This window comes from Vibrio profundi (assembly GCF_005281835.1).
Classification (GTDB): Bacteria; Pseudomonadota; Gammaproteobacteria; order Enterobacterales; family Vibrionaceae; genus Vibrio; species Vibrio profundi.
The window spans coordinates 1-57,274 of the sequence record NZ_RZIS01000002.1 but is presented as its reverse complement, the minus strand read 5'-3'; the positions used below and the strand labels follow the sequence as shown (position 1 = coordinate 57,274).

The 57,274-nt window shown below is 45.1% G+C and carries 57 protein-coding genes and 2 pseudogenes (1 of these 59 cut by a window edge); 25 read left to right on the top strand and 34 right to left on the bottom strand.

Annotated features, from left to right (window positions below; genetic code table 11):
* Window positions 1–129: the final stretch of a hypothetical protein gene (locus tag ELZ11_RS05165; protein ID WP_137356319.1), read on the top strand. 249 nt of this gene lie to the left of the window's left edge; only the last 129 of its 378 coding nucleotides appear in the window; its start codon lies off the left edge, out of view; it ends in the stop codon at window positions 127–129.
* A gap of 162 nt (window positions 130–291) precedes the next feature.
* The gene (locus tag ELZ11_RS05160) at window positions 292–636 is read left to right on the top strand and encodes a DUF4144 family protein (RefSeq protein ID WP_307777510.1); all 345 of its coding nucleotides are present in this window, start codon (window positions 292–294) and stop codon (window positions 634–636) included.
* A 117-nt stretch (window positions 637–753) separates the two neighbouring features.
* On the opposite strand, the gene ELZ11_RS05155 is transcribed toward ELZ11_RS05160, so the two are convergent.
* Entirely contained in the window at window positions 754–1,173 is a 420-nt protein-coding gene (locus ELZ11_RS05155; RefSeq protein ID WP_137356317.1) for a BLUF domain-containing protein, read from the bottom strand.
* 252 nt (window positions 1,174–1,425) lie between these two features.
* Between ELZ11_RS05155 and ELZ11_RS05150 the strand changes: the two genes are divergently transcribed.
* The 3 genes from ELZ11_RS05150 (at window position 1,426) to ELZ11_RS05140 (ending at window position 4,593) form a co-directional block, all read left to right on the top strand.
* A complete protein-coding gene (locus ELZ11_RS05150) occupies window positions 1,426–2,325 on the top strand; it encodes a LysR family transcriptional regulator (RefSeq protein ID WP_137356316.1) in 900 nt (299 codons plus the stop codon).
* Between the two features lie 191 nt (window positions 2,326–2,516).
* Window positions 2,517–3,569 (top strand): alpha/beta hydrolase, encoded by a 1,053-nt coding sequence (locus ELZ11_RS05145; protein ID WP_137356315.1) that lies wholly within the window; start codon window positions 2,517–2,519, stop codon window positions 3,567–3,569.
* A 304-nt stretch (window positions 3,570–3,873) separates the two neighbouring features.
* A complete protein-coding gene (locus ELZ11_RS05140) occupies window positions 3,874–4,593 on the top strand; it encodes an SDR family oxidoreductase (protein ID WP_137356314.1) in 720 nt (239 codons plus the stop codon).
* Window positions 4,594–4,699: 106 nt separating this feature from the next.
* On the opposite strand, the gene ELZ11_RS05135 is transcribed toward ELZ11_RS05140, so the two are convergent.
* Window positions 4,700–5,743 carry a GGDEF domain-containing protein gene (locus tag ELZ11_RS05135; protein ID WP_137356313.1) on the bottom strand — a complete coding sequence of 348 codons (1,044 nt, stop codon included), beginning with the start codon at window positions 5,741–5,743 and terminating at the stop codon, window positions 4,700–4,702.
* A gap of 967 nt (window positions 5,744–6,710) precedes the next feature.
* Between ELZ11_RS05135 and ELZ11_RS05130 the strand changes: the two genes are divergently transcribed.
* The 3 genes from ELZ11_RS05130 (at window position 6,711) to ELZ11_RS05120 (ending at window position 9,706) form a co-directional block, all read left to right on the top strand.
* On the top strand, window positions 6,711–7,076 hold the full coding sequence (locus ELZ11_RS05130; protein ID WP_137356312.1) for a RidA family protein: 366 nt from the start codon (window positions 6,711–6,713) through the stop codon (window positions 7,074–7,076).
* Window positions 7,077–7,223: 147 nt separating this feature from the next.
* Window positions 7,224–7,961, top strand: a complete 738-nt coding sequence (locus ELZ11_RS05125; RefSeq protein WP_137356311.1) for an SDR family NAD(P)-dependent oxidoreductase — start codon at window positions 7,224–7,226, stop codon at window positions 7,959–7,961.
* Between the two features lie 281 nt (window positions 7,962–8,242).
* On the top strand, window positions 8,243–9,706 hold the full coding sequence (locus tag ELZ11_RS05120; protein ID WP_137356310.1) for a serine hydrolase domain-containing protein: 1,464 nt from the start codon (window positions 8,243–8,245) through the stop codon (window positions 9,704–9,706).
* 83 nt (window positions 9,707–9,789) lie between these two features.
* Here ELZ11_RS05120 and ELZ11_RS05115 read toward each other — a convergent pair whose 3' ends face one another.
* The gene (locus ELZ11_RS05115; protein ID WP_257619002.1) at window positions 9,790–10,656 is read right to left on the bottom strand and encodes a LysR substrate-binding domain-containing protein; all 867 of its coding nucleotides are present in this window, start codon (window positions 10,654–10,656) and stop codon (window positions 9,790–9,792) included.
* A gap of 154 nt (window positions 10,657–10,810) precedes the next feature.
* Here ELZ11_RS05115 and ELZ11_RS05110 point away from each other — a divergent pair, with 154 nt between their 5' ends.
* The 5 genes from ELZ11_RS05110 to ELZ11_RS05090 all read left to right on the top strand — a co-directional run bounded on the left by ELZ11_RS05110 (window position 10,811) and on the right by ELZ11_RS05090 (window position 15,174).
* Window positions 10,811–11,923, top strand: a complete 1,113-nt coding sequence (locus ELZ11_RS05110; protein ID WP_167494629.1) for a phosphonoacetaldehyde reductase — start codon at window positions 10,811–10,813, stop codon at window positions 11,921–11,923.
* Complete coding sequence (locus ELZ11_RS05105) at window positions 11,916–12,794, top strand: phosphate/phosphite/phosphonate ABC transporter substrate-binding protein (RefSeq protein ID WP_208746689.1); 879 nt, start codon at window positions 11,916–11,918, stop codon at window positions 12,792–12,794. The genes ELZ11_RS05110 and ELZ11_RS05105 overlap by 8 nt, the downstream gene beginning before the upstream one ends.
* A 104-nt stretch (window positions 12,795–12,898) precedes the next feature.
* Complete coding sequence (phnC, locus tag ELZ11_RS05100; protein ID WP_137356307.1) at window positions 12,899–13,714, top strand: phosphonate ABC transporter ATP-binding protein; 816 nt, start codon at window positions 12,899–12,901, stop codon at window positions 13,712–13,714.
* A gap of 1 nt (window position 13,715) precedes the next feature.
* Window positions 13,716–14,516: a phosphonate ABC transporter, permease protein PhnE gene (gene phnE, locus ELZ11_RS05095; protein ID WP_137356306.1), complete on the top strand. Its 801-nt coding sequence runs from the start codon at window positions 13,716–13,718 to the stop codon at window positions 14,514–14,516.
* Between the two features lie 235 nt (window positions 14,517–14,751).
* Window positions 14,752–15,174: a GNAT family N-acetyltransferase gene (locus tag ELZ11_RS05090; RefSeq protein ID WP_167494628.1), complete on the top strand. Its 423-nt coding sequence runs from the start codon at window positions 14,752–14,754 to the stop codon at window positions 15,172–15,174.
* A gap of 111 nt (window positions 15,175–15,285) precedes the next feature.
* Here ELZ11_RS05090 and ELZ11_RS05085 read toward each other — a convergent pair whose 3' ends face one another.
* Window positions 15,286–15,909, bottom strand: coding sequence for a heme-binding beta-barrel domain-containing protein (locus ELZ11_RS05085; RefSeq protein ID WP_137356304.1), 624 nt, complete (start codon window positions 15,907–15,909; stop codon window positions 15,286–15,288).
* A 264-nt stretch (window positions 15,910–16,173) separates the two neighbouring features.
* Between ELZ11_RS05085 and ELZ11_RS05080 the strand changes: the two genes are divergently transcribed.
* From ELZ11_RS05080 to ELZ11_RS05070, 3 genes are all read left to right on the top strand, one after another.
* The gene (locus tag ELZ11_RS05080) at window positions 16,174–16,974 is read left to right on the top strand and encodes a PhzF family phenazine biosynthesis protein (protein ID WP_137356303.1); all 801 of its coding nucleotides are present in this window, start codon (window positions 16,174–16,176) and stop codon (window positions 16,972–16,974) included.
* 53 nt (window positions 16,975–17,027) lie between these two features.
* Window positions 17,028–18,053, top strand: a complete 1,026-nt coding sequence (locus tag ELZ11_RS05075; protein WP_137356302.1) for a S66 family peptidase — start codon at window positions 17,028–17,030, stop codon at window positions 18,051–18,053.
* 132 nt (window positions 18,054–18,185) lie between these two features.
* On the top strand, window positions 18,186–18,596 hold the full coding sequence (locus ELZ11_RS05070) for a GFA family protein (protein WP_137356301.1): 411 nt from the start codon (window positions 18,186–18,188) through the stop codon (window positions 18,594–18,596).
* A gap of 5 nt (window positions 18,597–18,601) precedes the next feature.
* Here the strand turns inward: ELZ11_RS05070 and ELZ11_RS23745 are convergent, their stop codons facing one another.
* The 17 genes and pseudogenes from ELZ11_RS23745 to ELZ11_RS24070 form a co-directional block, all read right to left on the bottom strand.
* Window positions 18,602–18,754 carry a hypothetical protein gene (locus tag ELZ11_RS23745; protein ID WP_167494627.1) on the bottom strand — a complete coding sequence of 51 codons (153 nt, stop codon included), beginning with the start codon at window positions 18,752–18,754 and terminating at the stop codon, window positions 18,602–18,604.
* A 65-nt stretch (window positions 18,755–18,819) separates the two neighbouring features.
* Window positions 18,820–20,115: a sensor histidine kinase gene (locus ELZ11_RS05065; RefSeq protein WP_137356300.1), complete on the bottom strand. Its 1,296-nt coding sequence runs from the start codon at window positions 20,113–20,115 to the stop codon at window positions 18,820–18,822.
* On the bottom strand, window positions 20,112–20,789 hold the full coding sequence (locus tag ELZ11_RS05060) for a response regulator transcription factor (protein ID WP_137356299.1): 678 nt from the start codon (window positions 20,787–20,789) through the stop codon (window positions 20,112–20,114). The genes ELZ11_RS05065 and ELZ11_RS05060 overlap by 4 nt, the downstream gene beginning before the upstream one ends.
* 7 nt (window positions 20,790–20,796) lie before the next feature.
* Window positions 20,797–21,687, bottom strand: coding sequence for a sterol desaturase family protein (locus ELZ11_RS05055; protein ID WP_137356298.1), 891 nt, complete (start codon window positions 21,685–21,687; stop codon window positions 20,797–20,799).
* A gap of 19 nt (window positions 21,688–21,706) precedes the next feature.
* Window positions 21,707–22,234, bottom strand: coding sequence for a hypothetical protein (locus tag ELZ11_RS05050; protein WP_137356297.1), 528 nt, complete (start codon window positions 22,232–22,234; stop codon window positions 21,707–21,709).
* Window positions 22,235–22,418: 184 nt separating this feature from the next.
* The gene (locus ELZ11_RS05045) at window positions 22,419–23,309 is read right to left on the bottom strand and encodes an energy transducer TonB (protein ID WP_244291608.1); all 891 of its coding nucleotides are present in this window, start codon (window positions 23,307–23,309) and stop codon (window positions 22,419–22,421) included.
* 59 nt (window positions 23,310–23,368) lie between these two features.
* Window positions 23,369–23,800 (bottom strand): TonB system transport protein ExbD, encoded by a 432-nt coding sequence (exbD, locus tag ELZ11_RS05040; protein ID WP_137356295.1) that lies wholly within the window; start codon window positions 23,798–23,800, stop codon window positions 23,369–23,371.
* A 3-nt stretch (window positions 23,801–23,803) separates the two neighbouring features.
* Window positions 23,804–24,772, bottom strand: coding sequence for a tonB-system energizer ExbB (exbB, locus tag ELZ11_RS05035; RefSeq protein WP_341867219.1), 969 nt, complete (start codon window positions 24,770–24,772; stop codon window positions 23,804–23,806).
* 160 nt (window positions 24,773–24,932) lie between these two features.
* Window positions 24,933–26,411, bottom strand: a complete 1,479-nt coding sequence (locus ELZ11_RS05030; protein ID WP_137356293.1) for a surface lipoprotein assembly modifier — start codon at window positions 26,409–26,411, stop codon at window positions 24,933–24,935.
* 88 nt (window positions 26,412–26,499) lie between these two features.
* Window positions 26,500–27,228, bottom strand: coding sequence for a Slam-dependent surface lipoprotein (locus ELZ11_RS05025; protein ID WP_137356292.1), 729 nt, complete (start codon window positions 27,226–27,228; stop codon window positions 26,500–26,502).
* 222 nt (window positions 27,229–27,450) lie between these two features.
* Window positions 27,451–28,800, bottom strand: a complete 1,350-nt coding sequence (locus ELZ11_RS05020; RefSeq protein ID WP_137356291.1) for a PKD domain-containing protein — start codon at window positions 28,798–28,800, stop codon at window positions 27,451–27,453.
* A 159-nt stretch (window positions 28,801–28,959) separates the two neighbouring features.
* Window positions 28,960–30,291, bottom strand: a complete 1,332-nt coding sequence (locus ELZ11_RS05015) for a PKD domain-containing protein (protein ID WP_137356290.1) — start codon at window positions 30,289–30,291, stop codon at window positions 28,960–28,962.
* 237 nt (window positions 30,292–30,528) lie between these two features.
* A complete protein-coding gene (locus ELZ11_RS05010) occupies window positions 30,529–33,651 on the bottom strand; it encodes a TonB-dependent receptor (protein WP_137356289.1) in 3,123 nt (1,040 codons plus the stop codon).
* Between the two features lie 84 nt (window positions 33,652–33,735).
* Window positions 33,736–34,677: a FecR domain-containing protein gene (locus tag ELZ11_RS05005; RefSeq protein WP_137356288.1), complete on the bottom strand. Its 942-nt coding sequence runs from the start codon at window positions 34,675–34,677 to the stop codon at window positions 33,736–33,738.
* 2 nt (window positions 34,678–34,679) lie between these two features.
* On the bottom strand, window positions 34,680–35,198 hold the full coding sequence (locus ELZ11_RS05000) for a sigma-70 family RNA polymerase sigma factor (protein ID WP_137356287.1): 519 nt from the start codon (window positions 35,196–35,198) through the stop codon (window positions 34,680–34,682).
* An 867-nt stretch (window positions 35,199–36,065) separates the two neighbouring features.
* Window positions 36,066–37,040, bottom strand: a pseudogene (locus ELZ11_RS24075) (sigma-54-dependent Fis family transcriptional regulator); the annotation flags it as partial.
* A 315-nt stretch (window positions 37,041–37,355) separates the two neighbouring features.
* Window positions 37,356–37,661 (bottom strand): annotated as a pseudogene (locus ELZ11_RS24070) (GAF domain-containing protein); the annotation flags it as partial.
* Window positions 37,662–38,122: 461 nt separating this feature from the next.
* Between ELZ11_RS24070 and exaC the strand changes: the two are divergent.
* Entirely contained in the window at window positions 38,123–39,643 is a 1,521-nt protein-coding gene (gene exaC / locus ELZ11_RS04990) for an acetaldehyde dehydrogenase ExaC (protein WP_137356285.1), read from the top strand.
* Between the two features lie 214 nt (window positions 39,644–39,857).
* Here exaC and ELZ11_RS04985 read toward each other — a convergent pair whose 3' ends face one another.
* Entirely contained in the window at window positions 39,858–40,325 is a 468-nt protein-coding gene (locus ELZ11_RS04985) for a GNAT family N-acetyltransferase (protein ID WP_137357010.1), read from the bottom strand.
* A gap of 53 nt (window positions 40,326–40,378) precedes the next feature.
* Window positions 40,379–40,624, bottom strand: a complete 246-nt coding sequence (locus ELZ11_RS04980; protein ID WP_137356284.1) for a Rho-binding antiterminator — start codon at window positions 40,622–40,624, stop codon at window positions 40,379–40,381.
* Window positions 40,625–40,828: 204 nt separating this feature from the next.
* On the opposite strand from ELZ11_RS04980, the gene ELZ11_RS04975 reads away from it, so the two are divergent.
* Window positions 40,829–41,326 carry a hypothetical protein gene (locus tag ELZ11_RS04975; protein WP_137357009.1) on the top strand — a complete coding sequence of 166 codons (498 nt, stop codon included), beginning with the start codon at window positions 40,829–40,831 and terminating at the stop codon, window positions 41,324–41,326.
* A gap of 2 nt (window positions 41,327–41,328) precedes the next feature.
* Here the strand turns inward: ELZ11_RS04975 and ELZ11_RS04970 are convergent, their stop codons facing one another.
* Window positions 41,329–41,715: a hypothetical protein gene (locus ELZ11_RS04970; protein WP_137356283.1), complete on the bottom strand. Its 387-nt coding sequence runs from the start codon at window positions 41,713–41,715 to the stop codon at window positions 41,329–41,331.
* A gap of 281 nt (window positions 41,716–41,996) precedes the next feature.
* Between ELZ11_RS04970 and ELZ11_RS04965 the strand changes: the two genes are divergently transcribed.
* On the top strand, window positions 41,997–42,236 hold the full coding sequence (locus ELZ11_RS04965) for a hypothetical protein (RefSeq protein WP_137356282.1): 240 nt from the start codon (window positions 41,997–41,999) through the stop codon (window positions 42,234–42,236).
* Between the two features lie 95 nt (window positions 42,237–42,331).
* On the opposite strand, the gene ELZ11_RS04960 is transcribed toward ELZ11_RS04965, so the two are convergent.
* The 6 genes from ELZ11_RS04960 to ELZ11_RS04935 form a co-directional block, all read right to left on the bottom strand.
* Complete coding sequence (locus ELZ11_RS04960) at window positions 42,332–42,673, bottom strand: hypothetical protein (RefSeq protein ID WP_137356281.1); 342 nt, start codon at window positions 42,671–42,673, stop codon at window positions 42,332–42,334.
* A 190-nt stretch (window positions 42,674–42,863) separates the two neighbouring features.
* Complete coding sequence (locus tag ELZ11_RS04955) at window positions 42,864–43,133, bottom strand: hypothetical protein (RefSeq protein WP_137356280.1); 270 nt, start codon at window positions 43,131–43,133, stop codon at window positions 42,864–42,866.
* Window positions 43,134–43,215: 82 nt separating this feature from the next.
* Window positions 43,216–43,833 (bottom strand): NUDIX hydrolase, encoded by a 618-nt coding sequence (locus ELZ11_RS04950; protein ID WP_137356279.1) that lies wholly within the window; start codon window positions 43,831–43,833, stop codon window positions 43,216–43,218.
* Between the two features lie 107 nt (window positions 43,834–43,940).
* A complete protein-coding gene (locus ELZ11_RS04945; RefSeq protein ID WP_137356278.1) occupies window positions 43,941–45,611 on the bottom strand; it encodes a methyl-accepting chemotaxis protein in 1,671 nt (556 codons plus the stop codon).
* Between the two features lie 125 nt (window positions 45,612–45,736).
* Window positions 45,737–46,390: an HAD family hydrolase gene (locus ELZ11_RS04940; RefSeq protein WP_137356277.1), complete on the bottom strand. Its 654-nt coding sequence runs from the start codon at window positions 46,388–46,390 to the stop codon at window positions 45,737–45,739.
* Between the two features lie 219 nt (window positions 46,391–46,609).
* Window positions 46,610–47,053 carry a CopD family protein gene (locus ELZ11_RS04935; protein ID WP_137356276.1) on the bottom strand — a complete coding sequence of 148 codons (444 nt, stop codon included), beginning with the start codon at window positions 47,051–47,053 and terminating at the stop codon, window positions 46,610–46,612.
* 407 nt (window positions 47,054–47,460) lie between these two features.
* On the opposite strand from ELZ11_RS04935, the gene ELZ11_RS04930 reads away from it, so the two are divergent.
* The 6 genes from ELZ11_RS04930 to ELZ11_RS04905 are packed head-to-tail and all read left to right on the top strand — an operon-like array spanning window position 47,461 to window position 54,102.
* Window positions 47,461–48,375 (top strand): protoglobin domain-containing protein, encoded by a 915-nt coding sequence (locus ELZ11_RS04930; RefSeq protein WP_137356275.1) that lies wholly within the window; start codon window positions 47,461–47,463, stop codon window positions 48,373–48,375.
* 14 nt (window positions 48,376–48,389) lie between these two features.
* The gene (locus tag ELZ11_RS04925; RefSeq protein ID WP_137356274.1) at window positions 48,390–48,740 is read left to right on the top strand and encodes an STAS domain-containing protein; all 351 of its coding nucleotides are present in this window, start codon (window positions 48,390–48,392) and stop codon (window positions 48,738–48,740) included.
* 16 nt (window positions 48,741–48,756) lie between these two features.
* The gene (locus ELZ11_RS04920; RefSeq protein WP_137356273.1) at window positions 48,757–49,188 is read left to right on the top strand and encodes an anti-sigma regulatory factor; all 432 of its coding nucleotides are present in this window, start codon (window positions 48,757–48,759) and stop codon (window positions 49,186–49,188) included.
* Window positions 49,178–49,762: a PP2C family serine/threonine-protein phosphatase gene (locus ELZ11_RS04915; protein ID WP_137356272.1), complete on the top strand. Its 585-nt coding sequence runs from the start codon at window positions 49,178–49,180 to the stop codon at window positions 49,760–49,762. Before ELZ11_RS04920 ends, ELZ11_RS04915 begins: the two co-directional genes overlap by 11 nt.
* A complete protein-coding gene (locus tag ELZ11_RS04910) occupies window positions 49,755–53,003 on the top strand; it encodes a hybrid sensor histidine kinase/response regulator (RefSeq protein ID WP_137357008.1) in 3,249 nt (1,082 codons plus the stop codon). Before ELZ11_RS04915 ends, ELZ11_RS04910 begins: the two co-directional genes overlap by 8 nt.
* Window positions 52,996–54,102 (top strand): response regulator, encoded by a 1,107-nt coding sequence (locus tag ELZ11_RS04905; RefSeq protein WP_137356271.1) that lies wholly within the window; start codon window positions 52,996–52,998, stop codon window positions 54,100–54,102. The genes ELZ11_RS04910 and ELZ11_RS04905 overlap by 8 nt, the downstream gene beginning before the upstream one ends.
* A gap of 93 nt (window positions 54,103–54,195) precedes the next feature.
* On the opposite strand, the gene ELZ11_RS04900 is transcribed toward ELZ11_RS04905, so the two are convergent.
* From ELZ11_RS04900 to ELZ11_RS04885, 4 genes are all read right to left on the bottom strand, one after another.
* Window positions 54,196–54,597: a hypothetical protein gene (locus ELZ11_RS04900; protein ID WP_137356270.1), complete on the bottom strand. Its 402-nt coding sequence runs from the start codon at window positions 54,595–54,597 to the stop codon at window positions 54,196–54,198.
* Between the two features lie 223 nt (window positions 54,598–54,820).
* On the bottom strand, window positions 54,821–55,153 hold the full coding sequence (locus ELZ11_RS04895; protein WP_137356269.1) for a DMT family transporter: 333 nt from the start codon (window positions 55,151–55,153) through the stop codon (window positions 54,821–54,823).
* A gap of 115 nt (window positions 55,154–55,268) precedes the next feature.
* On the bottom strand, window positions 55,269–56,108 hold the full coding sequence (gene fghA / locus ELZ11_RS04890) for an S-formylglutathione hydrolase (protein ID WP_137356268.1): 840 nt from the start codon (window positions 56,106–56,108) through the stop codon (window positions 55,269–55,271).
* A gap of 180 nt (window positions 56,109–56,288) precedes the next feature.
* Window positions 56,289–57,274 (bottom strand): S-(hydroxymethyl)glutathione dehydrogenase/class III alcohol dehydrogenase (locus tag ELZ11_RS04885; RefSeq protein ID WP_137356267.1); only part of this gene is annotated, 986 nt, incomplete at its 5' end.

The following is a 57,274-nucleotide window of genomic DNA, read 5'->3' as shown; positions in this document are numbered from 1 at the left end:
GTGATGGATGGCATGCACAGAGTGTGTAAAGCCACATTGTTAGGCAGAAAGACTATTCAAGCTGTCCAATTCTCAACGTATTTATCACCGGATTACATTGGTGTAGACCCCGATGAATTGCCTTATTGAAGCCTGCCAAACCAGATTAAAACTGTAGTATCTGTCCATCTAATTCTTAGGTCTGAATAACATTCTAAGAATCGTCACTCTTGATGTAGTCGCTTTGGCAGTTTGCATGTCAATAACGCTTATTGTATTACTGGCTATTACTGCTGCGACAGAGCAAGTTTAATGTCGTTATATAAATCGGGAAGTAATATGATTTTTTGGCCATGTATTTTTAAGTTAGATGGTGATTATGAATTACTGTATTTGGCGTCTGAGCACCATCTGGCCAACGAACTAGATGAGCTCATTTGGGATAGTGCAGATCGTTTAATTGATAGTAATGGGAAACCTTATCTAGTTAGGACTGAAGGGGACGGCTATGCGTTTGAACCAGAAGCCACTCAGCTATCGTTAGAGTCGGTGACAGAACTCATTCAAGAGCATGAATTTTCGAAAGCGGCGATGTGTCTTACTAAAATACAATTTCCCTCTATTCAACAAGCCATTATGTCGTTGTCATCGGGATAACAAAGATTCCCAACCCTAGGTATTTGAGTTCAGTTAGAGCCTCCGATTCTTGAACGCTAGCAAATATCAATTTGCTCGTAGTCAGAGGGGCATAGATCTTCATTTTACCTGTGTCCTTCAAATGCTTGGCAAACACTTTTTCAATTCAAGAAGCAGCATATACGCACTGTTCCCAGTGATTTCGTATGGGTTAAACTCGTGGGTCGTTGAGTATTTCAATGTAAGCGGTTTTGTGGAACTAGAAATTGGTACGTATCCCATCGACCACTCTTGAAAGTCCCGGTTGTGAATTTCTTGGTAGTCTAGAATAACGATTTTCTGATGGCGTGGATCGTTGACAATAGAGTTGTACAAGATATTGACTCTTTCTCTATCCCCTTCTAAACATTGTAGAAAATAGTTATTGTTGAAATAGAGAATCCCGGTTACACCTTGTTCAAAATTGTTTGCTTTTGCTGACTCCAAAATCTGTTCTACATCGGAATGCGTGAGTTGCTCGGATGTAGAGCTAGCGTAAACTAACCTGATTAAGCTCATGTAATTCCACCAGTTGCATATTTGTTTTAAATATATATCAAGGTCAGAAAAATGCTATTCAATCGCCTAATATTGACCCGCATAGTCTACTCCCGTCTATTCGATATCTTGTTTAAGCCCTATCATTTCCTTTACTGCTAACGCTATAAGGCGTTGCTGCGAGAGCTATAATAATCCCCCAGATTTGTTGATATACATGATTAGAATTGGTTTACTGTTGCCATATGATTACCAATTAAATTGGAGAAAGTGGTGATTAACAACATTAATTTGTCAGATATTCGTTCTTTCGTGTTAATCGCGCAGCTAGGTAATTTTACCAAAGCGGCTGAAGCTCTGAATGTTTCGCGCTCACATGTATCACGTCAGATAAGCTCACTTGAAAAACAAATGAAAGTGACTTTGCTTACACGCACCACCCGAAGTTTAAAGCTCACACAAGCTGGAGAGCGTTTTTACCTTCAGTGTGAAAAAGCCATTAATGGAATCGATCAAGCGCTTATCGCAGCGGTTGATGATACAGAAGAAGTTCGCGGATTGATTCGAGTGAACTGTGTTGGTGGTTATATTGGCGAGAAAATCATCTCAAAATATGTGGCTGACTTTATGCTTGAGCACCCTCAGACCCAAGTGCATCTCGATTTCAGTAGCAACAGAATTGACCTCATCCAAGATGATTTTGATATCGCTTTTCGCATGGGTAAGTTAGAGGATTCAGGCTTCATCGCTAAGAAGTTAATGGATATCGATGTAGTAAGCTTGGCGAGCCCGAGTTACGTACGTAAGTATGGGAACCCTGAGCACCCTAACGAGCTTAATGAGCACCGCTGCTTAACAGGATCGGTCAAGCGCTGGAGTTTTGAGTCGGATGAAAATGCAGCAGAACAGGTCGATGTCAATATTGAGGGGAATCTAGTATCCAAGAACGGACACGCTTTGATCACCAATGCGATGGCAGGAAACGGCATAATTCGTGTTCCAAGAATGTACTGCACCGATGCGATTGAAGACGGTGATTTAGTGGAGATACTGCCCAAATGGCACATTCCATCGGTGCTATTTTCTGCGGTTTACCACAGAGATAAATACCAACCAAAGCGTTTGAGAACCTTTATTGACTTTGTTAAGCAAAAGTTTGAATCAGACTTTTAGGGCACCAGCGCTATTGGCTTTCCTCCTATAAAGATCGCGTGCGTAAATAGCATAATTTAGCGATCTACATGTCGATTTATTGTTGAGTATTAGGTTACATAGATATGTATTGTGACCTATATATCCACAATAAATCGCTCCATATAATTCACCTCGTTTTTGAAACAGCCTGAATTCTATTGGAGAAAATAATGAAAAAGTTCAAATCAATCGGTCTATCTTTAGTTGCAGCCGCAATGCTGAGCGCGGTGCCAGCAATGGCTCAAAGTCAGTTTCTGGGAGATGATTATCAACCTGGAATCAATAAGGTCGCTTTCCTTAGTGAAAATGTACGCGTGGCTGGCAATGTATTTTTACCCCCTCATTACGATTCAAATAAACGCTACCCAGCGATTGTTGTGATTACCCCAGCCAGTGGTGTAAAAGAGCAAACTGCGGGAATTTATGCAGAGAAAATGGCCAAGGAGGGGTATATCACTTTGGCGTTTGACCACAGAACTTATGGTGAAAGTGGGGGGTATCCACGTGGTATGGAAAACGCGCCAATGAAAGTTGAAGACATCAAAAATGCCATTACTTTCCTTAGTAACTTCCCCGGGGTAGATCCTGAGCGTGTCGGCGAATTAGGTATTTGCTCTGGTGCGGGTTACAGCCTACAGGTTGCAATGCAAGATACTCGATTGGATTCGGTTGCGACGGTAAGTGGCTTTGTTGATTTTACTGATTACGGTATGGGAGGCGCGACGCAATACATGGATCAGCTGACTGGTGATTCAGTCGAGCAGTATCGCCAACAGATTAAAATGGCAAGTGACGCGCGCCAGAAATACTATGAGACTGGTGAAGTGGTATTAGTAGATGGCATCCCGTCAGCAGAAAAAGCGAAATCAATGAATGAATTCTGGGTTCGTGCAGCAGATTACTACCGCAATCCAGAGCGTGGTGCGGCGGCAGAAAATTATTCGCCGTTACGTGCAGCGATGTCTTTGGATACGCGCTACGCTTTTAACCCTTCTGAAAATATGGCGCTGATTGGCGATACACCCTTCTTAGCTATTGTAGGAACAGAAGCACTTTCAGCTTATTTTAGTGAAGTTGCTGTAAAGCGTGGATCTGAAGCGGGTAAAGATGCAGAGCTGTTTGAAATTGAAGGTGCTCAACATTTCGATCTTTATGATCAAGAAAAATACGTTGATCAAGCGGTTGATAAGTTAGACGATTTTTTCTCAAAGACTTTACGTTAATCCGCTTTTAATCATTATTCATCGCTAAATCAGATTGATTCAGGTTTAGCTGTACTTCGAATATCACTAAAGCCACCGAACTTGTTCACTCGTGCAAGCGGTGGCTTTTTTGCTTTCTATCGACTAAGCCTACAGGGAGCTCAAACTTTGGTTGGAGCAAATAATACAATTGTTGCAGTATGGAAACAGTTATTTGATTTAATGACTATATATCAACGAAGTGAGTTCTCTTAATATACCCCCATCGCAACAAACCAGCTTGGTTATCAAGGTTGCTTCTTAATTACGATTTGGAGAATACAAAATGAAAAAATTAGTTGTTATTACAGGTGCAAGTTCTGGTATTGGTGAAGCTATCGCTCGTCGTATGAGTGCAGCAGGCCACCCACTGCTTCTTTTAGCTCGTCGCGTTGAGCGCCTTGAAGCGCTTAATCTTCCGAACACTATGTGTGAAAAGGTAGATGTGACTGATAAAGCTTCTTTTGAAGCGGCGATTGCTAAAGCGGAAGAAGTATATGGTGAAACAGATTGCATTGTTAACAACGCAGGTATGATGTTATTAGGTGAGCTTGCTGACCAAGATGCATCTGAGTGGAAAACCATGTTTGATGTAAACGTGATTGGCCTAATGAACGGTATGCAAGCGGTGCTAGCACCAATGAAAGCGCGTCAGTCTGGTACTATCATCAACGTGAGTTCAGTGGCGGGTCGTAAGACATTCCCTAATCACGCGGCATACTGTGGTACTAAATTTGCGGTACACGCTATTTCTGAAAATGTTCGTGAAGAAGTGGCTGATTCAAATGTTCGTGTAACGACAATTGCACCGGGTGCAGTAGAAACTGAGCTGCTTTCTCACACGACTTCAGATGAGATTAAAGCGGGTTATGAAGATTGGAAAGAGAGCATGGAAGGCGTATTAGTGGCCGATGATATTGCTCGTACAGTAGAGTTTGCATACCAACAGCCACAAGGCGTATGTATTCGTGAGATTGTGGTAGCGGCAACTCGCCAACAACCATAATTCGCCTTCGCTGATAAACATGAGCCTCGCACTTGCGAGGCTTTTTGCGTTTTGACTCATGTGTAGAGAGCTGTGAAGGAATGATACCATTCAGCTTTACTTGTAATTACTGGTTGCCTGCAAACTGGTAGCAATTCTTACCCAGCGCTTTTGCCTTGTAGAGCGCTTCATCTGCACGTCGAAAGGTGGTGCTGTGAATATTTTCTTGATGAAAAGCCGCACCGCAACTCACAGTAACCTCACGGCCAATTCCAAAATCGTATTCAGCAATGGTTTGTTGAAGTTGGCTTACGTGTTTTTCAATACGGGTTGGGTCTGAAATATTGAACGCGAGCAGAAACTCCTCACCACCCCAGCGTCCCACTTGGCCGTCTGTGCCGATACACGCTTTTAGCAACTGAGCCGTATGAATCAACACATGATCACCGACTTCGTGTCCATGTTGATCGTTTATGCTTTTAAAGTTGTCGATGTCTATGATAGCAACCCATTTGGCCCTGCTGGGCTCACTTAAAAGGGTTTCCATATGGCGTCGATTCGACAAATTGGTTAAAGCATCGGTATTTGATAGCGCATGTAACTTTCGATTAGATTCTTCTAGTTGAATCATTGTGCGTCTACGCCCTGAATCGTAGAAATACGAAACGGAAAATAGGAATAAATAGATGGTCGTTAAATGGACAAAGCTGATGGTGTCGAAAGACACTGGGGGCCAGTTATGCATGTCTGTTAGGCAGAAATACGCGATGATGGCGAAGTTAACCACGCTAAATAATGAGCCGACTTTATAGCCCAGGATGAAGATAGCGATCACAGGCGTCAAAAAACTGAACGCGAGCGCGAACTCGCTGTTTCCGGTTCCAATAATGAATAAAAGGCTCACACTGGTCATCACAGAAACCATGATGAAAGCAGAAACTCTTGGGGCCCGGCTCCGCCAAAGGAAAAAGTAGCTGCATAAGCAAAAAGCGATTCCAATTGATTCGATCAATGCGAGCAACGGGACGGGAATAACAAAAATATTGTAGTAGACAAAAAACGACAGTATTGATGTTAATGCAGTCAGTGACACGAAGATAAAAGAGCTTTCTCTAAAGTCGTTATCTGTACGGCTGATACCAAGCCATTTCTCTAGTCCATTAGTTATCATGGCTGTTAACTTTATTCTCACTTATGATACAAGCAACATATCTTAATGCAGTTGCGAGTTCAGTATTTGGGTCAAGGTCGAACTTATACCAATTTTTCTGGTTAGCGGTTCGGTTAGGTTTGTAGCGTGGTTAGGCGCTTATTCACAACGTTTGGAGCAAAGTACCCGCTCTAATCCTTGAGGCAATCTAAGTACTCATGCTTTCTCGCATCTATCGCGTGACTGTACAGTGGCCTTTCAGTGAACTAAACATGCTCGCCATTCGGTGGATGATAAATATGATTGCCATCACATATGATTCATGCTCGGCTATTGTATTTGATGCGAGTAATAATGCCTTTTGGGCTGAGAGCGAGAAGAGGGGGGAGCAGTAAAAGAAAACCCCGCTAGGCTTTCGCCGAACGGGGTAAAGTTTCTTTGCAGCTGTCCTGCTACGGTTTGTTTCAATGAAACAAAGTGCTCCAAGCATCTTCCTTGTTAGTGGTTAAATCCGTTAACCGATTTCCATTTTATTCTCGCCGTCCTAGCGGTGTCCGTACTTGCCTATCGTCCTGATGGGCTATTCTCATCCAGAGATTCTACATCCTTTCTGACTACTCATCCTAAGTAATCAAACCTTCATCCTGAAGCCAGTTATTCCATTAACTTTTCAATTCCTTGCCAACTTCCTGTCGACAAGGTTTATATTACTTCAATGCGCCGTATTTCCTATCTAGGCTTGAAGTAATAATTATGTTTCTTAACTGTTAATCGAATGGTTTGTCTTTATTTTCAGTGGTTTACTGGTGTTAAGGTAGAATGCTTGCTGTTTGATTGATGACTCTCTCACATCACGTGTGAGAGATCTCTTACATGCCAGTAAGACTTGTCGCTGCAGTAGGATTCAATTGTAAATCGATTGCTCCCTAATTGATTCAATACGTGATAAAAAGAGCTCAACTGAAAGTACCGAGAAAGGAATTGAGACATGCAAGTTCACCACATTAACCCAACGCCACGCTGGTCTGATGTTACTGTATTTAATGGTATTGCAAACTTTGTTGAGGTCGCTGAAGCTGATACTTCTGCCGACATGAAAGGGCAAGTAGAGCAAATCTTCCAACAAGCAGAACAAATGCTAGCACTGGTAGACAGTGATAAGTCTCGTATCATGTCTGTCACTATCTACGTTACGGATTTTGCTCACTTTGATGCGCTGAACGAAGTATGGGAAGCGTGGTTCCCTGCTGGGCGTGCTCCGAGTCGTGCATGTGTGAAAGTTGAACTCGCCGATCCTAAGCTACTGGTTGAAATGGCGTTTGTCGCAGCAGCAGGCGAAAAGTTTCAGTCCTAGGAGCATCCCGCATTCTTAGCACCTACGTTAAGCCACCTCACTAATGGGTGGCTTTTTTATTTCTTTCTTTTCGACGCTTACTTGCAAAGTTTGAGTTTAGTTGCATATTCTACAGGTCATAAGCAACGAACACAGAAGGAAGAGTGGATGCAAATTGCATTAGTGACGGGCGGCAGTAAAGGTATTGGGCTTGCGACGGTTGAGCGTTTTCTTGCTCTTGGCTACCAAGTGGTAACCTGCTCTAGAAACATCAGCACTTGGCTGGAACAAGTCGAATCTAACCCCCTGTTAAAAAAGGTCGATTATCAAGAGGTGGATATCGCAGACAGCGAACAAGTTGAACGTTTATTTTCCCATATTGCATCACGTTATGGGCAACTCGATATCGCTATCAATAATGCGTCTCCCAAGTTGGAATCGAATGGTCAATTTGAATCCGTTGAATTAGAGGCATTACGCCATACCATGATTCAAGACTTTTGGTCTCATGCGCAGTGTCTTAAACATGAACTCGCTTTAATGAATGATGGCAGCGCAGTTATCAATGTCAGCTCCATAAATGGCTTACGCCCAACGCCAAACGCGGCAATGTACAGCGCAACTAAGCACGCTCTCGAAGGGCTAACCCGTTCAGTTGCACTAGAAGCGATTACAAAAGGGGTACGCGTCAATGCAGTCGCACCCGGAGTCACATGGACTCCAAGGTGGGATGAGCGAGCGATTGATAACCCGACGATCCATGACGATGTCGCTCAAGTGGTACCGATTCAAAGGTTTGCTAAGCCAGACGAAATTGTCGACGCGATAGAATTTCTGGCTTCTGATAAAGCCAGTTATATTGTGGGGCATACCTTGGTGGTGGACGGCGGCGTTTCTCTCTCCTGATTTGATGCGAATAAATTAGCGTCGCATACCGGTTTACAGAGTTGTGCAGAGCCGTATAAATAGCTCGGTTCTGCCATACCAAATACGCATTTATTCTCTAAAGGTAAAGCGAGTAAGTAGTTATAAATTAATTTCTTACAATGATTTATCACCACCATTTATTACAAATACTATGAATGTGTTTTGTGTGTCGCAATCCTAATTTAATACTAAACAATACACATAGTTGTTTTATAAAGTCGCTCTTGTAGTTACCTCGTTTCTTTCAAGGAGTACACTTTATGAGTCGTTTTTCGTTTAAGCCTTCCTCCACAGTGGTTAAATCTTGTCTTGGACTACTAATAAGCGCACCCCTAGTAGCATGCTCTCAGGAAGCCCCTGATGCACAGTCCCATTTGGGAACGTATTCTTCCTCTCGGCCTGATGTGCCGTACATAAAAATCTATCAAGATAATGGTGTTGATTACGTTATATCCCCTTGGGGAGGCATAGAGCTCCTCATGTTGGAGGAGGGAAAGTTCAGGTCTAAAGACAGAACTATAGGATTGAAAGGTGAGTTCTCACAGTTAAACGACGGTGTTTATCAATCGCTGACTTACACTATCTACGGAGAAGAAGTGAGCCTCGAGCGTGCTGGCAATTTACAAGGCGCCGAGCTAGTAGAAAAAATGTATTTGAATGCCGAGGGTTTTGAAAACATCAGTAGTGTCAATTCGCAGTGCACTAACCGCTCTTTACCTACTGATTTTGCCAGTGACCGTTATGATCAGGCTGCCATTGACCGTTTAGTCGAGACGGTTAATTCAAGTTATCACTCGTTAAGCAAAACGACGAGTGTGCTGGTGGCTCATAAAGGCGAATTGGTCATTGAAGAATATATGAATGGTTGGACGGCCGACTACCCTCATACCATCCAAGCGATCTCTAAAAGTTTGGCTTCTTTGACTGCTGGCGCTCTTGTTGAAGAAGGGAAGTTAGTCGATGAACATCAAACCATCAAATCACTGCTTCCTGATTATTCCTCAAAGCTAACGGGTGATAAGGCAGAGTTGACATTAAAACACTTCCTGACAATGAGTGCGGGCTTAAAGTGGGATGAGTGGAGTACCAAATACAGTGACGATAACAACTCCCGCAAGATAGAGATGGAAAGCCCGAATGCGGTTCAATATGTGCTCTCTCAAGAATTGGTCGAGCAGCCAGGGCAGAAGTTCGTGTATAACGGCGGGCTTGTGACCACGTTAGGTCAAATTATTGAAGAGCATTCAGGAAGCGAAAATGCAGGTGCGTATTTGGCATCGGGGCCGTTGTCCAATTTATGTTTTGAAAATGCTTACATGCATATTCAAAATGACCACACTTTCAACTTTGCAGGTGGCGGTTATCTAAGATCTCGTGATTTGCTTAAACTAGGCTTGTTGGTACAAAACCAGGGCATGTGGAATGGCCAACAAATAATCGATAAGCAGTGGCTAGAGAACTCTTTGAAAGAAGCGTTAGATACCAACTGGAATGAAATGCGTTATGGCTATTATTGGTGGATGCAAGATTACATCATCGATGGCCAAAGGTACGATGTGGTTTATGGGCTAGGTTATGGCGGGCAAGTACTGGCCATTGTTGATGAGTTAGATTTAGTCGCCGTGCGTACTGCTCGTGATTTCGCGTCTGGCGGTGGGTTTGATGAATTTTTAAGGCATTACGTTATCCCTGCATTTGCGGCTAAAACCGATGGCGCTAGCTAAGTTTCCGAACTAGGCATGACCCCACGTTTTCTTGGCGTGGGGTTTTCTTTTGGTAGCTTGAAAATAACCCATTTTCGGTGAGCTTAACGGGTTGTTGTTTGGGTTACATCAACCACAGCTTGAACTATCGGTAAGCTTTCTAACTCTTTTGCGTAAATCAAATAGGACTTTGATTGCGACGTTAAGTCTTCAATATGGACAAGCGAAATATTGGGGTGTGGATGAAATTCGTGCAAGCCGACATAGCTAATACCAATCCCGTAAATGCTTGCTTCTCTCACTCCCTCTCGGCTATCGACTTGCAAAATACTCTTAGGCGTTATGCCTTGTTCAAGCATGGCATCTTCCAAAATGGTACGGGTAGTTGAGCCGATTTCACGATGAATAATGGGCACATTATCTAACTCTTTAAGTCGGATCGTTTTCTTATGCGCTAATGGGTGATCATTGGGCACGGTCAGCACGACGGGTTGCTGGTTTAGCTTTATGGAAACCAGTTGCGGATTCGGCTCTCGGTAGGCTAATACGCCGACTTCCAACTCTCCGTTGAGCACGGCATTTCTGATCGCTTCCGAACCTCCGGTGTGAATTTTAATTTCGACCCCTGGATACTGGGTTTGAAATGCATCAATAATCGGCATTACGGCACTCGGGCTGACTGCCCCTAAATTCAGCTGACCAATATCCAGCCTGCCGCTGGATTGCAGCATTTTCTTTGCACGATCTTCTAGTGAGAAAATGAGCAAAGTTTGCTGATACAGCTTCTGACCAGTCTCAGTTAGGCGGTTGTTGTTTCTTTGGCGATAGAAGAGTTTAACTTGATACTGAGACTCCAATTCTTTGATTTGAGCGGTGATTGTCGGTTGTGTGATGTTGAGGTGTTCTGCCGCTTTCGAAAAACTGCCCAACTTAGCTACCACATGAAAAGACCTTAACTGAGTGTGTCGCATCCTTAGTGCCTCAAAGCATTGTCTAGCGGAAAGCTGAGCATAGGTTTTTTCTATGACAATCATATTTAATTAGTATTTCCCCTCAATATTAGTGTCATTTTTGTCGATTAACTTAAACGCCATACCCCAATAATGCTCAATAAAGGCTTTAATGATGTGGCAGTTTTTTAACCCTGTTCAGGTGATGTTTGGTCACGATTCGCTTGAAAATATTCAGCAAGCGCTTCAAGGAAGACGCTATGCATTGGTGACTTACGATTCACCGTATTTTGCTTCACTGGCCAATGCGGTAGCGCAGCAAAACTCTGGCTGCCAAGTGGTACTGAACCAAGTTTTTGAAAACCCAGATCTCCACGATCTGTCGAGTATTTGCGAAGCATTTTTACCTCACTCTGAAAGTGTTGAAGTGCTGGTGGCGTTAGGTGGTGGTTCTGTCATTGATACCACTAAGGCACTTGCGGTTGCGCAAGGCAGCGTTGATAAAGTCAAGGCAGCCATCCAAGCAAATAGTCACGTTGAAAATGTGTTGCCAATCATCGCAATCCCGACCACAACCGGAACCGGAAGCGAAGTGACATGCTGGGCAACCATTTGGGATAAAGCCTCCAACACTAAGTATTCGTTGAACCATCTATCTTTGTACCCTGAAACGGCGATTTGCGATCCGAAACTGACCGAGTTTTTGCCGATTGAACTCACGGTACAAACTGGATTAGATGCGTTATCTCACGCACTAGAAAGTCTTTGGAACAAGAACCGTAATCCTGTATCGGCCCACTATGCTCATCAGGCCATTCTGTCGATTTTAGAGGTGCTGCCTAAGTTAGTTGCTGAGCCTACGGATTTAGAACTCCGCTCAAAAATGATGATGGCATCGCTCTGGGCTGGGCTTGCGTTTTCTAATACCAAAACGTCCATTTCACACAATATTTCTTATGCGGTGACCTTAGACAAAGGGTTGGCGCACGGCATTGCTTGCTCTTTTACGTTACCTGCTGTTTTGGCGTCGTATTACGACTGCCACAGCGATGTCGCTCAAGACTTACGCCAGCTGTTTGGGCAAGACCTCAACATGGCATCACATCAACTGACCACATGGTTTCATGGGCTTGGGGTGAAAACATCACCGCAAGAGTACGGTTACAACAATGAACAATGGATAGCCCTAGTCACACACGCTCTACAAGGAGAGCGAGGGCAAAACTTTTCAGGTGATCCTGAAGCACTGATTCAAACATTTAAGAAAGGAATTCCAGATTATGTTTAAAGCATCATTTTCGCTAAGCGGCTTAGCGACGAAAAATAGCCTGTGCAAGAAAGCTGTTATGGCAGGGGTACTGGCAAGCTCGTTCTCTGTGCAAGCAATGGAGGACATTAAAATTGCTCTGATTCCATCGGAAGACTCCAGAGCCATGCTTAAACAGAGCCAAGTATTGATTGATACGCTCAGCGATAAACTCGGTGTCGACGTAGAAGGATTTGTCGCAACAGATTACAACGGGGTGATTGAAGCGCTTCGTTCTGGCCATGTGGATATCGCCTACCTTGGGCCTTTTTCTTACGTGAAGGCGGCGGAGTTAGCCGACGTTGAAGCTTTTGTTGTGGCAGAAACCATGAAAGCGGGCGATGTGGCATATCACAGCCAGATTATTGCGCCTAAGTCGGCTGATGATGTGAACGAGCTGAAAGATCTTAAAGGTAAGGATTTCGCATTCGTCTCACCGACGTCCACATCGGGTTATGTATTTCCCGCGGTTGCTTTGAAGAAACAAGGTATTGAACCTCGTCAGTTCTTCAAGAATGTTGTTTATACCGGTGCTCACGATGCCAATATTCTTGCCGTTAAGCATGGTCGAGTGGATGCGGCGACAGTCGCCGATCGTATTTTAAACTCTGCGATAGAGAAGGGCATTATTGGAAAAGATGACTATAAGGTGTTGTGGAGCTCGCAAGCGATACCAGAATCTCCAATGGTTTGGCGTAATGATTTACCAGAAAGCGATAAGCAGAAAATCAAAGAAGCGTTTCTTTCTATCGAAGCGGTAGAGTTTGGCGATCAAGGCGTTGTGAATCGTTATGTCGCCACGAATGATGCTGCCTATAACCCAGTTCGCGAAGCGGCAAAGTTCACCAAATAACATGGCGTCAATGACGATCAAATAATCGCTCTATCGACCTTGTTATTGCGGATGAATTACAGCGATATTGGGAATGATAGCGCAGGAAAGCGAGAGAGCTTCTTATGCTAAACATCAAAAATTTACACAAGTCGTACGGTTCCAACCAAGTGTTGAAAGGTATCGATCTTAAGATCAATGAAGGCGAGTTTGTGGTGATCTTAGGCCCATCTGGAGCCGGAAAATCGACCTTATTGCGTTGCATAAACCGTCTAACGGAAGCGACCGAAGGCGATATTCTTTTGAACGGTCAAAACATCGCCCATGTTCAAGGGAAGCAGCTTTTGAATATTCGCCGTAGGGTCGGCATGATTTTCCAGCACCACAACTTAACTAAGCGATTGTCTGTATTAAAGAATGTGTTGGTAGGGCGAATGTCGTATTTGCCGTTTTGGAGCTGCGCGTTACAGCTTTTTCCTCAGCGTGATATTGAGATTGCCAAAGAATGTTTAGCTCAAGTTGGGTTAGCAGAAAAAGAGTTGGAAAGGGCTGATAGCTTAAGTGGCGGACAGCAACAACGAGTGGGCATAGCGCGCGCGTTAGCCCAACAACCACAGCTCATGCTTGCTGACGAGCCAGTCGCCAGCTTGGATCCTAAGTCTTCACGCAAGGTGTTGAGTTATATCCAACAGAGCTGTAAGCAACGCAATATTTCAGTGCTATGTAACTTGCACCAAATTGATTACGCAATGGAGTTTGCAGAGCGCATTGTGGGGCTTTCTAACGGTAAAGTGATTTTTGATGGTATGCCTGAAGACTTAACGCCAGACATTGTGTCCCAGATTTACTCTGGGCTAGAAGATGAGAGCATTAGCAATTTGGTGACACGCATGGCTAACGAAAGACGTTTAGCCCGCATCGAAAATAAGAAGGTCGCATAGAATGAAAACACAAAATCTTCAGTTAGTTCTCAATGCCCCAAAGCGTGGTTGGTGGGTGTTGCTCCCTATGGTTATTGCCAGTTACGCCATTCTACATTGGTCTGCGATTGGCACTCGAATGAGCCTTAGTGATCTGTTTGCAGGCCTACCTTGGATTGCGGATTTCTTATCGAGAATGATGCCGCCGAATTTGTCGTACATTGGAGAGCGTTTAATCGAGCCTGCAATTCAGACGATGCAAATTGCATTGTGGGGAACCGTATTATCGGTTGTGATAGCGATACCGACTTGCTTTTTTGCCGCTAAGAACCTGACTCCTCACATTGGTGTCTACCATTTCTTCCGCCAAATCCTCAATGTACTGCGCGGAATCAACGAGCTGATATTGGCTCTGATATTTGTTGCGGCGGTGGGGCTTGGGCCCTTTGCTGGTGTACTTGCGTTAGCTTTGCATGGCGCAGGTATGGTGGGTAAGTTTTTTGCAGAAGCGATTGAAGAAATGGATCAAGGGCCAGTAGAAGCAATGAAAGCGTCGGGCTGTTCAACGCTTCAGGTGATTTTGTTTGCGGTGATCCCACAAGTCTTTCCTAACTGGATCAGCATTATTTTATATCGCTTGGAAGCCAATATTCGAATCTCTGCGGTTCTTGGGATGATAGGAGCGGGAGGCATCGGCTTTGAACTGATCACTTCAATGAAGATGTTTGAATACGGAGATACAGCAGCGTGTGTGCTAGTGATTTTAGGCTTGGTATTTTTTACTGACATTATCTCCGCAAAACTGCGTCAGTTTATCCGTTAGATTCATTGGTAGATTGAACCTAGCCTTCAGCGTTACAAATACCTAAGAATGACTCATGCTCTAATAACCCGCCATGGTTGTTAGGGCATTTTTTATTGGGTCACTACCCACGTTTTCGATAGAGGCCATTGGGGAAAATTAGAGTTGTTAGAATTAACAATAGTGCGTGCGAATTAATGGGTAAACGCTACACTTGTTATTATTGACAGACTGGCTAATAAAGATGAGGTGTGCAATGGCCATTACTGTATATCAACCCGAAGATAACTCGTTACACCTAACGGAACTTTATAGCTTGTTTTTAAATGAGTGGGGTGAAGTGGATCCGTTTGCTCATGAGAAAGAAGGTCTTTCTATTCCGACTCCAGTATTAGCATTAGACAGCCAGAATTTGGTCGGTGGCATTGCGTTCACACGTTTTGCCGAACCAGGCACAGAAAGCCTTGGGGTTTGGATCAATGCACTGCTAGTGAAGCCGCAATATCGCCGACAAGGGATCAGTCAGCGCTTGATACGTGAGGCTCAGCAATTGGTGAAACGGGAAGGTGTAGACACCTTGTATGTGTACACGCATCTACCTTCGTTGTATGAACCATTAGGTTGGGAATGCGTGGAACAGCATGACGATCACTATGTGCTGAGTAAGCATTTGAACTAACGAGGTTTCAAATAAAAGAAACCCCATTCAAGCGAATGGGGTCTGTGATTTTCACGCGATTGGGCCGTAGTACTTAGGTTGAGCGCTTAATACTAGGTTCAGAGCTTATTATTATTTTACTTTGTGTAGCGTGCTTGCATCGGTATGTGAGAACGCTTGCCCATAGATTTCAAGCGCCGTTGTTTGCGAGTAAGTCAGCGTGTCGTCTGCGATGTTTAAGTTCATGATGAAATCTGTCGTCGCGGCATTTTTCGTCATGTAGTTTGACTCGGCAATACCGTTCTCAGATGAGGTGAGTGTCATGACGTTACCCGCTTTGCCTTCGGCTGTTACACAAGTGGTGCGCGGTACGCAAAATGAGTTATAAACCGTTTGATTGGCTTTGTCGTAAATGAAGTAACCGCGTTGATCATGAAACTTTGTGTCGTCGACTTTTCTGAATACTTCTTGCTTGTAGTAGAGCGCTACTAAGTATTGTTCGCTGGCATTGGTTGCATCGGCTGCTACTTCAAACGTCATCACTTCATAGAAAGGAGTGACTGCAGATGCACCAACACCCACGGCGGAGCCTTCTTGGCTAGGTGCGATATCTACGCCACCCGCATCGACTGATTTCCATGTACCCACAAGTTGAGCCAGTGGGCCAAAATCCATCCCATTGATTACTGTGCTTTGTGCAGCGACGGCAGGCATTGATAGAGCTGCGGCTACGCCTAGAACGAGTAGTTTTTTCATTATTACTTCCTTTAGTTGACTTATAATGCGCAGCAATTTACCCCTAAAGTGTTACTTCTCACTTAACATAGATCAATAAAATGATATTTACCGAATGGTATTTATTTTGTGAATGATAAGTGGCCATTTATTGATCTAAGATCACACTGGGTTAGGGTAAGGTATAACTGCGGAAATTAACGAAGCTGGTAGAAGATCTCTTTGATTTTAGTTATTTAATCAGTGTGTTATGTTGAGAGTGAACCAACAATAAGGGCGCAGAAAATGGAATTGGAAATCTATCAAGTTGACTCATTTACCTCACAAACGTTTAAAGGCAACCCCGCAGGAGTGTGTATTGTCGAAGAGCCTTTAAGTGAGTCTGTAATGCTATCGATCGCCGAGGAGATGGCGCTCTCAGAGACGGCGTTCTTGTGTTTACGTGATATGAATCTGCGCTGGTTTACCCCAACGGTTGAGGTCAAGCTGTGCGGTCACGCGACGTTAGCGACCGCTCATATCATGAAAGAAAAAGGTATGGTCTCGATTGGTGAAGCGATTCATTTTAATACGTTATCGGGGCGTTTGACGGTTCAGGTAAACGCAGAAGACTTTGATATGGACTTCCCAACCCCGGAACTGGAATTTAAGCCTGAATGTGATGAAGCAAAGCTCGCCGCACTAGGCATTTCTCAAAACCAGATCGTCAGTTATGGAGAGTTCGAGACGAAAGATTTTATTGAAATAGATAGTGAGCAGTCACTTATCGATTTACAACCTAACTTCGGTGCACTGAAAAATATGACCGGGCGCGGAGTGTTGGTTACGGTTCAGTCTCGCTTACAAGAACTCGATTTTGTCTCGCGCTATTTTGCGCCTTGGGTCGGAATTAATGAAGACCCAGTGACAGGCTCTGCACATTGTGCGCTTGCGGTGTTCTGGAAAGAGAAATTAGGAAAGTCAAAGCTCCATGGTTATCAGGCTTCTCAAAGAGGCGGCCATGTCACCGTCGAAATAAAAGAAGCAGGAAGAGTCACTATTACCGGGAATGCGGTCACGACCTTAAAAGGCACTTTGATTATCTAGCCTCATTATTAACCATCCAAACAAAGTATCCAGTAACGATTAAGGAGCTAGTTATGCAGTACCCGTCTCCACTTAAACCGGGGAGCACCATCGCAATAACGGCGTTTTCCTCGGGTGTCCCTAAGGCCTGCCATCAGCGTTTGGAACTCGTAATTTCTCATTTGAAATCACTCGGTTTCATTGTGATTGAAGGTCAGTGCCTTCGCGAGGATATTAACCACGTGAGTGCCGACAAAGCGGCACGAGCGCAAGAGCTGATGTCGTTTTTATGTGATGACGGTATTGATGCGGTTTTCCCACCGTGGGGCGGTGAATTTGCGATGGAAATCCTGCCACTATTGGATTTTGAACGGCTAGCTAGCGTGAAACCAAAGTGGGTCATGGGTTTCTCAGATGTCAGTACGGTGATGGTAGCGTTGACTACTCGTTTAGGGTGGGCAAGTGTTCATGCTGCGAACCTTCTGCAATTGTATGCCAAGGAGCAGGAGCGCCTAACGGCCAGTTGTCTGGATTGGCTAGGCTTAGAAGTGGGGAGCCGCTTTACTCAAGATTCAACCGCGTTGCATGAACGTGTAGGGCGCTCTTTTGCAGATGACCCTAGTGCGACGTTGAATCTGACTGAGCCTACTTTTTGGAAAACGATTGATGGCACTCATAGCGCTTCCTGCCAAGGCCGTTTAATTGGGGGCTGTTTCGATACGATGACGCATCTCATTGGGACGAGTTATTTCGATGTGGAAGCCTTTTCTCGTCGCCATCAAGAAGGCGTTATCTTGTATTTAGAAAATGCAGAGATGTCACCTTCAGTTTTAAAGCGTGCCTTGCTGAGCCTACAGTTTAAGGGCGTGTTTGATGTGGTTAACGGATTGGTGCTTGGGCGCAATGCGGTGATTGGGAACGCAGGTAAAGCGATTTCTGGCGAGCAAGCGTTGCTGGATGTACTGAGCGAGCTATCGATCCCAGTCATCTACGATGCAGACATCGGCCACTTACCACCTAACTTGACCTTAATTAATGGCGCCTATGCAGAAGTGTCAGTTGTGAATGGAGTGGGCAAAGTAACTCAAACCCTGAAGTAGGCTTTCCTTGTTTGATAGAGGTTCGAAGTTTGGTGTGAGTTAGCGCTATGGATCTCAGTTTTATGCATGCTAAGCCAGTAGATTAACGGCTTAGCATCGTTCATTTACAAAGTAATCAAGGAAGGTAGCGGCATGTACGTTGGAAAGTGTTTGTGTGGGGAAGTCGAGGTCAAGGTCGCGGGTGGTATCAGTGACATTATTCATTGCCATTGCTCATTGTGCCGTAAAAACAGCGGGACCGCCTACGCGACTAACGGGTTCGTGAATGCCTCTGGCTTTGAGGTTGTGAAGGGCAAAGAACGCTTGAGCTCGTTTTCATTCAAACCGGGAAGCCAACGTCATTTTTGTTCCTGCTGCGGCTCTCCGGTCTACAGTTCTAATGAGAAAGACCCTACCCGATATCGTATTCGTTTAGGGATTTTAGATTCAGAGATCACTGAGCGCCCTATTTCTCATAACTTTGTGTCGTCGAAAGCGAGTTGGGACGATCTGGACGCTGACTTACCACGAAGCGATAGCTTTGAGGCTAGCCGGAATCGATAAAGCAATTAGCTTCGCCAGCTGTTACCAAGTAACAGTGAAACCGCAACGGAAGCGCCTAAAGCAATCAGAATATTAGGCCAGTTGAACCCCCAAATAGCGATACACACCGCAACCGTTACAATCGCCCAAAGTAACGTTTCTAAAATCCAAGTTCCCATGTTTGTACTCCAAAACTTCAACATGGGAACCAGTGTAACTGAGCTAAGGTTAACGTTTGGTTACCTCACGTAGCATCATGTTTCCCTTGGAAATCAACCGTTGCCATGTACTGTCCTTCCTGTTGTTGATGGTTGAATTGCCATTGTTGATGTTTGCATAATCGTTCAATCAAAATTAAGCCAATCCCAAAAGAAGTCTCTGTGCTGGAGTGGCTAGCGTGCTCAAGAGTATTGGTGACCTTCACGCTATGTTCTGTGTACGTTATCTCTATCGAGCCATGCTCGGTGTGCTGTAAGGCGTTTCGGATCAGATTGGTAATAACAATGTCTACGAGCACATGGGGAAGTGGCAGTGAACGAACGGTATCAGTTGAGTGAACCGTGATGGTGAGATCCTTGCCGTCGCGAAGATATTGGTGGCTGTTTAAGGCTTGCTGAACGAGCTCTCCGACCTCGATACTGGTTAGTTCTAGATCGGTTGTCGGATTACGACTCATCCAGAGTAGACTGGTGATTAAGTTCTGCATGGTAAGGACGGAGCGTTGAATGCGTTTGACAGCACGTTGAGCGCCTTTACTCATTGAATCTGACGTTCGCATTAGCAATTCATTACTGGCCGAAACGATTGAAACTGGGGTTCGTAGTTCATGGCTTGCCGCGCGCAGAAAAAAGGTTTCTCGTTCGACGGATTCGCGTTGTAGCTGAACGCTAGTCATGAGTTGATTTGCCAGCGTTTGAACTTCAATGTAACGGAAGTGAGCCAGTTTGTCGGTATCGTTTAAATCGAGCGTTTCTGACCATTGAGAAAGAACAATGATGGGTTTGGTCAGTCGGTGGACGAGCAGGCGAATCAATACAAACACGAACAACAAGAGAGCGCCAATGATAAGAAAGGCAGAGTTAAATTGGCTGATTGATTCTGGTGGGTTCTGTGTAAATAGGTCTAAATAGATGGCTTCGTCGTATTGGGATACCACGTAAAGGTGGCGTTGCTCGCTTTCGATATAATGCCGTGCTGCGTATAGGTACTCGCCAGTCGTGTTAGCATTGTTGGTTACGTACTCTTCGTAAATAACGTCATTTTCTAGCTTATCCCAATCAAAATATTGGATAAACTTGTCCGGTATTTGGCTGAGTTGAGTGTAAACCTGAAGGGTTGAGCTTGGCGAAGCCGATACATCTCCAGTGGCAAGGAACTCTATTTCTGCCAATTTTAATTCATAGAGAAAACCGTATTTGGCTGATTCGTTGACACCAATTTGGTAGCTTTGATTGATCATTAATCCATAAATGGCCGTTAAGCTGAGCACAATGCCAAATAAGTAGAGATAGATATCACGTTTAATGCTGACTGGGCTCATTGTTGCTCCTCTCTGATCGCGATACCCACCCCATGAATGGTATGGATAAGCTTACTTTCAAAGGGGGCGTCAATGGCTTTACGTAGTTTAAATAAATGTACTTTCAGGCTATCACCATCCGGTACATCCTCTCCCCACATAGCCTGCTCCAGCTTATGTTTACTGACCACGTTCGGACTACTTTGCATTAGGCACACTAGCATTTTCCAACAAACGGGCGGCAGCTTAAGTAGTTCACCAGAGCGGGTAGCTTGATGTTGATCTAAGTCGATACTGAGGTCGCCAACGGAAAGTGTGCTGGTTGACCCTTTTGCTCGCCGCACGAGCGCAAATACTCGCACTTTTAATTCTTCCATTGCAAAGGGCTTAACCAGATAGTCATCGGATCCGGCGGCAAAACCATTGAGCTTATCGTCGAGTGTATCGCGTGCGGTCAGCATTAGTATGGGAGTGCTAACGCCTTTGTCTCGGAGTGATTGGCAGACATCGATCCCGTCCATTTTAGGCATGTTGAGATCAGTCAGGATCACATCGTAGTTATGTTCAAGTGCGAGGTTAAGCCCTGCTAACCCGTTATAGGCAAAATCAAACTCGATTCCATCCAGTTCCATGTAATCACTGATGGCTTCGGCTAGGTCTTTATCGTCTTCGATGAGCAGAGCGTTAATGGTCATGATGCAGTTATTTCCTTTGCTGTTCTTGCTTCCACGCCCAGATAGGCGGTTTAACTAACAGTTGAAGCCGTATTGACCAGTTGGGTGCATGCCACATTTGGCTGATCAGTTTGGCGTATCCATGAAAGTATACTTTAAACGGGTTAACGGAATTAATCCGTGGGAAGACACCATATTTTACTTCTTCCTCTTCCCGAGCAAATGTGCCGAACATACGATCCCAAATGATGAATATTCCCGCGTAGTTTTTATCTAAGTACTGCTTATTGGTCGCATGATGCACCCTGTGATGCGAGGGGGTATTAAATACCGCTTCAATTGGCCTTGGCAGTTTACGTACGGTCTCGGTATGAAGCAGAGTTTGGTACAACTGGACAAAGGTTTCACACATTAGAACTACGAATGGGTTAAAGCCCAATAAAATAAGTGGCAGGTGGAAGAAGAATGGAAAGAACCAATCTAACGGGCCAAATCGGTAAGCGACCGAGATATTAAAATAAGGCGAGCTATGGTGTACCGAGTGGGTGCCCCAAGCGAGCCCATTACTGTGCAAGAAGCGGTGCTCCCAATAGTAGGCAAGGTCGGCAAGGATTAAGCAACCTAAAATGGTCCAACCGGTGACTGGTAGCTGAGTTAAGCTCCAGTTCTCATAGGCGAAAACGAAAGCAGCGACATACGCCAGCCCGATAAAAAAGACGGTGATCAGCAGAAAGAATAGCGTTACGAAATTGGTCGCGCTATCGCCAATCATGTTCCAGCTTAGCTTTTTCTTAAATCCGTAGCGGATCAGTTCGAATATAAATAACGCGAGTGCAATCATTAGAAAGTTATCATCCACCCAAGTTTCAGTGAAGATAATGGTGCTTTCAGAAAACACTTGAGACATAAATTCAATCATATCAATTACCTCAGTAATACTATTTATAGTAGATGGAGACTTGGCTAGTTTCCGGTAAACCATGAACGTTGAGATCATGCGTTTCTACTACTGCTAATACGTCTTTGCTGAAATTGATGTCGAGCCATGCCGCCCCCAGTTCTTCCGCGCTATGTGCCCCTTTGATTAAGAGTACTTCTGCATTTTTAACTGGCGGTAGTTGTACTGCGTAGCTCGACTCAGTGCGGTTTTTCACTGGGTAGCCGATAGTGACGGTCGCTTGGCTAAAATCGGAGTTTATCTCTCGGTAAAGTACGGTGATCTGGCGAGTTGATGTAGGTAGAGCGCTGCCGTTATTCGAGAGATAAAACTGTTCCCACAATTGAGGCACATTCTCGAGTGGCAATGATTGACTGACTCCGTGAAGATAATACGTAGCTTGCTGTTCAGTGGACTTCTCAGTTGGGTTTTGAGGATTTGCGTGGGCAACAGTTGGCTGCATTAGGACTGCGCCCCAAACCGTACCAGCAATGGCTGTCGTGGTAACCACAGATGCGAATAACTTCATATCGACTCCTTAAACAAGCGTCTTCCTTTGATTGATGGCATTAGGATACGCATAGCGGAGTTAACAAAAGGTTACCTTAGTTATGTATGGCATGAGCTAGATAGACGCGGCTTCTAAGATTGTTGACTAAGTGTCTGAATTTTTGGGGAAAGCGTCTCATGTGGAGACGCTTAGAATGTGTAATTTACATTGTAAAGTTGATGGGCAAAGTGAGCGTGAGCTCTTGGTCTGGAACCAATTTAGGCGGTTTAGGTAACGGCTGAGCGCGATAGGCGAGCGCGATGGCTTCGTTGTCTAACGAAGGGGTACCGGAGCTTTTTACTAATCTGACACCAAGCACAGTCCCATCACGATTCATTGTGAATGAGATAACAGGCATGCCCTGTTTACGCATTCGTCTGGCTTTGCGAGGGTAACGTTTTTCTCGTTCTAAATGGGCGTGCAATATTTGTTGCCAATTGATTCGCGCAGCCTTGCCCACTTCACTTAACTGGCCTTTTCGCAGGGCTGAAGCTTGCGTATTTTCTTGCGTAGCCTTAACCGACGCTGTGGTGCTGGCTTGTTTAGCGACAGAGTTAATGGTGTCTGGTAATTTTTCTGGTTCCGGTTCAGCTTTAACGGGCTCTAGGTTGTTTTTTGCTATTTGAGTCTCTGTCTTTTCCTTTGGCTTTGACGCTTCTTTAGGTGTTGATTTTAAAGTGTCCTCTTGTTTCTCCTGAACGCTTGGTTTTGGTAGCGATTCAGGTTCGATTTTGTTTGGTGTTACTTTGGCCACCGTTTGAATCTCTGATGGCTTATCCAGTTCTTTCACCATCAATTTTGGGGCGGGCACTGGTGTTGTATCGATAGGTTGAGGTTTTGTGGGCTCACTAGCGGCCTTAACTCGTTGCACCGTTTCGACTTGTTCAAAAGTATCCGGTTGATCCTGGACGGGCTTATTGGGCGCAGCCAATGGTGCGACTAAGCTTACTGCAATCGGAGCTGCAGGAGGTGGAGGCTGATAGTTGTGTGACGGCGTCCAAAAGTAGGCAATGGCCAATGCAAGGTGCAACGACAGGCTGAGCGTTATACCCAATAGTATCCACCTATTTTGGCTGTCATGCTTGAGTTGATGATAGTTGCCTGTAAAAGCACTCATGGAGTTTGACCCATTGTTTGTTCTTCCCCGACGAGCGCGATATGGGTATAGCCCGAATTGACCATGGCATTCATGACGGTCATTAAGTCTTGATAGGCAAGAGTTTTGTCTGCTCGCAGGAAGATTCGTTGACTCTTGTCTGCTAGCACTTGGCTGAGCGCACTTGGTAGTTGCTCGATAGTGGTTTGCTGAGCTTCTCCTAACGTGAGCGTTAAGTTCTTTTGCACTGTTAGGTAAAAAGGTTGCTCAGGTTGAGGTTGAGGAGCCGCATTCGAAGAGGGGAGATCTACAGGTACGTTGACGGTCGCTAGAGGCGCAGCAACCATCACGATAATGAGTAGCACCAGCATCACATCGACCAAAGGGGTAATGTTGATGTCGTGGTTTTCTACCATTTCTTCGCTATTCGCACTAGGTTTAAAAGCCATGATTTACCCCGTTTTACGCAGTGTCACGGTATTGTCTGAACCGACTTCAGGTGAAGTTCGATCTAAGTCTCGGCTGACTAACACCAGCAACGCAGCGGTTATATCGGCAAGTGAAGCACGGTAGCGACCGATAGAACGTGCAAAATGGTTGTACATAACCACCGCAGGAATCGCAGCGACTAGACCGATAGCTGTTGCTAGAAGCGCTTCTGCAATGCCGGGTGCTACCACGACTAAAGTGGTGGATTTTGTTTTTGCTATACCAATAAAGGCATTCATGATCCCCCACACTGTGCCGAATAATCCAATGAAAGGGCCAACAGAGCCGACGGTTGCTAACATGCTGGTGCCAGTTGTCATGGAATGATTGAGTGAGGCTTGAACTCGTTCTAAACGAATTTGAACGCGCTCTTTGATGCCATCATTGCTGGCACGACCGAGTGCTGACAGTGTCAGTTCATGTTGAGTGGCTTCAATGAGTGCTAAGCCTCCGCCTTGTTTATCGAAACTGCGCTGTTTCCCTTCTTCTAAACTTTCTGAAGCAACAAGCTCTTTGAGTAAAAGAGCCGCTCGGCGGCAGGCAATGGATACTTGAATTTGTTTAGTCACGAACAGCGCCCAGGTTAAAACAGAGGCTAGCAGCAATAAGATCATGACTGATTTTACGACCCAATCCGCCGCTTGATACATACCTAAAGGCGTCATGCCGTGCTGAAACTGCTTGTCTTGAATAGGTAAATCGTCACTATAACCAATGATTTCAGTTGGCTTGGCAAGGGACTGGGGAGCGGGGAGTGATTCAGCGGCCAGAGGCGCTTCAACATTAGAAGCTGGGCTTTCAGTCGTTAATGGGTCGGAAGTTTCACTGGCTAGGTTAGCTGAGGTTGCTTCAGTTTCATTTTGAGCGTAAGCAGGTAATCCATTGAAAAGCAGGCATCCTACAACAAGTGTTTTTACAGGTAGATTCATCATTGAACTTTTGATTTTGAGGCTAAAACACAAAAAGACACCAGCCGCTTGAGACTTGTGTCTTTGTCCTACCTTCTATACCGAGTGAATGATGAAAACCCGTAAAATTAATTTCGGAAAACTTTCGATAAAAGAATAAGTCTTTTAAATTCAAGGTGTTATTTTAAAATCTTTTTTCGAGTTTGATACTGAATTCATTTTGTTGGTAGGTGTAAAGCCAGTCGACGTTACTTTTTACACGTTTGTGAGTCCAACTCACTAGCGGTGTGACGCCATAAAATGATATGCCATTGGCAGAGATGAGTATGGTGTGGTTTTGTTCTTCATCAGATCGTTGTTCGGCGAGCAGAGCGTTAAAAGCGTCATATTTTCGCTCACGATATGAAGAGAAAATACTAACGTCGGCATAATTGCCCCAAGCGCGGTTGACTCCTAATCGGCCGCCAACTAATTGGTATGCATGAACACTTTCGTTGTTGTTTTTTTGAGTCCAGTCTAGGCCGCCAAAAAGTAGCCATTGGGAAGGAAGTTGATACCAATAGCTTACATAGGTCGCCCACTGCCAATCGGATTGGTATTCCAATGCTTGCGGGCGGTAATCTTGGTATTCGCCTTTTACTTCTATTTTTAGAGCGCTTACAGCATTGATTGTCTTCATCCAATCCAACTTTAATCCACTCGCAAGATAAAGTGCTTGATTGCCGTACGAGCTGTACTCTAATTGAGGGGAGAGTGAAAAGCGGTTACTCGCATCATGGTAGCTGTAGCCCAAACTGGCGATAATCGTTGCATCATTGAATTGGCGGTTATTTTGGTAACTCGAACCATAAGCGAGCCCATTGAATTGCAGCCCATGATGGCCACTTATTGAAGTGCGTTTGTTTAAACTGGCGTTGAAATCGATGCCCACTGAACTAACCGCATCGGGCGTACTTCTCTCGGCTAGGCAAACGCCAGATGGGAGTTTTGCTAGGCAGGTATAAGACTCAGAAGATTGATTAAGATTGTCGTTATAAGATGGGCCAAAACTCAATGATCCTTGCCAAGCCTCTCTATTTTCTAAGGCGCGAGTAAAGCTTTCTACCGTATTTCTCACCCCTTCCGCCCTTGGATTATCGGGTGGTAAAGTGCTTTCGATGTACTTAAAGCTTGAGTAAGAATCCGAGTTTTTGTGACTTTCAAATAACACTCTGGCGAGCTCTAATTGGGCTGGCATAAAGTCAGGCTGCTTCGCTAATAAAGTTTGAAACTCAGACTCTGCGAGCGCAAATGCTCGCTGGCTTCTAAACAGCCCTCCTTTCGCATAATGGACTAACAACGAGTCGAACCCTTCAAGTTTTTGATAACGTTCTAGAAAGTGACTTACTAGTTGCCATTGTCTAGATTGAACGGCGAGGTACAAGGCTTGGCCGAGTTCGGGGAGGGTATTGCCAACTTGGTAGGTTTCACCTGCGACGGTAATCGATGAGCCGTTGCTATCTTCGAGCTCTTTTTGGATCAGTGATTGTTCAGTTTGGCGAGCTTCGAGCGCGTCTCGCTGCTGAATTCTAATATTGGTATCTTGGTCTGCATAAGCGCTATGACTAATCGCAGATATGCCCAGCAGCAAAGGAGGGTACTTGAAGGAACTAATGATTTTCATAAAACACTCGAACAAGAAACAAAAATCAGAAGCAACCTAAGCTGCTTCTGATAAGAGGCGTAACGGTTATCTCGTTACAAACAGCGGTTTATCGCTTCTCACCGCCAAAGGCAGTGTCAAGTTGGCTGTTCGAATCAAACTTAGCAAAACCAGCGAGTGCCGCTGCGTCAGCACCAAAGAAGTGGCCCTGAGAAGTACCCGCTGTAGTGACAGCGTTTTGGGTTGCTGATGCCGTACCATTGAACGCCGCGGTCGCGGCGTTAATTTGTGCATTTACGCCAACCGTTAGAGCGTTGTTATTAATCGTGCCCGTTAGAGTTTGTGCGGCGAAGTCAGCCGTGAATGTACCTGCCAGTTTGTTCGAGCCTGAGAACTTATTAATACCTGTGATGTTATAAGTTGCGGTGCCGCTTGTTGGAACAGTAGTGCCTGCATCGTTACCTACGTAGTAAACAGTGCGGTTGTTGAAGTCAGCGTCTTGTCTACCTTCGTACCATTCGCCGAACCAGATATCCTGATTAGCAACTTGAACAAAGTTATAGTGGCTAGAGCTAAAGTGTTTGCTGCCCGAAGTATGAACGCCGTCACGCTCGCTACTTGAGAAAATGTTGCCAGCCAAGCCATCGAAATCTACTCGTTTACCTGTGGCACTGCCGATGCCTGCTTTTCCTTTCGAGTGGAAAAATGGCACATAAACCTGAGACTCGCCGACTTGACGTAAAGAGTCATCGCTAATCGCGCCGTCAAAACCGGCGTGTACCATTGGGCTAAGGCCAAGCATCGCTGCTGCAATCCATGAAAGTTGAAGTGGTTTCATTATCTTTTCCTTTAGTTGGCCCAGATTTTATTGGGCCCGATAAAATATAAGTTGAGTAAGACTCGCTCATTTCATCCGGTGCGCACGACAGATGTGTTCGCGCTGTCTTACTTTATATTCCGAATCAAATCGCAAAACCCGTAAGCCAAATTGCATTTTTTTGAAATAAAAAAGCTCGGTCATAAACCGAGCTTAGTGGCGGGTAGGGAGGAAGCCTTGTGATTAGCGACTGGTGAATTGATAACTCGCGTTAAACCTTTCCTGCATACTGAAATCCCCATAGCCATTGAGGCTCCACGCGAAGTAAAAGCTGAGTTCTGTTGTGTGCCCACCAGTGGGAGGAGCAGCGAGTTCAAATGTGGCACGCTCACCTTGTTTAATGGTGACAATTTCCCCTTCGCTTAAACCGATGAAGAAAGGTTGAATATGTTCAGAGTAATCTTTTGCTGTGATCGCGCTAATGGTGATGTCCTTACCAACGGCTTCAATCGTATATTGACCCAGTACATAGTGTTCCGGAAGTTCCCCAGTTTCAGATGTTTTATCGACAATAAATTCTTCCTTGTATGCCAGTACCTGAGGCTCGGTATCGTCGCCAACAAATAGCTTAGTGTGGGGAGCTTGTAAGCCAATCGCTTTGATATAAAAAGGTCGATAAGGTTCATCTGAAAACTCTCCGTCGCTGACTGTCAGATTCACCGAGTATATCCCCGGCTTATCGACGTAGAATTCAGTGATTTCTGCAGTCGGGTCTGTGATCACGGCATTTGACGAGCTTGGTTTGGAAACAAACTGCCATTGATAAGTCAGCGAGTCGCCATTTGGATCTTGGCTTTCTGATGCATCGAGTGGTGCGTTCATCCCTTCCAGTACATAAATAGCGGGCTTAAGCTGAGCATTAGGCGGTACATTGGCGTAGTAATAGCTCACAGTGACGGTATCTGAACTTGATGCTAGTCCATCGGAGACGGTTAGCTGTATGACATAATCGCCTGCAACGTCGGCAACAAAACTGTTGTTCTGGGTAAACTCGGGCTGGCTTCCTTCTGGTTGTTGAATGACTTTCCAATCGTAATAGAGTGGGTCGTTATCTGCGTCCTGCACCTTGGTGTGGAAAACCACTCGGTCGACTAAGTTTGCGTTAATGTCTGAACCTAAATCGACGACTGGCGGGGTATTTTCATTAGCAGCTAGAGCCACGATTTTGACTTGATTGGTCCGGCTGTCAATCTGACCATCGTTGACAACGAGCTCGATAATATAGGTGCCGACTGCATCCGCCATGAAGGTGGGCATGGCGCTGGTGCTGTCAGTAAGTGAGGCTTGGCTTTCAGGCGGCTTCGATCCTATCTTCCATTGGTAGGTGATGAGATCTGAGTCTTTATCAATACTGCTGGTACCATTGAGTTGGACAAGCGTATTTTCTTTGACATGTTGATTGATCCCCGCGATAGCGATAGGCGCTTGGTTGGTATACGCAGCGGCTTCTACTTTTTGGTTCGATTCGCCATTGCAGCCAGAGAGCAAAGAAATACTAGTAATTAAGGTTAGCCAGCTAATGTTGTTATTCATGAGTGATCCTGAAAAGCATGCGTTAAGGAAAACGCTTACCGAATTGGTACTGTTATTAGCTATACCGAAGCAGATCGTAAAACCCGTAAAACTTTTTAGTGAAATACAGAAAAAGCGCGATCAAGGATCGCGCTTTTTGAGTTGAAACAATTGAGTGGGTTAGTTGGTGGTGAACATATAGCTCGCATTAACGTAGTAGTCGTTATCTTCAGCAAAAATGACGCTAAGTGATATAAATTCCATTTCACCTCCAGTCAGTGGTGAAGCAAATTCAACTTCTACAGTCTCTCCGGCTTTAATGACTTGGCCTTCAACCACACCAGTAATCGTAGGCTGAACAATTCCATTGATCCCCCAAGGTGTCACTTCTCGCACCGTGTAATCTTGCCCTAATGCTTGAATCGTGAAGCTCGCAAACTTGTGTTCTGCTGGTTTTGGGTCGTCATAGGTTTTATTGATGGTTTCAAGGTCTAGCACATAAGGCCATGTGTTTTGGCTTGGATCTCCATTGAACACTAGCTTCAGCTGATTTTTGGCCGTCACTTTGATGTTGGAAGCTTGGCTAGTAAATTCGCCATCGCTCACTGTAAGTGACAATACGTAGTCACCGCTTAAGTCTGCGATAAAGTTAGGAGTCGCCGCATTAGCTGTGTTCAATTCAGCGTTGCTGTTTTCTGGCTTAGATACAAATTGCCAAGTGTAAGTGAGAGCATCATTGTTGCCATCGCTGCTTGCGCTCGCATCGAGATTTACTTGGTCGGTGACTCCAACCGCTACATCGTCGCCCGCAACCGCAATAGGAGGAACGTTGCCCGAATCGAGCTTAATAGTAATCGTATCTTCAGCTGTGGCTTGTCCATCGGATACGACAACGCGCAGCACGTAGCTGCCCTCTGTGGCGGCATTTAGAGTCACGGTATTGGCTTGATCGTTAGCGAGTGTTGGAGTGCTATTCTCTGCTTGTTGCTCGATGGTCCATTGATAAGTGAGCGGGTTGTTGTCGGCATCTGCTGCGTCAGCAGTAATCTGAACATTACCGCCTAAACTAACGGTTAAGTCATCTCCGGCGTAGACAGTAGGCGCCGAATTTTCGCCATCGTCAGCGGTGGTGATGGTGACTTCTACAGGTGCGCTATCTTGAGTACCGTTATTAACAACTAGGCTCGCGACATAAGTGCCCGCAGTGTCTGCGGTAAACTGAGGAGAGATGCTATTTGAGTCAGAGAGCGCAGCGGCGCTGCCATCTGGCTTGGTCGCTAATGTCCATGAGTAGCTAATCAGCTCGCCTTTGCTATCTAAGCTGCTGCTTGCATCGAGTGTTACTTGCGAGTTGTATGAAACATTTTGGTCTTGGCCTGCAATCGCTGTAGGTCCTTGGTTTGTTTGTGCCGTTGCGCTTGCATCTGTGCCCGAATCAGAATCGCTGCCACCGCACGCAATCAGTGCAGGAATGGCAAGTGAGAGTAATGTCCATTTAAAACGTGTATTCATTTCTTGGGTCCTAATTTGTGGGTCTATTCCGTTAATTTTCTCAGTCACGACTCTCGTAGCGTCACGGCAGGGAGCGAACGTCTGGAACTAACTTGTCATCAGATACACCGAACCAAACCTTCAAACCCGTAATGATTTTTAACTTTTATTGCTATCAGCATTTTTGCTGTTGGTGATTGAGAAAAAGCCGCCTATAGCAAGGCGGCTTTGTTGGCAAAAAAGGTGGGCTTGTAGAGATCAAAATTTACCGCGAAGTTTAACGCTTACGGTTCGACCAGGTGCTGGCATCCCAGATACTGAGCCTGATTCAAGGTAATAAATGTCGCTGAGGTTAGTGCCAATAAGTTCGGCGGATAGCTTCTTGTTGAAAGCGTATTTGACGTACGCATCGAATGTTGTGACATCAGTTCGTTTGATGACTTCATCTTTATGGCTCCCTGAAACGTAGTTGGTTCTAAATCCGGTTTCGAGGGCTTGGTTAAAGAATCGAGCTCCCAGTAGTACGCTAGCGGAATATTCAGGAGCGGCATGAGCGGCTAAGTAGCTGACGGGTGTGAAACCACCTCGGACACAGGTTTGAGTCGATGGAGTATTCCCTTCCGCTAGATCAATGATGTAGCCTTGAGCCGCAGAGTTTTCATCACACACTTCGTTTCTAAAGTTATAGGCAAGGGAAGCATCGCCAAAGTAAAACTCATTGTCGTACATGCCTTGAAACTCAATACCGCTGGTGCGTTGGCTGTCTAAATTAGCAAAGGAAAAACTGTCACGGTCGCGATCCATCACGTCTTCGATGATTTGGTCAAAGTAGGTCAGTTTAGTCGTGGCATGTTCAAAATAGTAGATATAAGCCAGCTCAAGTAATTTCGCGCGCTCTGGTTGTAAAGGCGCCGAGTAGCTTGGATTACCGGAGAAGCCGCTGGTGCTCTCAAACAAGCTAGGGAATCTTAGGCTTTCGGCGTATCGAGCGTACGCTCGGCTATCGTCATCAATCAGCCAAGTGGTGGTCAGTGATGGCATCCATCCACTGCCGCTGGTTTTATAGCGAGTGTTGGTTTCTGCAGTTTCGCCAATACTGGATGCTTTACAACTCCCTGCGACGTAGTTAGCTTGGTTCATCACGGATGCACAGGCATTGTCTGCAAGGCTTAACTCATTGTTGCTATCAAACTTCCATTCCGATGAATGGTCGACGACGTAGGTCGTGGTGTTTTGTGCTTCGCTGACCTGTTCATCAACTTTTTGCTCAAGGAGCGAGTCGAAGTTGTCCAGTTCGTATTGGCGTTCAACTAACTGCGCTTGATATTGGTCGGACTGATCGGGAAACATAGTGATCAAGTTTTGCAGGCGATTGATATCATTTGCGATGTTTTCCTGGGTAAAATTGGCTCTTACGTCGTGTTCGGCGTTCGCTACATTTTGTGCGATCTCCACGTCGGCGTAATTTTCGATACTCTGATACGTGAGTCGATAGCCTTGTTTACGTAGCGTTCTCAAGCTATTTGTGTCGCCAGCGTCCAGCCGATTTTTGATGTAATGATCTTCCGCTTGGTATTGGGTGTAGCGAACACCAGCGTTAAATATAATCGATTGAAGCGGTCGCCATTCCATTGTGACAGCCCCATTGTACTCTTCTCGTTCACCCGCTCTGACCGCGCCGCCATAAAGGTCTATCATGTAATCTAAGCCTTCTTTCGGAGCGAGCTCGTGCTTTTGAAAGCTGCCTGAAAGCGTCATATCCACGGTATTGGTCAACTGCATCGCATTTTTGAAGTTGAAGCCGACTCGGCTTTCTTCTCGGTTTACCGTAGAGGTATTGATGATCAAGTTTGGTGTATCACTGGCACCATGGGTGAAGTTGGGAAAGCCGTAACCTGTGTTGGTTCTAGAGTCGGTTAATGTCATCCATAAATTGGTGCTTAGGTCGAAAAAACGGTTTTCTGGATTGGCGCGAAACTTCAAGCTGTAAGCCTGCATTTTAGCGTTGGCCAGTGGCCATTGCGGGAGGCCATCTTGGTTTCGATAATCCGAGCGACTTGCCAATATTTCGCCGTGTGTGCTCTCGGTGTAACGGGCGTTAAACTGAACTTTGTAAAAGTCAGATAAGTTGAATGTGGTCTTCAGTAAGAAAGACTCCATTTCCGAAGAGGTGTTCGGTACTTCGTGGCCGGGAAGGTGATTGAGGGCAATATGTTCTGGCTGAAGGTAAGGAATACGCCCAGCGACGCCTTCGCTGCCACTCATATCATAAGGTTTTTGGTAGAAGTCGGCGTTATTCGTGCCTGAGAAGTAGTTTCCCCGATTACGGTAAGCATACGCCCCTAGCCACTCTACTTTAGGGCTGATACCAGAAATCGCTAGGCGATAGGCGACGTCCTCTCCACCAAAAGGGTTGTCGTCTTTGTCGCTACGAGTTTGGAAACGTACTTCAGGATCGTCATATAAAGGTACGCCACCAAGCTCGGCATAGGCTGGGACGTCGCGCCAATCTTGCCCAGTGTGAAGCCGAGCGGTATTAGGTTCGATTGAGTTGCTACTGCTTTCAGCGACAAACTCAATTCCGAACGTTTCTCCCTCTGGAACGATATCTTTTGGTGAGAGAGTCGTGACTTCTACGGCGCCGCCAACAGACGTTGTAATGTCTGAGTTGATTTGAGCGCCTTTGTATACTTTCATGCCGCCAATTAGGTTGGGGTCGATGTAATTACGGTTAGATGCCCCACGGTAGCCGTTATACACCGAAATGGCCTGCTCGGTGCCATCGATGACGACGGGTACACGGCCAGAGCCTTGCACTCCGCGAATGTTGGGGTCGATGCTTCCACCACCGTTACGAGCCTCGCCACTGAAGGTATTGGCCATGCCGGTAAAAAGGTCAGCCGCGGTTGAGCCTTTAAATCGTTCGATTTCTTCTTTGCTCAAATATGCGCTAGAAGTGTCCTCATCATAAATCGCCATTTCCCCTTCTTCATCACGAGCTAACCCGCTGTCGAGAGAGGTGCGCACTTGGATAGGATCTAAGATAAAACCGCTGCTTTCAGGAGCAACACGATAGGTGCCATCTGGCTGGAATTCGGCAACTAAGCCAGTGTTGGACAGGAGTAAAGTCAGAGCATCTATGGTTTGATAATTTCCCTGTAGCCCTTGGCTATACAAGTCTCGTGACAGCGAGGCATTGAGGTAGAACTCAATACCCGCTTCCATTGCGAATTGATTAAGTACGTTGTCTAATTTTCCTGCAGGAATATCGTAGGTTTGCGGCTCTTCGGCCAGCGCATAGTTTGGAGCTACGACGCTGGCGAATCCCAGTTGAGCGCTGAGTAATACAGCCAGTAATTTACGGTGGGAAGGGGAAAACAACCTGATGTCCTTGTCGATTTATTGATGTGCTAACCAATACACCGAGTGAACAATCAAAATCCGTAAAAAATAATTCCAATGGGCTTAGGGTTTTGCTTTCACGCTTACCCACAGTGGTGTTCTATATTTGACTTCGATTGGCAGGATCTGGCTGATGTTGTAGAGCGTTTCATCGGTGTCTTCCGTCGAGAATACGCCAGTGAGTTTGAGGTGACCGAGCTTAGCGTCAACGTTGAGAACACCATTTCGATACCTTGATAATTCGTGAATGAACTCTGGAAGTGGCGTGCTTTGCGCGAGTATTTTTTTGTTTAGCCACAATGCGTTATTTGAGGTGTTGCGGTTTTTGGCAAGTACGTCGATTGAAGTAAACGAGGCATTTTCGCCTGCAAGTAAGTGTTCGGGAGCGTGTTTACCTTTAGGTAATAGCGCGACTTCACCTTCGTATACATTGACTTGGGTCGCCCCCGATTGTTGCTCAACCGTAAATTGTGTGCCGATTGGTGTTACTCGACCTTGATCGGTACTGACATAAAAAGGCGTGAGGTGGTGCGAGCTCGTAATCAATATTTCCCCTTCCAGCAAGTGGAGGCGACGTTCATATTGGTTAAAGTCAACGTAAACGCGAGTTGCTGTATTGAGCGACATTTCGGTGCCATCCGATAGGATGATGGTTTTGACTTCACCTGTCGTCGTAACATATTCAGCGCCGTGCGGCCGTTCTGCTCGGCTGTTCAACACTAAGCCTAGCGTGCCTAATGAAATACCACCCAACAGTAGAACTTGGCGACGCGATAAGCCACGACGGGACTTTGTCAGTACTTGGCGGCTGAGATTGGACTGCGGCACCTTACTGAACTTCTGTTGGATCAATTCTAATTGCTGCCACGCAAATTCGTTTTCTGGATTGGCGGTTCTCCAGTTTTGAAAAGCGCGTTTATCTTGTTCTGCAACATCATCAGCCCATAATCGAGCCATCCAAACTGATGCTTGCTCAATGGAATCGCGAGAAATGTGCTTTTTCATGGTTACAGCTGATCCTCTAATGCGACAAGTAGGCAGCTTTGCAGCGCTTTCGCTACGTACTTTTCGACCGAAGAAATCGATACGTTCAGTTCAGTTGCAATCTGTTTATAGCTCATGCCATCAAGCTGGCGCATTAGTAAAGCTTGGCGCGCTTTGTTAGGTAAGCGATGCAGTAAGGTGTCGATTTCTACTAGCGCCTCTACCACTAAAAGCTGTGACTCTGGTGAGCCAGATACTTGTTCCGGCTCTTGCTCTAGAAGCTCCAGGTAGGCGGACTCTATTTTACGGCGGCGATATACGTCGATCACTAGCCCTTTGGCGATGTGCGTGAGGTAGCGACGTGAGTCTTTTTGCTCGGGAAGTTTCCCTCTGACGAGTAAACGTAGATACGTATCTTGCACGAGGTCAGCGGTCGCCTCGGGGCAGCTTAAGCGGCGCTGAATATACAACGAAAGCCAGCCATGATGCTCCTGATACATGTTATCAATATTGTCCATATTCGCAGGGCAGATAGCCGTCATGTCGTTGCTCCTTAATTCGCCATTAAAATGCGGGGTAGTTACTAAATGATAATAATTATCATTATAATTATTAGTATGCAACGAAATATACTAAAAACTTTATAAAATGCAATTCAAAAGCGTTGCGTAATATGAATGGCTAGCCGATCGTGTTACGAGCTAGGTTTAACAGGGAAAGTAAGCTTGGCGTGATATAGGAAGAGGGGATGAGAGCCATGCAGAATTTAGATGTACATGGCCTTGAGTTGGCTAAGTAAAATTAACGGAAGCGCTGCCTGCTCGACAATCACGACAAAAGGTGTACATCGGTAAATACAAGTGTTAGCTCTGCATCACTAATGATTAACATCTTGACCGCAGCCTAGGCAAATAGGGTCTATGTCTGTAGGCATAGAAATCTGAAGTCCACAATGTGGGCAGAGATTGCCTTGAGCGTACACGTTATGGCTGGCTTGTATATCGGATGTAGCGGGTTGAACGAATGAACGACTCACGTTACGTCGGCACAGTTTCCAGCTAATGAGCCCAGTTATTAAAGGTATGGGTAATACGGCTCCGAGTACAATGAATGGATTTGGATCCTCGGAGATATAAAGGTATAGCCACGTCAGGCCATTGAAAAATAAGAAATACCAATAGAATTTAAGCCTCTGTCTTGTACTTGATTTCAACTGGGTACCTTTATTCTACACATCAACAGCCCCTTATAGCGGGTTTGATATCAACCAATATGAATGACGGTATATTAAACGAATATTGGATTTTTGAATAGCATGCCATAAAAAGGAGTGAAGGCTAGATGACTTCACTCTTAAGAGTATTGGCGGCAAACTGCTGAGGTATGAGCGCTAGAGATAATGGAATAGCTTATAGAATCCCTAAGCTTTTGAGCTTTCGGTAAATTGTGTTGCGGCTTATCCCAAGGATCCGAGAGGTCTTGCTGATATTTCCTTGGTTCGCCTGATAAGTTTGAACTAAGGTTTCATCCACTGTGCTTTTCAAGTTGGGTTGAGAGCCATTAAGTGAAGTAGACACTAGGCTCGGTGATGGGCTCGCGAATTGAGGGGCTGATTCCGTGAGATGTTGTGCCAATTGATTTGGTACGTGCTCCAACATTAAGCGTGGTTCATCGCTAGAAAGTAGCGCGGATACTTTTAGCAGGTTATCTAGCTCTCGAATATTGCCGGGCCAAGTATAAGCGCATAGCAGTGCCATCAAATTTGGGCAGATAGTTTGTTCTGAATCGGCATATTTTTGGTGGATATGTTCAATGAGCGCTTGTTTGTCTTGCCTGTCGCGAAGGCTAGGCAAAGTAAACGCAAGGCCGTTCAGACGGTAGTAAAGGTCTTGTCTAAACTCTCCTTTCGCCACCAATTCCTCTAAGTTTTTGTGAGTCGCGGCGATGATTTGGCAGTCGACTTGAAAGCTTTGGTTAGAGCCAACGGGCACCACAGATTGGTCTTGCAGCACATGCAATAGTCGGCATTGCGTTTCAAGCGGCATATCGGCGATTTCATCAAGAAAAAGAATCCCTTTATCGGCTTGTCGAATCTTGCCTTGAAAGCCTTTGTTGTTTGCGCCGGTGAATGCGCCAGGCGCATAACCAAACAGCTCCGACTCAATGAGATCTTTAGGTAGTGCTCCGCAATTCACGGCCACTAAAGGCGAAGATTTACGCTGACTTTGCTTATGCAGTGCTTTAACAAATTCGCCTTTTCCGACCCCAGTTTCACCTAAAATGAGCAGGCTGATGCCTTTATCGACAACTTTGTTGGCTTGTTGCCACGCGTGTTCGATTCTTTGCTCGCCATGGTGTAAATCGCTCGACGCGGAAAAAGAGCGCGCTCTCTTAATGGGTTGTTTGAGTTGCTGTTTTTCGAATACAAACGGAGTGTGGTTAGAAGCGCGAGCAAACAAAGAGTCGATGCACTCTCCAACCATAGAAGTTTGAGCGAGCAATTGAGAGGCTACTTGATTGTGCGCGAGCACTTCACCCACTTCGTTGGTGATAACAATTCCTTGCCAGCCACTGTGCAATAGGGATTTTTCACAGGCTAAATCGATTCGGGTCGCGCCTTGAGGAATGTGGCTAAGTAGCTGGTTTTCTATCAGCTGCACCATGTTTTGGACGAGTAATTGGACTGAAGTGTCATGCTGCTGTTGCTCACTGGTGATGTCCAAAATACCCACCATATTACCTTGATGATCAAATACTGGGCTGGCCGAGCAGCTGATAAAACGGTGCTGGTGGATAAAGTGTTGTTCACCAATGATGGAAACGGGCTTAGCCTCAACGATAGCCGTACCAATCGCATTGGTGCCTTTTAGTTGCTCTTGCCAGCAAGCGCCTGAACTTAACGCAATGGCGGTGAGCTTTTCTTTGAACCGTTCTTGCCCCCAACTTGCCAGAATCACCCCTTCAACATCGGTCAGGATCAAGCGACTGTCAGTGCGTGCAAACATCTGATTAAAAAAAGGTAACGCGATGCGTTCTACTATCTGAATAAGATTGGACGATTGGTGGCGTCGCTGCTTAAGCATGGATTGAGACAGGCGAATGTCTTCGGGTAATCTGCGCTGTTTTAGCCCTGCTTCACTACTGCGGTGCCAAGAAGACGAAAGCCAATCTGAGTGTTGAGTATGTTGAAGTTGCATGACTGTTCCATGTCGTGACAGTGAGGGTGTACCAAATTGGAACAGTTGAACACTGGAGTTCACTCCATACGTCCGTTCAATGCCAGCTCACTTTAGGTTGTAAACGATTGGTAATCATAGTTTTACAACTTATTAACAACAAGTTTTGCACTTCTGGCGTGTGATTTGCGTTGTCTCTTAATGTGAAGAAAACATGCAGTCGCCATGTTTTAAACAAATAACGTTGTAATTGAACAACTCAAACTAAGAGAATCAAGAAGGATCTAACTATGATTTATGCGCAGCCAGGTAGTGACAATGCAGTGGTGAACTTTAAGGCTCAATACGATAATTTTATCGGTGGTGAGTGGGTGAAACCTGTCAGTGGTGAATACTTTGATAATACGTCGCCAGTTAATGGTCAGGTTTATTGTCAGGTGGCTCGCTCTACCGAAGCGGATGTGGCTTTGGCTCTTGATGCTGCGCACTCAGCGCGCGCAAGTTGGGCTGCAACGAGCGTAACAGAGCGCTCAAATATTCTACTGAAAGTTGCTGACCGTATCGAAGCGCATTTGGAAGAAATTGCAGTGGCTGAAACATGGGAGAACGGCAAACCAGTACGTGAGACCTTAGCTGCAGATATCCCGTTGGTGGTAGACCACTTCCGTTATTTTGCGGGCTGTATCAGAGCGCAAGAAGGCAGTGCGGCAGAGCTAGATTCAAACACGGCTAGCTACCACTTCCCAGAGCCTATCGGTGTCGTTGGGCAAATTATCCCATGGAACTTCCCTATTTTGATGGCTGCTTGGAAATTAGCGCCAGCATTGGCAGCGGGCTGTTGTGTTGTGATGAAGCCAGCTGAGCAAACGCCGACTTCTATTCTCGTCTTGATGGAAAAAATTGCAGATTTACTGCCAGCCGGTGTCGTGAACATTGTTAATGGTTTTGGTAGTGAAGCTGGGCAAGCATTAGCGACGAGCGATCGCATCGCGAAATTAGCGTTTACGGGCTCAACAGAGGTGGGGCACCACATTCTAAAATGTGCGGCGGAAAGCTTGATCCCTTCCACTGTCGAGCTAGGCGGTAAATCACCTAATATCTATTTCCCAGATATCTTCGACCATGAAGATGAGTATCTAGACAAGTGTGTGGAAGGCATGCTGTTAGCGTTCTTCAACCAAGGTGAAGTGTGTACTTGTCCGTCACGCGTGTTGATTCATGAGTCGGTATACGACAAGTTCATCAGTAAGGTGGTCGAGCGTGCTCAAACGATTAAGCAAGGCAACCCTCTAGATACTGATACCCAAGTTGGCGCGCAAGCATCGCAAGAGCAGTTCGATAAGATCTTGAGCTATCTAGAAATTGGTCGTCAGGAAGGGGCGAAAGTACTCACTGGTGGTGAGATTGCTCAGCAACCGGAAGATCTTGGTAACGGTTATTACATTCAGCCGACAATGCTGGAAGGCAACAATAAGATGCGTGTATTCCAAGAAGAGATCTTTGGACCTGTGATTGCTGTGACGACATTTAAAGATGAAGCTGAAGCACTCGAAATCGCGAATGATACGGAGTATGGATTAGGCGCAGGGGTCTGGACTCGTGATGCAAATCTAGCGTATCGCATGGGCCGTAACATCGAAGCGGGGCGTATTTGGGTGAATTGTTACCATGCCTATCCAGCTCATGCGGCCTTCGGTGGTTACAAAAAATCAGGTATTGGACGTGAAACGCATAAGATGATGTTGGATCACTATCAAAATACTAAAAACCTATTAATTAGCTACGATACTAATCCACTTGGTTTCTTCTAATCGGGGGAGAGATGAAGCGCTGAGCTGGCGCTTTCTTTCCCACCAGAATATAGCCACAAGTAGGGGGCATGTTTTAAAGCATTGCCCATTAGGGATGAAAGACCAAACACCAAACGCAGTGAGCGTTCGGTGTTTTTTTATCTACCGCGCTATGGTGAGAAACCTAGACGAAAAATGGATTTAAGATAGGCACCAGAAGGGAGCGATGCATTGTTTAACAAATACGCTCACCCACATTACGGGCAATCATGAGCACTTCATCGGCGGAATAAAGGTTTGAAATCGTCGTTTCAATTTCAGCGTCTAACGTTTGCTTGTAGAGCTGCTGAGCGAAGTTGTCGGCGCGCGTGGTGACTAAAACGTGCTTAAGCGTCGAGCCATTATTGGCGAGTTGCTGTTTTACGATCGGCAGTGATTGGGTGATCAGACGTTTTCCTATGCCTTTTCCTTGGGCATGTTCGGCAACGGCAAGCTGTTCCAACTCTAAAACGGCTTCGGGGCGGAAACCACTCTTTTGCATCCAAATGATGTAGCCAAGTATTTCGCCATGTTCTTCCGCCACTATGTTGATGAATCTTGGGGCGGCATTTAAGTTACACTCAAGCCATTCAAAAGACTGTTTCTGCCTCACGAAAGCGGTTCGGTGCACTTGTGAGGCACCTTCTAAATCGGCGTGTGTCATTAATCGGATGTGCATGATTTTCCTTTAAAATAGGGCCGCAATATTTGGATGATTTAATCAAAGGACACGTGATCAAAGTGTGGGTTGTCTACTCTGACCTTCAGCTCAGCAATCTCGTCTAGGACGATTAACTGCTTCTCTTCGTTAATCACGACTTCAATGCATTCTTCACGAGCATCATTACGTTTAGTGTCCAGCGCTTGGCATTCAATGTGTTTACCTGACTTTAACTGCAAAGTTATCGGGTAGCGGTACAAGCAGACAATTTCTATGTAGTCATATTGATTGCAACTGATCATGATTAACCTCTTAAATGAAGTATTAGCCTGAGTATTAAACTTATCGAAATACTCAGCGTTGGACAATCAAATATAGTTACGCCATCGAGCTGTTAATCATGAGCGAAGCCGATAGAAAACAGATTGATGTAGGACATAGAGCGGACTAAATCTGTGCTTTAAAGTGAGCAAACTTAATTAGGCTAGTTATTCGGTAAGGCAATGATGAAACTCTTGGTTGATAGCACAGGTGAACAATTTTTAGAGGTTGTGGGGCAAATCGGGGATTCTGTGACGGTTCAGTTTATTTCTAATGAAGGAACCCGCAAAGGCAAGCCATTTAAAGATTCGATGACAGGATTATTTCTTACTGGTTGGACACAACGGAACACCTCGACCGCAATTGGGTTAGAAAAATTTAAGCAAGGCAAATTACAAGATGCACAGGTGAGTTTCGCATTACACCAACTTTATCCTTTAGGGCGTAAAGTGAAACTGCCATGCGGAAGCGTAGCGACAATAGCCAGCTACGCAAACACTCATGCAAATGGGTACTTTATGTTTGTTCGCATTGCGGATGATTTAATTCGTTTGCGGATGACACCTGATTGGAAATTGTTGCCGTCTAAAAGTTTACTGAGGCTACCTTTTTATCCGCGCCCTAAAACGCAAGAAGAGCTGGCCGAGATCGAAGCTTTTGATGCGTGGGCGGGTGGGTTTTAGCGCTAGTGAGGCAATTCATATTTGGTTTTATTGTTCACGAGGTAAACACCGACTTCACGAAGTTGTGCTTTTAGATCCAGCATTTTTATTTGAGTAATGATCAGTGAAAGGGCGCTAAAGGCGGAAGTAAAGAAAAAGCTCATGGGCATTATAAGATCCCATAACGCGCCGTTGGCGTACCATAATGATTGCATTCCCAGGAGAAAGAAAAGCGTGGTATGGAAGCTGAGTAGTTTTTCTCGAGTATTGCATTGATAGCTATTCGTGTACTGGTCATAGGTAATGGTTATTTTTGCGGCGCATCCACCCAGTGTAATATCAACGATGTTTCCAGAAGCTTTGTACTCTAGCTCATTTACGCTGAGGACGTTTTCAATCCGCTCTAACATATCTAGCCTCAAAATGTGTTGGTGAGGACAATAGTATTTGGGATAGAAAAGAGACCAACAATCTTTAAATGTGGATAGGATTTTTAGGTATGTAGAGATGAGACACACATAGCATAGATATGCAATTGACAATTTTCTTAATCTAAAAATATGTGTTTTTTTTCATCGGAAATTATATCGACTCACGTAATGTATATAAGCGTCTATACTCTATTCGACCCCTAGGTCTAGAAGTGCGTTAGTTAGGCTAATTTAAAAATAAAAAGAATATGGATATTACGATGAAAACCAATAATCACGCTTATTTAGAAGAATCAAAATCTATTGTGGTACTTCGCAATAAATTCCTTTGTTTGTGTAACAGTGAGCTGACAGCCAATGTGCCTTTGAGTCACGTGAAATTTGACGACACGACTAACACGGTACAATTGAGCCGTGTTGATTCTTTGAAACTGAAAGCGAATGATTATGCCGTTATAACCAATTTTATTGATCAGCACCGCCGGACAGAATGTATGTAGCTGAAGCTAGCTCAGCGACAAGAAAAAGCATGCGCCAATCGCATGCTTTTTTCGTTTTAAGAGGTGGGGGATAAAACCCTAAATCGCTTGACTGGTTATTTGCTGCACCGCTTAGTGATATATCGGTTTCTCATCCACATAAGCAGATAAATCGCACTGCAGGCGTAAACCGTGACAAGTGAAGTGACGGTGCCATATACGGAAGCAAAATTGGTTGGTAGCCCAAGCACGAATAAGACCCCAAGTGCAGACGGAATTTGGATCAGAGTCGCGCTCGTAATATCTAAGCGTTTTAACCAGCCCATTTTTAAACTTAATAGCACCCAAGCCCCGTAAGAAAGTGTTAGGAAAAAAAGATCGTGCGGGAGCAAAAACCAGAATAATGGGTCATCCGGCTGGATGGTGTCTTTACCAATGAGGGCAAGAAACGGGTTCATTTGAATGGTTCTAAACAGGAAAAAGGTTCCAGCCGAACAGGCTAAACCAACAAACAATGGTGATAAGTATCGCTGAAGCATAATGGCTATGAATTGTTATTAATCAATAGGTTATATGCTACCACACCAACGATTCTTATATGCTACCCGTTTTGTATGTAAATGTATTTAAAGCAGGTTGAAGCTTTGTTTAGCCTTGCTCTTGAGCTGGAAGCCACTGTGAAAACTTATGCCCTAATGCATAACTGACGGTGAAAACCGTTACAAAGATCATCGTCGCGTATGCGTAAGCGATGTATTTAGAAACTCCGAACCCCATGACTAAGCTGAAGACGATGTCTTGGAAAGCTTGGGTTGGCCATTGGTCAATTGGGAAGCTGGAGCCTCCTACTACAAGGTAAATTAAGCCAATTGTCCCCAGTAATGCGGCGATAAGGCTGCAAAGGTTAGTTCGGTTCATAGTCGCGGATCCTATTAGACGTTTCGGTGATTTTATAGTGAGCAACTTTGATTCGCATGAATCCAGATCATGATTCCGCGAGTTAGTCGATAATGACTGCGCGATCAGGATGGGCGTGGTACTCAAACATCATCTCGATATCTTGCGGAAGCGTTCGACTCTGCGAAAGATCCGGTAAGTTATCTAAGGAAAAGAAGTCGATGTCAGATATTTCGATGTTAGTTGTTGGTACCCCTGATTCTAATGTACACAGGAAAAACATCTTATAGATATGAAAAGGAAACTTAGGGAGGTATGGGTGAACGTCGCGATCTTTTACGGCGACGAGTTTAGGTGAGTTCACGATATAACCGGACTCCTCAAAGACTTCACGTACAACACCTTGAGATGGCGTTTCGCATACGTCTGCCCAACCGCCGGGCAAAGTCCAACAATTATCTTCTCGCTCTCTGACTAACAAAATTTTATGGTTTTGGATAACACCTGCGCGCAAATCGACTTTTGGTGTCGGGTAACCCGATTCAGGAACAAAAAGGTTGGCGACGCGCTCAACAGAGGAATTGCTCAACTCAGCAAGCATTTGATGGGAAATACTTTCGATTTCATCGAATCGCTCTAAATCGAATTTATCTTTTGAGTAGGCATGGCCGGCTTGGCTTAATGCTTGAAGTTGTTTTGCCCAGTTTAACCATTGATTCATCGTGCCGCTCACCTTTGAAATTGGGTAGGCAGTGAAACACTGCATACCCTGTTTTTATCTGGTGATTACCATACCTGATAGCGAGTCTCTATCTTTGCACCAACCACTCAAAGTTTGAATTTCCCTAGCTCCAAAGTCAGTAGATTCGCTTGGCTAGAGACATGTTCAAGTTGCTCGGTGAGACGTTGCAAATCTTGATTCGATTCAACAGAAGAGGCTTGCAGCACGTCAATGTTGGATTCCATTTGAGTCGACATTTCAGCTTGTTGTTCCATTGCGCCAGCGATGCTGGAAATAGACGCGGCAATCGCACTTTCAAGTTGTTTTGAGTGCTCAAGCCTTGCGGCCACTTTGTCGACGCATTCTTCTGCTCGGGAGGTAGTTTCAATGTTTTGATTGACGCCATCTACAGCTTGTTTCGCCAGAAGTTGGAGAGAGTCGACGGTTTCTTGAATCGAGGAAACGGACTCTTGTGTGCGATGAGCCAGTGCACGAACTTCGTCGGCCACCACCGCAAATCCGCGGCCTTGTTCACCAGCTCGTGCGGCTTCAATGGCGGCATTAAGAGCCAGCAAGTTAGTTTGCTCTGAAATGCTTTTAATGACGTCTAAAACCGATCCGATTTGATCACTATGATCACTCAGTTGTTCGATGACTTTGGCACTTTCAGTCATGCTTGCAGCTAAGCGTTTAATGTCATCGACGCTGGAAAGCATATCAGCGCTACTTTGTTTGATCTCTTCATCGGTTTCACGGGTATTGTCGGCTGCAACCTCAGTGTCGCTAGAAATGTCTTTAATGCTATGCGTGACTTGATGAACAGCCGAAGTGATTTGTTGAGTTTGCTGCTCTTGTACATTGATTTTATCGGCAATGGCGTTGGTTGTGTCTTTGACATTAGAGATTGAGCGTTCAACGTCATTGGCATTGTGAATGATGGATTCGACGATGCCTTTAAACTTGGTGAGAAATAGGTTGAACTGCTCTGCTACTTCGCCGATTTGATCTCTGTCGCCCACTTCTAAATGAGCGCTTAGGTCGCCTTCACCTTGCGCCAGCTGTGTGAGTGATTTTTTAAGTTTTTCAGTGCGCTCGAGCACGATTTTTTTGAATAAGTAATACAACACAATCGCAATTGTTAATGTGCCGAGCACGGTAACCATGATGATCTTAAAGCGAATTTCATTGGCTTGCGCGTAGATGGGTGCCAGCGGTTTAGTGACGGCTAATACGCCTCTAACGTCTCCCAATTTCCAATCGTTTTTTGGCGTCTCTGGGTGTGAGTTATGACAGTCAACACAGCCTTGTGCTTGCATTGTATCGGCGAGCGCCACGTGCAGCATTGGCCCTTGATTGGTTTCTTCAATATTAATGAAAGGCTGCTCGGGATTCGCTTTGAGCTCTGTCCATGCGGTGCGTTCGAATACACTAAGTTGCCTTGATTTTCGGTTAGGAAAAGGGAAGTCGCTGAACAGCTTAATCGATAACCCTTGGGTAGAAATGGCTTCACTAAGCTCATGGACAAGGGTAGCCGGTAGCGGGATATTGTCTTTACCAGAATGTTGGTAATGGGGTTTCATTCCGAACGCTTTGGCTTTGCCGACGACATTTTTGGTGTAGTAACCACGCAGTGTCTTGAACTGACTGACGGTGGTGATTGCGTCTGCTTTGGCTGCGTTGATCAGAGCCTGTTCTTCTATGTAGGGTAGGTAAGTCGCTAATATTATGGTGAGTAAGATCAGCAACCCTAAAACTGGCGTTAAAAATTTGGCTAACATGGCGATCTCTCTAAGTGTGATGCCTGCGTTGAGTATAGTTAGCTTTTGTACGGGTTGTGTCGAATACGGGAGAAATGATACTGATAATTACCGTTAGTAATTATCAGTATGAGATAGGTGTTTGTTTACGCTTGTTTCAGGCTGTTAAGCACATCGGTCAGTGACGGAGCAATGGTGTGGCCGAGGGCTTTCACTTCGTCACAAGGTTCGACTAAATCGGGGATCTGAAAGGTGATCATGTTCGCTGCAATCGCTGAGCGCGTGCCATTGTTTGAATCTTCAAATGCGAGGCATTTTTCTGGTTCAACTCCTAAACGGTTCGCCGCCAATAGGTAGATCTCTGGGTGAGGTTTACCATGGCTGACTTCGCAGCCAGTACTTAATGAGTCAAAATACTGATCTAACCCAGCTAAGCGTAGTTTTATTTGAGCGACGTCTTTTTGAGTTGAGGTCGCAACCGCGGTTGGGACATTATTAGCTTTCAACCATTCCAGTAACTCTATAACCCCTTCTTTAACAGGAATCGCTTGATGTTTGACCACAGCGTTATAGCGATCGCGCCACTCAACGTGCAGGGCTGGGTAATCTAGGCTTGGGCCGTATCCTTCGCGGATAATCTTTTCTATACCTGCTGAGTTACAACCAATAATGCGAAGATACACATCTTCTAGGAATGGCACGTTTTGAGCTTCACAAGCCTGTTGGAAAATGCGCTTACATACTCGCTCGGTATCGAGGAGCAATCCGTCCATATCAAAAATGGCTGCCTGGAAATTCATATTAGTACTTTTTCTCTGTCTTTTGCGAAGCCCGCATTCTTACACAAGGTTCAGCTATCTTCTAGATTGAAAACACAATGTATCTGTTTCTAATTATAGCCTTGCAAAGATTTTACCGAGAAAGGGGATGCGTTACCCGTGAGTAGAGCTTTCCGTTGGCAAAACTATCCGCGACTAGAACCATTGGCTAGTTAAACCGTCAGTTAGAAAAATCACCAGTTAGTAAAACCAGCCCGTGCGAAATGACACACCCACAATGACAAATAAAACGGACAATATGGTCACAGGAATAATATGCCATGCCATTGTTTTTAATGTTTCAGGGGAAAGATTGGGAATCACTCGAAACCGAGCGCTGAGCGCAAAACAAAAAGTGATAAAAAGCAGAGAGAACTTGAGCCATAACACATGGGTGATGGGATTAGAGAACTCTGTCCATTGCGCCACATCAGGAATCATATGGAAGGCAAGCATGATGCCCGTAATGATTTGAGTGACTAAAGCAGGCATACCGATTTTTTCGTAGACGGACTCGAATTCAAGCAAGGCTTCGGGGGAGCGTTGTCGTAGTACTCTTGGAAGCACAACAACAGAAAGCACAATATGTCCACCTGTCCAAATTGTCGCGCCAATCACGTGCAGTAATAGCAGTATTCCAAACATAGCTTTGTCACTCTAACTCAAATGAGTGTTCAGGCTATCTTAATGAGAATTGTTTACTAATGAGCTAAATCAAAGATATTGGTGGTATTTATAAATTTGTCATGTTTCATATATTTGATGTGCTTCCCGTGAATTAAGTTGACCAATTCCAACTTTCTTCTATTTTTTCGCTGCTCCTGACCGCTCAGTTACTTGTTTGAATTGAAAAGACAAAGTTGATTTTAGGAGGGTTGAACAACCAAAGGACCTGAGTTTGAAACGAAATTGGTTGAATAATAATTACTCAGAATATCGGTTTATTTACTATTCTATTAGTAGCACAAATAGCTGCCTGACTAACGTTCAAAAATATCCCACCTAGGAATGCTGGCTTATCTAGCGAAAGTACAATTGAAGAGGGGAAAGAAATGTCACTAAATTCAAGTACATTTACTGTTGTCGACACTGAATCGTTGTTGAAACTGCATGATTTAACCGAAACAGACTTAGCCCTTATTCGAAAGTTCGGCCAAATCATGATCCCTAGGCTTGATGAATACGTGAGGCACTTTTATGACTGGCTTGAACTTATGCCAGAGTATGAGCAGTTCTTTTCTGACGCGCAGAAGTTGAATCGGGTAAAAGATTCTCAGACTCGTTACTGGAAAGCGTTTTTTAACGCAAAAGTCGATGATCAGTATGTGCAAAGCCGACGTGAGGTTGGGGAAGTCCACGCGAGAATTGGGCTACCGCTTCCTAGCTATTTTGCCAGTATGAATATCTCTATGGTGATCTACACCAAACGTATGTATGACGGCAGTTTATACAGCGATGAATACAGCTCGCTCGTCACCGCTTTTACCAAGCTATTGCACTTTGATACCACCTTAGTCGTGGAAACATATTCTCGCTTGATTAACAAACGTATTGCTGAGCAAAGCGAAGCGCTAATGGCGATGTCGACACCAGTGACCATGATTTGGGAAGACATTCTGATGCTGCCTATTGTCGGTATTATCGATTCAAAACGTGCGCAAGACATTATGACCACAGTGCTGAATAAGATCGCCGAGAATCGTGCAAAGATTCTGATCATGGACATTTCTGGAGTTGCGGTTGTCGATACCGCAGTCGCAAATCATTTCATCAAGATCACCAAAGCGACCAAGCTGATGGGCTGCGAATGTTTGGTTTCTGGTGTATCGCCATCTTTGGCACAAACCATGGTGCATTTGGGGATCAATGTCGGTGAAGTATGCACTAATGCGACCTTACGCGATGCGCTAGAGAATGCATTTAAAATTCTGGACTTGAATGTTCGTCCCGTCGACGACGTGAATTAACGAGCGGTTCTTAAGTGCAAAGTGTAATCGCCATCAACAAGATTGAGCACGCCCTAGTGGTGTCTATTCAGGTGGATCTCACTCTGAATTTGCTAAACAGCTTTCGTTCGGAGCTTTTGGGGAAAGTTCGGAACAACGTAGTTAAAGGGGTGCTGTTGGACATGTCGGGCGTAAAAACCTTCGGGCGAGAAGAAATGACCGAGCTGGTCAATATTGCTCACATGGTCAATGTCATGGGGAAAAAGTGCATCTTTGTAGGGCTGAGGCCTGGTGTCGTGATGGGACTGCTCGATATTGAATTTAATGTGGAAGAGATTAACTCAGAAGCTAATTTAGAGCGCGGATTGCAGCGCTTGCTCGATTGAATATGGGATAGCGTGTATGGAGCCTCAAACCCAAAAGCAGAGCTGTGACAGTTTTTTTGTAAAGAATGAGGCCGATGTAATGTCGGCGGTGATGAGTACTTATATTTACACCAAGCACTTGGGTTTTTCCGTTACCTTGATGAGTGAAGTGTCTACCGCGGTATCTGAGCTTGCCACCAATGCGGTGAAATATGCTAACGGTGGGGTCGTTGAGCTATCGCCTATCGAGAGTTGTGGGCGAACGGGCGTACAAGTTGTAGTGAAAGATCAGGGGGAAGGGATTCAGGATATTGAGTTAGCGCTGTCAGATAACTTTTCAACACAAGGCTCGCTTGGCCTTGGGCTGCCTGGCGTACAACGTATGATGGATGAATTCTCGATAGAATCTTCCCCTGAACATGGGACAACCATTCAACTGATAAAGTGGAATTCAGGCAGTGGGTTTTAGTCATTATCACCGGATTGAACCTTACCTTGGCGAAGTCGAATCAGGTGATGGTTTAGTGATTCAGCAATCGGATAAAGATTTGCTGGTGGTCATTATTGATGTCCTCGGGCATGGCTCCAAAGCCGCTAAATTAGCGCGAAAAATGGAAAATTTCATCGAGGGAAATTTAACGTTCGATTTGCTTTGGTTAATGACTAAGCTGCATAAGAAGTTTTTGGAGTACCAAGGTGCGGCCGTCACCATGGTCTATTTCAATGGTGAAACTAAGAAGATTAAAGGAGTAGGCGTTGGCAATACCTTAGTGAGAAAGTGCGGAATGCCATGGCAATCCTTTCATTCTCAGCCGGGAATTGTCGGTGAGTTATTACCTACTTTACGCTGTTTCGAGGGGAGGTTTGTGAGTGGCGATGTCTTTTTGTTTACGACTGATGGCATTAAAGAAAACATCGATGCTCATGAGTGTGAGTCGGTGCAATATCAGTCGCTGCAATCATTTTCGAACTACTTGTTTGATAATTTCAGCAAGCAGTACGACGATTCTACGGTCATTGTCGTGAGGTACGATGATGAGTAAGCGAGTGTCGTTTGATCTGTATCGAAATGAAGTCAGCATGTTGTCTTTAAGGCACAAATTGACTTCTATTTATCAGTGCCTCGGTTACAGCGCTTTCGAGCAAGATGCCTTAATGGTGAATGGAGGAGAGTTAGTTAGCGCACTTAGTGATCTTACTTCTCATCTAACATTACATGTCGCGATAAGTGAAGATATGGTTTCGATTGAGGGCAAACTTGCCCTGCCCAATGACGCTGTCTCTTTGTTGTCTAAATTACGCTTGAACCTTGATGTCTACTCAGACTCGTTTGTGTGGAACCTGCCTACTCAATCCCGCTTATCTCTTGAAGCGATGGAGAACCTCTGCTCACTGATCAAAGTAAAAACCAGTGAAGAACTGATGGCCGAGCTGAAAGAGCGCAACTTAGAATTGGCGGTTCATCGTGACGGTTTAGAGAAAGAAATAGAAAGCCGAACCCACGATTTAAGAATGAGTGAAGAGCTTTCACGTACCATTATTGATGGTGCGCCTTCCAGCGTTGCGATTATTGATTCTATCGGGCGTATCCTTTTGTGGAATAAGACCGCCGTTGAAGTTTACGGCTACTCTGTGGAAGAGGCGCTCGGTCAAAATCTCATCTCGTTATTGAAAATGGATCTGCCTACGGAGCTGGAAGCCATATTTTCTAAACCGCTTATGATTGAAGATCACCAATTGGTGGCGGGGGGCTTTTTCGAACTTGATACTTATACTCGCCGCGATCTAACTATTCCAATTGATTTGGGTATTTCCATTTTCCAGCTTAATGAACGCTGCCAAGCTGCGATGTTCCTCCGTGATGTTTCGTCTCGTAAGCTAGTAGAAGACCAACTCAATGAAGCGAGAGACAGAGCGGAAGAAGCGGTCGAAGTGAAGTCCATGTTTCTGGCCAATATGAGCCATGAGATTCGTACACCAATGAACGCCATTATAGGGATGTCACACTTAGCGCTAAAAACGGATTTGAGCGTAAAACAGCACGATTATGTGTCAAAAATTAATACTTCTGCCACGCTGCTACTTGGCATCATTAACGACATTCTTGATTTCAGCAAGATTGAAGCGGGTAAGCTATCGATCGAAAACATCGAGTTTAGCCTTGATGACGTGCTGCGTAATGTTTCTATGGTGACTGGCCAAAAAGCGTTTGAGAAAGGGTTGGAACTGCTGTTCAGTTTACCGCGTAAGACTGCCGATAAATTCTATGGCGATCCACTTCGGTTAGGCCAAGTCATTATTAACTTGGTCAACAATTCGGTGAAGTTTACTGATACTGGCGAAATTTCAGTGACCGTTAAATCGTTGCAGCAGCTCGACAGCCGAATTGAACTGGAGTTTTCTGTGGTCGATACCGGAATCGGTATGTCGAATGAGCAAATCTCGAACCTGTTTAAAGCCTTTACTCAAGCAGATGGCAGTACCACTCGAAAATATGGTGGTACAGGACTCGGATTATCGATCAGCCGACGATTGGTTGAGTTAATGGGCGGGCATTTAAAAGTTGAAAGCTCATTAGGTGAAGGCAGTTGCTTTACCTTCAATATTTGGCTGGAAGTCGGCGAAAGTTCAGAACTACCACATGCCTTAGTGCCGTCTTCTTTAGGAAAGCTGAAAGTGCTGGTGGTGGACGATAACGAACATGCACTAATGATCATGCAAGACATGCTTGAAATACTGCCTCAAGGGGTAGAGTTGGCAAGCAGTGGTAGACAAGCGATCGAGAAGTTAGAGCACGCCGCCGCGATCGACGATCCGTTCAATCTTGTTTTCATGGATTGGAACATGCCAGAAATGGATGGTGTTGAAACCAGTTTGAAAATACGCCGTGTGATTAGCGAACAGGCGCAGCCGAAAATTGTGATTGTGACTGCTTACGACAAAGAGGAAATTGCAGGTTCTTACGACTCGATTGGTGTGGCGGGGTATTTATCAAAGCCTGTTGGGCAATCTTACTTGTTCGATATGCTCGTTAAACTTTTCTCGGCGGAACCTTGGAAAGAAATTAGCCGTCATTCCAAATCGAAACAGCGGGATGCCACCATTTTCAATGGTCTAAAAGTCTTGCTTACGGAAGACAATGAAATTAACCAGCAAATTGCGATGGAGTTGATGGAAGCTGAGGGCATGCACGTCACCGTTGCGAATAATGGCTTAGAAGCCTTAGAACACTTGAGGCTGTCAGTTGAGCGAAACGAGCGCTTCGACATGATCTTTATGGATCTACAAATGCCCGTAATGGATGGCTATGAAGCATCGAAAAACATTCGCAATAACTCTGAACATAATGACACGCCATTAATTGCTATGACTGCTCATGCCATGGTTGAAGAGCGTGAACGTTGTTTGAGCCTCGGGATGAACGATCATGTATCTAAGCCCATTGACCCAGAGCATTTGTTTAATACTATCCAGAAATGGAGCGGTCGTAGCCCTGCGGAAAAGGAAGATCACGGTAAGCATTCTCCTTCATTAGAAAGCGACTCGCCGACACCAAGTTTGCTCAGTGTGACCGACGCTTCGCTCATTCAACCAAGCCAGCATCTCGAAAAAGAGAACTTGGCCTTAAGTGATATTCCGTCGCTTGATTACAAAAATGGTTTGCTGCGCGTCGCGGGGAATAAAGGTTTGTATCGACGCTTATTATCACAGTTCATTGATCGTGAATATAACGTGGTGGAGCGCTGCCAAATCGCCCTTGAAAAGCAAGATGTCGCGTTGGCTACTTTGCACGCGCATACCCTAAAAGGGGCGTCTGCCAATCTTGGTGCGGTACGTTTGTCTGATATCGCTGCTCGCTTAGAAAGTGCTTTACACAATGCGGATCGTGCGAATTTGGTGGTATTTATTGAACAAAAACAAAGTTTGCTAGACGAAGCACAACACTGTATTGATTTACTTTTCAAAGACATAGCGAGAGCGCTCAACCGACCTCCGCCATGCAGTAATCGTGATTCAGAACTGGACCCAGAATTAGTCGCAGTGACTCATCAACTTTATGTTCTGTTGCATGAGCTCAATTCAGAAGCGATCGATTTTCTGGAAGAACATTATTTGCAGCTCAAGACTATACTTACAACGGAAGATTTTGAGGTTTGCTGTCGATATATAAACGATTGTGACTTTGAGCAAGCGAGTACGGCATTAAGGAAAGCCGTCAGTATCTACCCATTCGACCTTGAAAAAATTGAGGGAGAACGAGGTTCGAGAGGCTCAGATGAATAAAGCTGTTGTGCTAGTGGTTGATGATAATGCTGAAAATCGGGTTTTATTGCATAGTTTGCTAAAGCCTCACTTTCAGGTGCTTATTGCCACGAACGGTACGCAAGCAATAGAAGCCGCTTCAAAGCATATGCCAGATATCATATTGCTCGATATTATGATGCCGGTGATGGACGGCTATGAAGTGTGCCAGCGATTGAAAAGCGATCCGGTAACCGAAACGATTCCTGTTATTTTCCTTACTGCTAAGTCTCAGATTGAAGATGAAGAAAAAGGCTTCGCGATGGGAGCCGTAGATTACATCTTAAAACCGATCAGCCCGCCTATTTTACTATCAAGAGTTAATAACCATTTAAGGCTCAAGCAAGCGATGAATGCCTTGTCGCGACAAAACGATCAGCTTGAAGAAAAAGTAAAACTAAGAACCCATGAACTTGAAAGTTTCCAAGGCGCGACCATCAGTGCCATGGCATCACTTGCTGAAACCCGAGACAACGAAACGGGTAATCATATCCGCCGAACCCAGCGGTATGTCAAAGCATTAGCAGAAGAGCTGATAAGGCTTAACCTATACCAAGGGCAACTCAGTGAAGAGCACGTTACCCCATTGTATAAATCGGCACCTTTGCACGATATTGGGAAAGTGGGGATTCCCGATCAAGTGCTGCTAAAACCTGGCAAACTGACCGAAGAAGAGTTTGAAGTCATGAAAGAGCATGCTCAGCTAGGTAGGGAAGTAATCGAGACGGTTGAGCAGTCGATCAATTACAGCAATGACTTCTTAGTGTACGCCAAAGAAATTGCTTATTGTCATCACGAGAAGTGGGATGGCAGCGGCTACCCTCAAGGTTTAAAAGGTGAAGAAATCCCATTGAGTGCTAGGCTAATGGCCATTGCTGATGTGTATGACGCGCTGATTTCAAGAAGGGTCTACAAACCGCCGTTTAGCCATGAAAAAGCGGTACAAATTATTATGGAGGGGCGGGGCCAGCATTTTGACCCCGTGCTTATCGATATTTTTAGTGCGATGGACCAAACGTTCCGTTCAATCGCCGATGAATTTCGCGATGACGATGTTTCGGACAAGCCAGAAGCGTCTTAGTGGTTTGAATGTCTTTGGTCAACCTTATGATTATTACTGAGCGATGCGCTACAAAGTCGACCCTTGTCGGCGAAGTCCACTTTATCCAACTCTCTAACGTACGTAATTGGCGCTAATACTCACATACCAGTGCTGCAACTTACCGTCTGACTTTTCAATCCATAAATCATTGGTGTATTGCTCAATCTTACCGTTCACACTCATGGAAAAAGTGTTTTCATCAAACTCACCCAGTTTGGCAAACTTGTCTGTTGTGATCAGAAACGGCTCCATTTTTTTAATATCACTGACATCAGAAACGACAAAGTAGTGGTAAGTGAATGGCTGACTGGCATCGTTGGGGTTATTGCGATAGGCAACTAACTTGAAAGGTTCAGTGAGTGGTTGCTCGAACGTTTGTTGGTCTAAAACCGACGGAATAGGGACGAAAAGCCACGCGGTAAAAAGCCCACCCAACAACACAACAAGAAAGAAGAAATACTTTATTGCTTTCATAGCAACCTGCATAAATAAATAATGAGGTCGCTATGGTATCAGGTTTGATTTTGTCATGGTAAGCCTTGAAAGGCCTGGTTTAACGAATGATTGAGTTAAATCAAACATCCTCTTTACGGGGCATATTTTTAGTCAATCATGGCTCAAAGATAAATAAATGGCAGAGTGAACTTGATTGAGGCTCTGCGTTCAATTTAAGTCATATTGAGTCGAGTATTTAAGATTAGTGGCTATGACCTTGAGAAAGATTGATCAATACCACACCGGCAGCAACCAATAACATGCCGATCCAAACCGTTGTATCTAGATGTTGGCGATAAACAAAAGTTGAAATTAAGCTGACCGTCACAATCGCCAACCCTGCCCATAATGAATGTACAATGCCAACAGGTAGCTCTTTCATTGCTTGGCCAAGAAATAAGAACGCAGCCAAGTGGCCAGTGATCACCAACGCCGCTGGGATAGGTTTATCTAAGCTAAAGCCGTCAGTGGCTTTCAATGCTACGTGAGATAACGCTTCGGCCATTACGCCCATAAGTAAAAAGAACCAGCTCATATTTTGTTTCCTATCTATTTTTGATTATCAGAAGTTTTTATTGGTTAGCGGTTAGTTTCAGGCACAAAAAAGCCCGCACCTAAGAGGCGCGGGCTGCTCTATAGGTTGTCTCGAATTACTGGTTTAAGTAAGTCGCGTGGAACTTGATGTGATCGTCAATGAAGCTCGAAATAAAGTAGTAGCTGTGGTCGTAACCCGGCTGCATACGAAGTTCTAAATTAGTGTCATGAACTTTAGCGGCTTCAATCAGTTGCTCTGGTTTTAGCTGTTCAACTAAGAAGTTGTCGGCTTCACCTTGGTCTACCAAAATCGGCAATGTCGTTGGTGTTGATTTCAATAGTTCTGAAGAATCGTATTGTTTCCAAGACTCAATATCGCTGCCTAAGTACTGGCTGAACGCTTTTTGTCCCCAAGGGCATTGCATAGGGTTACTGATCGGGCTAAACGCTGAAATTGAGCGGTAGCTGTCTTGGTTCTTAACACCGATAGAGATGGCGCCGTGTCCGCCCATGCTGTGACCTGAGATTGATTTCACAGGTGTTACAGGGAAGTAAGCTTCGACTAATGCAGGAAGTTCAGTCACCACGTAGTCATACATTTGGTAATGTGTATTCCAAGGCGCTTGAGTGGCATTTAAATAGAAGCCTGCACCTTTGCCCATGTCGTAGTTGTCGTCGTCAGCTACGTCGTCACCACGTGGGCTGGTGTCTGGTGCGACAATCGCGATACCTAGTTCAGCTGCGGCTTTGAATGCGCCCGCTTTCTGCATGAAGTTTTCATCAGTACAGGTTAGGCCTGAAAGCCAATACAAAACCGGAACTGGGTTTTCTTTGCTCGCATTTGGCGGTAGGAAAATCGCAAAGCGCATGTTGCAATCGAGTGTCGCAGAGTAATGGTTATATTGTTTGTGCCAACCGCCAGCAACTTTGGCTTGGCTGATATTTTCAAGAGACATGATTTCTCCAAAGTAATGTAATGCTCGCGTGGCGAGGTCGACAGCGTAAATGGTGATTCCATTTAATGGCGTCTAAATGAGTATAGATGTTATCCCCCTCGCGTTTAAAGGCAGTGGAACACGAGGGAGACAACAGGTTGATAATGCTTACCAACCCAGTGTTACTTTGTTGGGAGTCGGTTACTTATCCATGTGTAGAACAGTACGGATAGACTCACCTTTGTGCATTAGGTCGAATGCGTCGTTTACTTCGTCAAGGCTCATAGTGTGAGTGATGAACTCTTGAAGACCAAACTCACCTGCCATGTAACGGTTTACGATTTCTGGAAGCTCAGAGCGGCCTTTAACACCACCGAAAGCACTGCCACGCCATACACGACCTGTTACTAGTTGGAATGGACGAGTTGAGATTTCTTGGCCTGCGCCTGCAACACCGATGATGACAGATTCGCCCCAACCTTTGTGACAGCACTCAAGAGCTTGACGCATCACGTTAACGTTACCGATACATTCGAATGAGTAATCCACGCCGCCGTCTGTCATTTCAACAATCACGTCTTGGATTGGCTTGTCGAATTTCTGTGGGTTGATGCAGTCAGTCGCGCCAAGCTGTTTTGCTAGTTCGAATTTGCTCTCGTTGATATCAACACCGATGATACGGCTAGCACCTGCCATACGAGCACCGATGATTGCAGAAAGACCGATACCACCTAGGCCGAATACCGCAACCGTGTCGCCTTTTTCAACTTTAGCTGTGTTCAGTACCGCACCCATACCAGTGGTTACGCCACAACCTAGAAGACAAACTTCTTCAAGAGGGGCTTCTTTGCTTACTTTCGCTAGTGAGATTTCTGGAAGTACCGTGTACTCAGAGAAAGTCGAACAACCCATGTAGTGGAAGATTGGCTCACCGTTGATAGAGAAACGGCTCGTGCCATCTGGCATTAGGCCTTTACCTTGCGTTTCGCGAACCGCTTGGCAAAGGTTAGTTTTGCCCGACTTACAGAATTTACATTCGCCACACTCAGCTGTGTAAAGTGGGATAACGTGGTCGCCAACTTCAACGCTTGTTACGCCTTCGCCAACCATTTCAACGATACCGCCGCCTTCGTGACCCAAGATAGAAGGGAAGATACCTTCTGGATCGTCACCTGATAGTGTGAATG

Coding starts and splice junctions, on each gene's coding strand:
- ELZ11_RS05160 (WP_307777510.1), top strand. CDS start 292: ATGTCGTTATATAAATCGGGAAGTAATATGATTTTTTGGCCATGTATT.
- ELZ11_RS05155 (WP_137356317.1), bottom strand. CDS start 1,173: ATGAGCTTAATCAGGTTAGTTTACGCTAGCTCTACATCCGAGCAACTC.
- ELZ11_RS05145 (WP_137356315.1), top strand. CDS start 2,517: ATGAAAAAGTTCAAATCAATCGGTCTATCTTTAGTTGCAGCCGCAATG.
- ELZ11_RS05140 (WP_137356314.1), top strand. CDS start 3,874: ATGAAAAAATTAGTTGTTATTACAGGTGCAAGTTCTGGTATTGGTGAA.
- ELZ11_RS05135 (WP_137356313.1), bottom strand. CDS start 5,743: ATGATAACTAATGGACTAGAGAAATGGCTTGGTATCAGCCGTACAGAT.
- ELZ11_RS05130 (WP_137356312.1), top strand. CDS start 6,711: ATGCAAGTTCACCACATTAACCCAACGCCACGCTGGTCTGATGTTACT.
- ELZ11_RS05125 (WP_137356311.1), top strand. CDS start 7,224: ATGCAAATTGCATTAGTGACGGGCGGCAGTAAAGGTATTGGGCTTGCG.
- ELZ11_RS05120 (WP_137356310.1), top strand. CDS start 8,243: ATGAGTCGTTTTTCGTTTAAGCCTTCCTCCACAGTGGTTAAATCTTGT.
- ELZ11_RS05115 (WP_257619002.1), bottom strand. CDS start 10,656: ATGCGACACACTCAGTTAAGGTCTTTTCATGTGGTAGCTAAGTTGGGC.
- ELZ11_RS05110 (WP_167494629.1), top strand. CDS start 10,811: ATGTGGCAGTTTTTTAACCCTGTTCAGGTGATGTTTGGTCACGATTCG.
- ELZ11_RS05105 (WP_208746689.1), top strand. CDS start 11,916: ATGTTTAAAGCATCATTTTCGCTAAGCGGCTTAGCGACGAAAAATAGC.
- phnC (WP_137356307.1), top strand. CDS start 12,899: ATGCTAAACATCAAAAATTTACACAAGTCGTACGGTTCCAACCAAGTG.
- phnE (WP_137356306.1), top strand. CDS start 13,716: ATGAAAACACAAAATCTTCAGTTAGTTCTCAATGCCCCAAAGCGTGGT.
- ELZ11_RS05090 (WP_167494628.1), top strand. CDS start 14,752: ATGGCCATTACTGTATATCAACCCGAAGATAACTCGTTACACCTAACG.
- ELZ11_RS05085 (WP_137356304.1), bottom strand. CDS start 15,909: ATGAAAAAACTACTCGTTCTAGGCGTAGCCGCAGCTCTATCAATGCCT.
- ELZ11_RS05080 (WP_137356303.1), top strand. CDS start 16,174: ATGGAATTGGAAATCTATCAAGTTGACTCATTTACCTCACAAACGTTT.
- ELZ11_RS05075 (WP_137356302.1), top strand. CDS start 17,028: ATGCAGTACCCGTCTCCACTTAAACCGGGGAGCACCATCGCAATAACG.
- ELZ11_RS05070 (WP_137356301.1), top strand. CDS start 18,186: ATGTACGTTGGAAAGTGTTTGTGTGGGGAAGTCGAGGTCAAGGTCGCG.
- ELZ11_RS23745 (WP_167494627.1), bottom strand. CDS start 18,754: ATGGGAACTTGGATTTTAGAAACGTTACTTTGGGCGATTGTAACGGTT.
- ELZ11_RS05065 (WP_137356300.1), bottom strand. CDS start 20,115: ATGAGCCCAGTCAGCATTAAACGTGATATCTATCTCTACTTATTTGGC.
- ELZ11_RS05060 (WP_137356299.1), bottom strand. CDS start 20,789: ATGACCATTAACGCTCTGCTCATCGAAGACGATAAAGACCTAGCCGAA.
- ELZ11_RS05055 (WP_137356298.1), bottom strand. CDS start 21,687: ATGATTGAATTTATGTCTCAAGTGTTTTCTGAAAGCACCATTATCTTC.
- ELZ11_RS05050 (WP_137356297.1), bottom strand. CDS start 22,234: ATGAAGTTATTCGCATCTGTGGTTACCACGACAGCCATTGCTGGTACG.
- exbD (WP_137356295.1), bottom strand. CDS start 23,800: ATGGCTTTTAAACCTAGTGCGAATAGCGAAGAAATGGTAGAAAACCAC.
- exbB (WP_341867219.1), bottom strand. CDS start 24,772: ATGATGAATCTACCTGTAAAAACACTTGTTGTAGGATGCCTGCTTTTC.
- ELZ11_RS05030 (WP_137356293.1), bottom strand. CDS start 26,411: ATGAAAATCATTAGTTCCTTCAAGTACCCTCCTTTGCTGCTGGGCATA.
- ELZ11_RS05025 (WP_137356292.1), bottom strand. CDS start 27,228: ATGAAACCACTTCAACTTTCATGGATTGCAGCAGCGATGCTTGGCCTT.
- ELZ11_RS05020 (WP_137356291.1), bottom strand. CDS start 28,800: ATGAATAACAACATTAGCTGGCTAACCTTAATTACTAGTATTTCTTTG.
- ELZ11_RS05015 (WP_137356290.1), bottom strand. CDS start 30,291: ATGAATACACGTTTTAAATGGACATTACTCTCACTTGCCATTCCTGCA.
- ELZ11_RS05005 (WP_137356288.1), bottom strand. CDS start 34,677: ATGAAAAAGCACATTTCTCGCGATTCCATTGAGCAAGCATCAGTTTGG.
- ELZ11_RS05000 (WP_137356287.1), bottom strand. CDS start 35,198: ATGACGGCTATCTGCCCTGCGAATATGGACAATATTGATAACATGTAT.
- exaC (WP_137356285.1), top strand. CDS start 38,123: ATGATTTATGCGCAGCCAGGTAGTGACAATGCAGTGGTGAACTTTAAG.
- ELZ11_RS04985 (WP_137357010.1), bottom strand. CDS start 40,325: ATGACACACGCCGATTTAGAAGGTGCCTCACAAGTGCACCGAACCGCT.
- ELZ11_RS04980 (WP_137356284.1), bottom strand. CDS start 40,624: ATGATCAGTTGCAATCAATATGACTACATAGAAATTGTCTGCTTGTAC.
- ELZ11_RS04975 (WP_137357009.1), top strand. CDS start 40,829: ATGAAACTCTTGGTTGATAGCACAGGTGAACAATTTTTAGAGGTTGTG.
- ELZ11_RS04970 (WP_137356283.1), bottom strand. CDS start 41,715: ATGTTAGAGCGGATTGAAAACGTCCTCAGCGTAAATGAGCTAGAGTAC.
- ELZ11_RS04965 (WP_137356282.1), top strand. CDS start 41,997: ATGAAAACCAATAATCACGCTTATTTAGAAGAATCAAAATCTATTGTG.
- ELZ11_RS04960 (WP_137356281.1), bottom strand. CDS start 42,673: ATGAACCCGTTTCTTGCCCTCATTGGTAAAGACACCATCCAGCCGGAT.
- ELZ11_RS04955 (WP_137356280.1), bottom strand. CDS start 43,133: ATGAACCGAACTAACCTTTGCAGCCTTATCGCCGCATTACTGGGGACA.
- ELZ11_RS04950 (WP_137356279.1), bottom strand. CDS start 43,833: ATGAATCAATGGTTAAACTGGGCAAAACAACTTCAAGCATTAAGCCAA.
- ELZ11_RS04945 (WP_137356278.1), bottom strand. CDS start 45,611: ATGTTAGCCAAATTTTTAACGCCAGTTTTAGGGTTGCTGATCTTACTC.
- ELZ11_RS04940 (WP_137356277.1), bottom strand. CDS start 46,390: ATGAATTTCCAGGCAGCCATTTTTGATATGGACGGATTGCTCCTCGAT.
- ELZ11_RS04935 (WP_137356276.1), bottom strand. CDS start 47,053: ATGTTTGGAATACTGCTATTACTGCACGTGATTGGCGCGACAATTTGG.
- ELZ11_RS04930 (WP_137356275.1), top strand. CDS start 47,461: ATGTCACTAAATTCAAGTACATTTACTGTTGTCGACACTGAATCGTTG.
- ELZ11_RS04920 (WP_137356273.1), top strand. CDS start 48,757: ATGGAGCCTCAAACCCAAAAGCAGAGCTGTGACAGTTTTTTTGTAAAG.
- ELZ11_RS04910 (WP_137357008.1), top strand. CDS start 49,755: ATGAGTAAGCGAGTGTCGTTTGATCTGTATCGAAATGAAGTCAGCATG.
- ELZ11_RS04905 (WP_137356271.1), top strand. CDS start 52,996: ATGAATAAAGCTGTTGTGCTAGTGGTTGATGATAATGCTGAAAATCGG.
- ELZ11_RS04900 (WP_137356270.1), bottom strand. CDS start 54,597: ATGAAAGCAATAAAGTATTTCTTCTTTCTTGTTGTGTTGTTGGGTGGG.
- ELZ11_RS04895 (WP_137356269.1), bottom strand. CDS start 55,153: ATGAGCTGGTTCTTTTTACTTATGGGCGTAATGGCCGAAGCGTTATCT.
- fghA (WP_137356268.1), bottom strand. CDS start 56,108: ATGTCTCTTGAAAATATCAGCCAAGCCAAAGTTGCTGGCGGTTGGCAC.